We start from the raw sequence: 57,671 nt of genomic DNA, 5'->3' as shown, positions 1-57,671 counted from the left end.
CAGCAGCCCGCATCGGATTGCTACTCGCGGCGGTCTATTTATCGTTCGGCTGGATGCAGTTGCAACGCGCAGAAACTGTTGCTGAATCATTGATTGCGGCAAGGGGGCAACAAGCAGAACAATTGCTGGTAAAGCCAACGCTTGCCAATTTACTGCTATGGCGCTCAATCTACGAGTTTGAAGGCAAATTATACGTCGACGCGATTCGTGTCGGCCTATTTTCCAAGCCGCGCATTTATCCGGGCGAATCCATTGAAAAATTTGTTTTGGAACGTGATTTGAGCACACTGCCGCCGGCTTCGGTACTGGCGCAAGATGTTGCACGTTTCAGTCATTTTTCTGCCGGGCTGCTGGCAATTCGTCCGGAGCAACCTAATGTACTCGTCGATGTACGCTATTCGAATTTACCGATGACGCTGGCACCGCTCTGGGGTATCGAGATCAATCCGGAACAACCGGATCAACACGCAAAATATATGCTTTATCGCGATTCATCCCGTGCCACGCGGGAAAAATTTATCACACTGCTGCGAGGCGGACATTTATTAGATTGAATCCATTACATAAATATTACGCTGCAAGCTTATGCTTAAAGAAATAAACACGATTCGATGGCTTAAGCACCTTTTCCTTGGCATTGTTATCGGCTTGACAGGAGCCATTGTCCATCTATCTCCTGCAGGATTATGGATGGAAGAGAAATTTGGTTTGTACTGGTTGTTCCATTTACGTGGAACCGTCGCGGCACCGGACAATGTCGTCGTCGTTGCCATTGATCAACCTTCTGCATCCCGGTTTAATTTACCGATGACTCCACAATTATGGCCACGCGAATTACATGCACAGCTTATTGAGCAATTAATCCAGGCTGGAGCAAGTATTATTGTATTTGATCTTATTTTTGACACACCCAGCGCAATAGCTGCGTATGATCAGAAGCTGGCGCTGAGCATGAAAACGGCAGGTAACATCGTACTGGTGGAAAGATTAGTCTACGAAGATAGCGCGCTCTCCACGGATGCAAACGAGAAAAATTATAATCGGATGGTTAAGGAAGGACCTATACCGCTGCTACCGCTTATTGCTGACGCTGTCCAGGCTCATGCCCCTTTTCCTTTACCTAAGAAAGAGAGAGTCAATCATTATTGGGTGTTTAAAACCGATGCCGGCGACATGCCCACGATACCCACTGTCGTTCTGCAAATTTTTGCGCTACCGCTGTATGAAGATTTTATCCGGTTATTACGTACTGTTAATCCAGCTTATGCAGCGCAGCTGCCCAATAACAAAAATATGGCAGATATTGAAGATTTAATTTTCACACTGCGCGATCTCTTTCTAAATGACCCCGACCTTGCCCATCGCCTGAAGACTGAACTCAATCGCGATGCAAATCTGAATTCCATTCAAAGAAATACGCTTCACGCACTTCTGAATGCATACTCCGGAAACGACACCCGTTACTTGAATTTTTATGGCCCGCCGCGCAGTATCCAAACCATACCTTATCACCAAGTTTTATATCCTGATGAAAATAAGATCGCCGGACAATCCAGAGCAATGAATTTTCAAGATAAAGTGATATTTGTCGGTTTCTCTGCGGCTACTCAACCGGAACAAGATATTGTGCGGGATGATTATCACACCGTTTTCTCAAACCCCGATGGACTTTATATTAGCGGCGTCGAAATAGCGGCCACGGCATTTGCCAATTTGCTGGAAAACAAACCTATCAGAACCTTTCCCCTCATGGGCAGCGTGGGCATTTTATTTGTATTAGGCCTTGGATTGGGTATCGTTTTTATGCTCTTATCTAATCAAAGTGCTGTCGTAGCCAGTATTGCGCTGGTTCTTCTCTATGCAGGCAGCGTCTATTATTTCTTCAAGGAACTGAGTGTCTGGCTACCCCTTATCAATCCAGTTTTTCTGCAGCTGCCCCTGGCTTTCTTTGGAGCGATAACACTCAAATATGACGAAGAAAAACTTGAAAGTCAGCAACTGAAAAAAGCTTTTGGCTATTTCCTTCCTGATCGTGTCGTTAATGATATTGTTAGAAACTCAGGCACCATGGCACTGAATAATCAACTCGTGTATGGTGCCTGCCTTGCTACTGATGCCGAAGCCTACACCGCACTGGCGGAAAAAATGGAGCCGCAACAACTCGGTCAATTGATGAATAGCTACTACGCTGTCTTATTTGAACCCGTAAAGCAGCATAATGGCACGGTATCTGACGTGGTTGGTGATGCCATGTTGGCGATATGGGCCAAAACTTCGGCCAGCTCCGATTTGCGCAAAGATGCTTGTCTCGCTTGCCTGGATATCGCTGCCGCCATTGAACGTTTTAATCACACGCCTAACCAGCCACACTTACCTACACGCATGGGACTGCACTTTGGTGAAATGTTACTAGGCAATATTGGCGCGCTGCATCATTTTGAATACCGTGCCGTGGGAGATATCGTCAATACCACCAGCCGCATTCAGGGGGTCAATAAATACCTGGGTACCCGCTTGCTGGTATCGGGCCAGGTGATCACGGGCTTAGACGAGTTTCTGATTCGCCCGTTGGGAGATTTTCTCCTGACCGGAAAATCCACACCGGTTAACCTGTTCGAGCTTATCGCACACAAACAATCAGCCAGTCAGATGCAGTTGTGGCTGTGTGAAACATTTTCCTGTGCGTTAAAGGCTTACCAGGATCAACAATGGACTGAGGCTTGTGATGGCTTGTATAAAATCCTGGATATGATTCCAGACGATGGTCCCTCAAAGTTTTTTTTAAACCTTTGCAAGAAAAACGAATCCGTCCCGCCAGTCGATTCATGGAATTCAATCATTCGTATTGAAACCAAGTAACCGGAATGATTACATCCCAAAACCTTAATTAGCAGTACTGGATGCTTCTTTCATATGATCAAACCCCTGTTACAATCTTGGGGGACGAGTATGGATGCTTACAACTCCGGAGCGTTCATCAGAGGTACGCCAGAATCTGGAGCCATCATAGAACATGACAATCAAAATATTCCGGATAATTGATTCCGGGCTTAATTGCCGGAATATGTCGACCATCTTACAGTTGGCATTTTTCTTCCTGATATTCCTGAGCCACGTAAATAGCACACATGCAGCTGAAACCTGCGAATCAGAGGTAGCCCGGTTAATCTCGGCTCAGGGGATCATAGAATTACGTCGCGCCAATAAACAAGCTTGGCAAAAAATAGCCATGCACGCGGTTATTTGCCAGGGAGATACTATCCGCGCTCGTTCACACAGTCGCGCCGCACTGTTGCTAAACAACGCCAGCGTGGTAAGGTTGGATCAGAAAACAAGCATGGCATTTCCCCAGCCAGAAAATGACAATGAGCCTTCATTACTGGAATTATTTGCCGGTGTCATTCATGTCATTACCCGCACACCCAAACCATTTAAAGTTAGAACACCTTTTCTCACCGGTGGTGTTGAAGGTACTGAATTTCTTGTCAGTGTCGACGAAAATAGTACCCGGATGATCCTTTATGAGGGAAAAATAACGGCCACCAACGCTCAAGGAATCCTTGCACTTGCCAATCATGAAGCTGCAATCGCTAGCCGTAATGCCGCACCACACAAAATAAGCATTATTAATCCAGTGGATACGGTGCAATGGGCTTTGCACTACCCAACCATTATCCATGCTCATCTCCCACAATTAACCCCACTCTCTGCGCTGCCGGAATTAAAGCAATTCATTGAATTCTATCGGCAAGGAAAAGTTTCCGAAGCCTTGTCCTTACTGGATGGCATTGAATCACCCGATTACTCTGACCATCTGTCGCTCTACCGCGCCAGTCTTTTATTGGCAGTCGGTCAGGCCAATGAAGCCAAAACAATCATTGAAGAAGTGCTATCAAAACAACCTGATAACAGCGAAGCCTATGCTTTGCTGGCTTTGATCGCAGTGGTTCAAAATAGCAAAGAACAGGCACTCGAATTAGCCACGCATGCGCACGCGCTGAATACCGACTCTACATCAGCAATGCTTGCGCTTTCATATGCTCAGCAAGCGCATTTCAGAATCGAAGAAGCCTTGGCCAGCGTTCTGCAGGCAACAACGATAGAACCCGAGAATGCTTTGACATGGGCACGCCTGGCTGAATTGCACATGTCCACAGGTGATTTGGATCGCGCATTCAAGGCGGCGCAACAAGCTGTCAATTTAAACCCTGATGTGGCCAGAACACAGACGGTTCTGGGTTATGCATACTTACTGCAATTTCATACCCAACGCGCACAAACGGTCTTCTCTCAAGCCATTCTATTGGATCAGGCGGATCCTTTACCAAGACTGGGCATGGGATTGGCGCTGATACGCGAAGGCAAGCTCGAAGCGGGCCGCATTGAACTGGAAATCGCTGCAAGCCTGGATCCGGCCAATTCGCTCATACGTAGCTATCTGGGCAAGGCTTATTTTGAAGAAAAACGCTACCCTCAGGCCAGCGTCCAATTCGATCTGGCCAAGGAGCGTGACCCGCAAGATCCTACCCCCTGGCTTTATGATGCGATTCAAAAGCAAACTCAGAATCGACCGGTGGAAGCATTGAAGGATATCCAAAAATCAATTGAATTGAACGACAATCGCGCAGTTTATCGATCCAGATTGTTGTTGGATGGTGATGAAGCCGCGCGTGGATCAAGCCTGGCAAGAATTTTCGAGAATCTCGGATTTGAAAAACGCGCGCTGATGGAAACCGCAAAATCCCTGAGCTTTGATCCGGGAAATCATTCGGCGCATCGTTTCTTGTCCGATGCCTATGTCAATATCCCACGGCATGAAATCGCCCGTGTCAGCGAGTTACTGCAAGCGCAATTATTGCAGCCAATCAACGTCAATCCGGTGCAACCGCACCTGGCCGTCGCGGATCTCAATATCATTACAGGAACTGCGCCTTCGGCTATCGGCTTTAATGAATTTGCCCCGCTCATGGAACGCAACAAACCTCAGTTTGTCGCTTCCGGAATTGTGGGCAGCAACGGTACGCTTGGAAATGAAGTGGTTGCTTCTCTCCAACGTGACAGAGCTTCAATCGGCTTGGGACAATTTCATCATGAGACGGATGGATTTCGCCCTAACAATGACCAAAAACATAATATTTACAATGCTTTTTTTCAGTACGCCTTAACTCCCAAGCTGAACATACAAGCCGAGGCTCGTTCGCGTGCATCTGAACATGGAGATATCCAGCTGAATTTCTCAAAGTTTGGTGAAGATGGATTGAACGGCAGATCGTTTTACCGCAGGGAGCTGAATGAGCAGGTTGCACGATTCGGTGCAAGATACACGATCACTCCCAATCAGGAATTACTGTTTTCTACCAAGTATATTGACCGTGATGAGGAAATCGCTTTCAGCAGGAATGAAAACCCTCTCACGCTCAATTTGTCCGGATTGCAAACCGAAGCACAGCATTTATTCCGGGCCAGGCTCTTTAATTCAATCATGGGGGGAGGGACTTACGATTTCGGGAGCATTTATGACCGCAATACAGTCTACGCCTATACCAATACGCACTTACTCACAAATCTCACGACTACCGTTGGATTGAGCTACGATACATTTAGCAGCACCGTCAATACCCAGATAGACAAAATTAATCCTAAGATTGGTTTACAGTGGGATATCACTGATTTTTTCAGATTAAGAGCGGCCTGGTTTGAAACTACAAAATCCCATATCATCGCGCAGCAATCATTGGAACCTACGCAAGTGGCCGGTTTCAATCAATTCTTTGATGAGCCGAATGGGACTAGAGCGCGACGCATGGGTATCGGTTTTGATACTCGCGTTGCGGATAAACTGTTCAGTGGTTTCGAAGCATCCGAGCGCGATGTAAAAGTACCTTCAGCACCTGCAAGCGAAGAGGTTTTATCGAAACAAAATGAACAACTCTATCGCGCCTACCTTTACTGGTTATCTCACACCCTTTGGGCTATACGGGGCGAGTTTCAATACGAAAAGCTCGCGCATAATGGGGCAAATATCATCACTAATCCGGATCGGATCAAGACAGTCAGCACCCCATTCAGTATTGAGCACTTTCATCCAACCGGCTTGTTTTCCAGATTCACCACAACTTTTGTCAAACAGGATCTATTTCTTCATGGTGATTATGGTCGAATCCGAGATCCTCAGAAGACTGCTTCAGGAATTGATTCATTTTTTCTGCTGGATTACATGATTGGTTATCGGTTTCCCAATCGCAGAGGAATTCTGAGTTTGGAGGGAAAAAATCTGCTGGATGAGGAGTTCTATTATAGAAATAGTTATCTTAATCTATCCGAGCCTGTTAACCCGATTTTTCTTCCAACGCGCACGGTCTTTCTTAAGTTGACTATGAATTTTTAGCAAGAATATCGATTACTCGTGTATTATTTTATTAAAAGCGAATAGCTATGGGATCTCTGAATTCTTAAACTATTTTTCCAATTTGAAAGGAAGTTTATGGCAGTAACCGGACATACCACATTTGATACCTCCGTTAATCCTGTTAAATGCTGCGCACATATTGAGACTACGCAGCCTGGCCAACCCGCGACGGATATTCACGTCTATGCGAATGCAAATACTGCCATCCAGTATCAAAATACCTGGTATTTTTTCTCCTATGATCCCACTCAGGCAAAACCTAAACGTTGCTGTGTTTACTATGCAAAGCAGGTAATTATCGGCGGAACGATAAAATATATCAAAGACAGTAATCGTCTATTGTTTTGCGAAGATAAAACCCCGCTATAGTGCATAGTCATCGTATGAGACCGGTCATGAAAATAGTCCAAGGCTCATGATTTCTCAAAATATCTTTCTCTTCGTAATTTGAATTCACTACGCGCAATAGCCTGTTTACGTGTGGGGAATACCACATATAATCGAGAAGAAAAACGCTAACATCCTCACCGTGTAAGTTTCACTGTTCTTCTAAAGTTACAACGGAACACTCCTTGCATCAATTCTTCTGAGTTGGCAAATTGATCGCGTTTGTTTGTAATGTATGGGAATATAAAATAAGATCAATCAAGAATGAACATATGCTGCCCAGGCTTGCTCCGCCGGCGATTTGGAAAAGCATCCGGCTTGATGCTTATACTGACCACGATACTCTTGCCTTTGAGCCATACCGGTTTGCTGCATGCCTCAGCAACGTGTACAGTGGAAACTGCCCACGCTCGCATCGTATCCGTACAGGGGGTGATCGAGATCAAGCGCATTCAGGAAAAAGCGTGGCAATCGGCCAGCATGGATACACTGCTGTGCGGCGGTGACATGATCCGCTCCAGATCCCACAGTCGTGCAGGGTTGCGGCTCAATAACGATAGCATGCTTAGGCTAGATCAGAAATCCAGTATTATTTTTCCCGCAGTGCAAGAAGATAAAAATATCTCACTACTAGATTTTATCGAAGGTGCAATTCATATCATCACGCGAACACCGAAACCGTTCAGAATCAGAACCCCCTTTGTTAACGCGAGTGTGGACGGAACTGAATTTCTGGTCAGCGTACATGGTGACGATGCAGAAGTTGTGGTCTACGAAGGCAAGGTATCCGTCAGCAATGATCGGGGTCAGCTGGCACTTAATGATCATGAAGCGGCCACTATCCACAAAGGTCAGGCACCGCAAAAAGAAATCATAATCTTCCCCATCGATGCGGTGCAATGGGCATTGCATTATCCGACTATCTTGGATTACTGGCAGGATCGTGGCATACAAGGTATCGATGCATTAATTCATCAAGCGAGTCAATTGCTCAATACCGGGCAGGTGGAAGAAGCTCAGACAATCATCCAGCGCGTACTGCAGCAAGAACCGGACAACAGTGATGCCTATGCCATACTGACTGTCATCGCTGTAGTACAAACTAATAAAGATCAAGCACTCAGGTTGGCCACCAAAGCGGTTACCCGCAATCCGGAATCGGCCGCAGCGCAGTTGGCGCTTTCCTATGTCCAGCAAGCGCATTTTGAGATTGAAGCTGCACTTAAAAGTGTACAACAGGCTATGCTACTGGATCCGCGGCATGCGCTGGCCTGGGCGCGCATTGCAGAATTACAAATGTCGCTCGGTGAACTAGAGCAAGCCAGGCAAGCCGCGCAACAAGCAGTCAGACTCAATCCTGCTTTGAGCAAAACACAAACGATATTAGGCTTTGCACGGTTATTGCAACTGGAAACACAAACGGCAAGAGCAATTTTTCAGCACGCGATCGAACTTGATCAAACTGATCCGATGCCCAGGCTCGGGCTTGGTATCGCGCTGATTCGTGAAGGCGATCTCGAAGCAGGACGCATAGAACTCGAAATCGCCGTCAGTCTGGATCCGGCCAATTCGTTGATGCGCAGTTATTTGGGTAAAGCGTATTTCGAAGAAAAACGCTACCCGCTATCGAGCACACAATTTGATCTGGCCAAAGAACGTGATCCGAAAGACCCAACCCCGTGGCTCTATGACGGTATCCAGAAACAAACCCAGAATCGACCGGTAGAGGCACTCAGGGATATCCAGAAATCGATTGAACTGAACAATAACCGTGCGGTGTATCGCTCCAAGTTCCTGCTTGATCGCGATGAAGCGGCCAGAGGCTCCAGCCTGGCGCGCATCTTTGAAAATCTGGGATTTGAAAAACGCGCCATTATGGAAACGGCAAAATCGTTGAGCTTCGATCCGGCTAATCATTCGGCACACCGTTTCTTATCCGATACCTATGCCAATATTCCACGTCATGAAGCTGCTCGTGTCAGTGAGCTGCTGCAAGCGCAATTGCTGCAACCGATTAATGTCAATCCCGTTCAACCGCACATGGCGGTAGCCGATCTTAATATCATTAATAATACAGGCCCATCGAATCCCGGATTTAACGAATTCACTCCTCTGATGGAACGCAGCAAAACGCAATTGGTCACGTCTGGTGTAGTCGGCAACAATAGTAGCTTGGGTAATGAAGTGGTATTCTCCAAGTTCAATGAGCGCACTTCGATCAGCCTGGGCCAATTTCATTATGAAACCAATGGCTTCCGCACCAACAACGATCAGAATCATGATATTCTCAATGCTTTCGTTCAGCATGCGTTGACGTCCAAATTGAATCTTCAAGCTGAAGTGCGGACACGTTCGACCCACCATGGTTATTTGTTGCAGGATTTTGACAGAGACTCTGCTGATCCTAATGCACTGCAAAATCGATGGCGCAGAAATATCAACGAAGATACAGTACGGGTGGGCGCACGATACGATTTGTCACCCAATCAAAGTATCATTACCTCCAGTCAATATTCTGATAGGAAAAATGAGAGTCTTGGTGAAAGGGTATTAAAAACTAATTCTGAAAAAATAGAAGGATATCAAACTGAAATTCAATATCAATTTCGCAGCTCGTGGTTTAACTTACTCGCTGGCTCCGGTGTTTATCGTTTAAATGTTGACCCTACTATTGAATTACATTCATCAGTGAATACAATTCAATGTTGTGAGAACTTTGGTAGAAACAAAACAAATGGTTATGTATATTCGAATTTGAATCTTCATCCCGATTTAAATGCGACGGTGGGGTTTAGTTATGATTCCTACAAAGAAAGAGAATATACAATTGATGGATTCAATCCAAAATTCGGATTGCAGTGGAACGTTACAAACTATGTGCGATTACGTATGGCATGGCTAGAAACAGTTAAAGCGCCACTTACCGCTCATCAAACCATTGAGCCGACTCAGATCGCCGGATTTAATCAACTGTTTGACGATTTTAATGGGACTAAATCCCGCCGTATCGGTATTGGAATAGATACTCATTTTCGGGATAAATTGTTTAGCGGATTTGAGATCTCAGATCGGGATTTAAGTGTTCCTATTCATTTACCAACAAGCGTCAGTCTTTATGATCAAAAAGAATCGTTAATTCGGGCTTATTTATATGGACTACTTCATAAACGCTGGACAGCAAGAAGTGAAATTCAGTTTGAAAAATTTTCCCGGAATGAGATTAATGGCAACCCTCATTTAATCGATACGCTGACTCTCCCGACAGGAATCGATTATTTCAATCCAAACGGTTTTTTCGCCAACTTGACCGGAACTTTTATTCACCAAAAAGTAGATCGAACAGGAAAACAAGACAATGAAGGTACCGACAAAACTTTCCTGGTTGATGCATCGATTGGTTATCGACTTCCCAAACGCAGAGGAATGGTTAGTCTGGAAGCCAGAAATCTATTTGATGAGTTTTTCTTATACCGTACCACCAATTTTATAACCCCGGAGCAGGTAGGCCCACGCTTTATTCCAGAGCGAACAATTTTTGCACGAATTACTTTAAATTTTTGAAAGGAGAGGTAATATGTTAAATAATAGATTGATAACCATGGCTATGGTAATTATATTTTCTTCATTATTACTCGCAAGCTGTGAAGGACAACAAATCGATAAGATTAAGAGTGAAATTAAAGAAGAAATCAATGAAGTTAAAGAACATCTTAGGGAATTCAACCAAAGATCGCCTGCTGCAATCACTGAGGAGAACAGGTTAACGAAAACCGAATCGGAAGAGCTCGTTAAGGCACTAGGCTTTTCATTTACCCAGATAGGTTTTATCGATAGCCGCAGTGGTGCAGTGGTGCATATGATAAATGAAACAGCTGAATTCACGCTCACATCCGACGATCCACGAATCCCTCAATACAAAAAAATTACCGCAATCAACGTTATACCAATCTCGGGTGTGGTAGAAGGCGCACAAAATTGCAACTATATCCATGTCGATGCACAGACTGCGCTGATCTGTGAGAAAAGTGGAAACAACACCACAGACTCTTCAATTCCACCGATAAGCAGCGAACTTATCCACCGCTTAGAAACAACACTCAGGAGAGTTGCGAAAGTCGCTGAATTCGAAATCGGTTTTGTTGTTGCAACCAATGCAATAAGCGGAGACGCTAAAATTTTCAGAAGTGAGGATTATATTGCGATCAGTCCTGCATTGCCTCGCTTACCTCAATCGTTACCCGAACTGCGAACGCCCATCTCTTTATACGTCATTACTGAGCAAGTAAATCCGTGCTGTACTGATATTAATTCTGGCGGCGGATCATGGTATCGCGTATGTATCAAGGCTGCGAGTTGTTAGTCATTTGCGATTCAAACCATTCATCAATGGCAGGATACTGCCTTGATGAAACTACACTGTCTCATAATACTTTTTAAGCTGAAGCTAATCCCAATAAACTATGATCCAGCACGCCGATAAGATCACTAACCCAGTATCTCTCCAAAAGATTGATGGCCTCATCGGTTACCAGATCAGCCAACTGTTCATCATTCCAGGCAACTGATGCAGGTGATTCACTCAATGCTTCAAGGACAAGCACCTGAAACTCGTCGGGATCATCACCTGCGGGAAACGTGTTGATCTGATCCAGTTCAGTTTGGTCAAGTGCCAGAAAAATATTAATTAATGAACCATAAAACAAAGACTCCAGGTTGTCATTGGTTGCAAGAACATCATTGAGATTTTCTACACCTAACTCCCCTGAAGAATAAACTCCGTCATCAGATTGATTCAAGTTTGCCGGGCCAAAAGTCCCATCATAGTCGTAATTCGCATCAATTACCGGCTTAACCACTTCACGCAATGAGGCATTCGATAAAACACCTTCTCTTTCATTAAAGGCGACAAGACTTTCCAACGAACCTAAACTAGAATTCACCAGAAGATTGGTATTTAATTGTGTATTTATCGTCGCGCTGTCATAGCCCGCGTTTAAAAAGTATCCATGAACCACGTCTTTCGAATAACCCGATATTTCACTCAGCATTCTGGTGTTTACACCGTGTTCTGATGCTACATCGAAGATTATTTGGGGCTGATTAATATTTGTATTGATAAAATCTATTGCCTGACTGAGTGTAAAACCCAATTCAGTTAAACGCTTCTCTGCCAGCATAATGCAGTTCTCCCTTGATTTGATTGTTGACTTTAAATGATTCTAGCATCCAATATTGGCGAACTCTAGCGAAAAACATTCGGCAGGCATATAGGTGTGGAGGCAGGTACATAAAATACTCAGCACCATAAAAACATTCATTAGGTTTATCATACCGTCTTTCCCAATTTACAGATGAGCTGAATGGAACCAGTCTATTTCGACCATAACGCCACTACCCGTATTGATGACGCTGTGTGGGAGGCTATGCTGCCTTACTTTCAGCGGGAATTCGGCAATGCTTCCAGTCGCCACGGGTATGGTTTGAACGCGCGCCGTGCTATTGACAAGGCACGGAGGCAAGTAGCGGATGCGGCAGGGGTACAGCCGGTACAGGTGATTTTCACCAGCGGCGGCTCGGAAGCGAATAACTTATTTATCCGTGGCGCAGCGGATAGTTTGAAACCCGGCAATCTTTTCATCAGCGCGATTGAGCATCCTTGTGTGTTGAAACCGGCCCAAGCGCTTTCTCGCCGCAGTTGCGATGCGTGGGCGATGCACCAACTGACGGTGAATGCTTCCGGACGAGTGGATTTGGATGCGGCGAGTAACGCAATGCAAAAAAACAAACCGGGATTGGTTGCGACAATGCTGGCCAATAACGAAACCGGTGTGATTCAGGATGTTGCTCATATTGCCGAATCGGCGCGCTCACATGGCGCTTATGTACACACCGATGCGATTCAGGGATTGGGAAAAATTCCGCTTGATTTCTCGGCACTCAAGGTGCATGCCATGACACTTTCCGCGCACAAGATTTATGGCCCCAAAGGCGCGGCAGCCTTGATCGTCGACAAACGGTTGTTATTGAAACCGCTGATCTACGGTGGCGGACATGAAAACGGACTGCGCTCCGGCACCGAGAATGTACCTGCAATTGTAGGTTTTGGCGTCGCGTGCGAATTGGCACAGGCACGTATGACCGAAACCGCACAGCATGTCTCAATATTGCGGGATCAGTTGGAAAAAGGGCTAGCAAGTATGGATGCAGTAATTTTTGGCAGTGCTGCTGCGCGTATTCCCAACACGTGTTATTTTGCATTACCGGATATTGAAGGCGACACGCTGGTGGTTAAACTGGATAAAGCCGGTTTTGCCGTTGCCGCCGGAGCTGCCTGTTCCAGCGTAAATCCGGGACAAAGTCACGTGCTGAATGCAATGCAAGTCGATCCGATGCTTGCACGCTGCGCAGTGCGTGTCAGTCTGGGACGCAGTAATACGCTGGAACAAGTTGACAGTTTCTTGCGTGCCACCCAGCACATTGTTGCAGAACTAAAGCAGATCAGCAGTCTTTCTTTTTAAAGCATACCGCACTCTCTAAATCCAAACTTGGTTACAATGGCTGCATTGCTATCACCGCGTTGCATGAAAAGTACTTTAAAATCAATTTATCTATGACGAACCAAGCCACGAAATCGATCAAAGCCATCATTCTGAGCGCCGGGCAGGGTCGCCGTTTGTTGCCGCTAACCGAGAATACGCCGAAATGCTTATTGCCAGTTTCCGATAAACCTGTGCTGGCCTGGCAAATTGATGCTTTGCTGGCTGTGGGCATCCATGATATTACGATTATTACCGGCTTTCAGGTGGCTTTGATTGAGGCGTTGTTGCAACAACGTTACACCAACCATTCCAAGATTAAAATTCTGTTTAACCCCTTTTATGAGGTAGCGGATAATCTGGCAAGCTGCTGGATTGCACGCGCTGAAATGAATGGCGATTTCTTGTTGTTAAACGGTGATACCGTAATCGAATCGGCATTGCTAAGTAAGGTCTTGAATTCAGAGCCTGCGCCCATTACACTGAGTGTAGATGATAAGGACATTTATGACGCCGACGATATGAAGGTGCAATTGGACACCGATCGCTGGGTAAGGCAAGTCAGTAAAATCGTACCGCCACATCAAGTCAATGCGGAATCGATCGGTTTGATTTACTTCCGTGAGCAAGGCGCACATACGTTTCGTAATGCTGTGGAAGAGGCTTTGCGTCATCCGGCGGAACTCAAATCATGGTATTTATCGATTATTGATCGCCTAGCCAAGCAACATTTAGTAAGCTCCTGTTCTATAAAAGGCTTTCGTTGGTGCGAAATCGACTTTATCGAAGACTTGGCGCGGGCGGGAATTATTTTTAGCGAGTAAATTCGTATGATGCAGAATTCGGTTCCATCAGATTGCAACGCTACCATGCACAAGTTCGGTGCACCAGAAACAGTGATCCGAGCATATCAATACTGGTCAGTATTACTACGCCCCGCGCAGGCTACACTGGGTGCGCTGGTTTTAGTCGCACATGAGCCGGCTAAAGCTTTCTCGGAGTTGAGTGTGGCGAGTTTTACAGAACTCCATGAGATAACCCGCCATATCGAATTGACGCTAAGCCGGGCTTTTCAATATGACAGAATCAATTATCTGATGCTGATGATGGTTGATCCGGATGTGCATTTTCATGTTCTGCCACGCTATGCCCACTCTAAGTCATTCGCCGGAGTGGAATTTGTTGATGCAGGTTGGCCGGCTGTGCCGAACTTAAGTCAAATCAACAAAACGGACACAAATATCAACCAGCAGATTATGAAACATCTCCGAACCTGCTGGCCATAACTGTAAGGGTGCGAGACAACAAGTGACTGAACAAATTATTGAACAGGAAAGACCTTACATCAAGGAATTTCCATTGCGGGAAGCACATCATCTGGTGCGCGACCTGATGACACCGAATCCGTGGATATATTGGGTTGATTTTCTGTTTCATGTCACACTGGGCTGGGCCGCTTTCTTCACTGCATTGTTTTCTCCGTTTTTATCACTGTGGCAACTGGGTAGCTTTGTAGTCGCGGTGCTGGCGTTATACCGCTCGGCGATTTTTGTGCATGAGCTAGCACATTTGAAAAAAGGCACGTTCCAAAACTTCCGTCTGGCATGGAATCTCTTGAGTGGCATCCCATTCATGATCCCCTCGTTTACTTATGATGGCGTGCATAATGATCATCACAAACCGGATGTATATGGCACCCATGCTGATGGGGAATATCTGCCGTTTGCGACGCGTAAGCCCGGAGAAATAGTGGTGTATGTGCTATTGTCGCTGCTGATCCCAATCTTTCTGGCAATGCGGTTTGTGGTATTGACGCCTCTTGCCTATCTGATCCCTCCGCTGCGCAAGGTTGTGTGGGAACGTGCATCGTCATTGACGATTGATCCGACTTACCGGCGCGCTGAAAATGCTGTTCGCAACGACCTTAACTGGCGGCAGCAAGAAATTGCTGCTTGCTTGTTTGGCACAACTGTCATCGCATTGGTGATATTAGAGGTTTTCCCCTATTCGTTATTGATACTCTGGTATTTGATCGCGGTAACTGTTTTTATCCTCAATTCATTGCGTACGCTGGTTGCTCACGCTTATCGCAACCCCGGAGATCGCAGAATGACATTGCCTGAGCAGTATCTGGATTCGATCAATATTCCCGGCAATTTCCTGATTACGCCGCTGTGGGCACCCGTCGGTCTGCGTTACCATGCCACGCACCATCTCTTTATGAGCATGCCATACCATAATCTTGGCAAGGCACAGCGCCGTTTGGTCAATAATCTGACAGACAATTCCCAGTATATCCAAACACTGCGCAGCGGCTTATGGCCAGCGCTGAAACAAATTTGGCGCGAATCATCCGAAGCTGCCACGCATCCCTCACAGCGACAAAGTAGCTGATGCCAGAAGCTATCCCATCGGAAAACACTTCCCCGCAAAGCCCGACAAAGCTGGTGTTGCTGCGTCATGGGCAAAGTATCTGGAATCGTGACAAAAAATTCACCGGCTGGAGCGATGTAGCACTGAGCCCAAAAGGTGAACAGGAAGCTGAACAAGCGGCCTACTTGCTGAAACGTGCAGGCTTTACATTTGATGTGTGTTTTACTTCCGTATTGCAACGCGCCACATCAACTTCACGCATTGTCCTGGCAGCCATGCACTTGGATATTCCGGTGCTACAGACCTGGCATTTAAACGAGCGTCACTATGGGGCACTGGAAGGCATGGGACGTTGGTCGGCGATCAAGCAATTCGGTATTTGGCCGATTCTGGGTTGTCAAATCAAATTTGACGCCCCTCCCCCGGGCCTGAATAAAAGAGATTATCGCTATCCCGGCAACCAATCCGATTATGCCACTATTGATCGCGATGAACTGCCAATGGGAGAGAGTATGCAACAAACCCTAGCGCGTCTCAAACCTTATTGGCAGGATACGATTCAACCGGAAGTCGGGCAAGGAAAACACGTGCTGATCGTCTCTCATCGCAACACCCTGCGGGCACTGATGATGCTACTGGATCATCTCACCCCTGCACAGGTCATGAAGTTGAAGCTGGCTACAGGTCGACCCTTGGTGTATGAACTGGATCAGCAATGCAACGCTCTGCGGCATTATTACGTCGACAAGCTCGTTTGATAAGCTTCGATTCATCATGCCAATCATCCACAGCTTCGCCCCCATTGCAGGCAGGCGTGCAAAAATTCTGATTCTCGGCAGCATGCCTGGTGAAGCTTCACTTACGGCGAATCAATATTACGCGCATCCACGCAATACCTTTTGGCCAATCATCGCCCCTTTGCTGCAAATCCAAGCAAATTCGCGCTATGAAGAGAAGATAATCGCTCTGAAATCATCGCCCATCGCGCTGTGGGATGTACTTAAATCCTGCAACCGCGCTGGAAGCCTGGATTCAATGATTGAAACTGACACGCAGATCGTCAACAATTTTCCAGCCTTTTTTGCATTGCACCCGCACATTACCCACGTATTTTTTAATGGTGGAAAAGCAGAAGCCTGCTTTAGACGTAACGTGATTCCGGACATCAAGCTAGGATCGATAACTCTGTTAAGACTACCCTCCACAAGCCCTGCTAACGCAAGATTATCATCCGATGAGAAATGTAAAACATGGCATCAACTGATTAAGTCAGCATTAAAAGCACACTGACCATTGACTCAATAAAGCAATGCAAAATACTTGACGGCACAGCCCAGGATGCGCTTTACTTATACGCTACGATACAGCAACAGCTAATTAATCTCTCACAGAAAGGAATTCATTCAATGAAAAAGCTCGTGATTATTGTGCTTATTATTTTTGCCGCTGGATATATTAGCTTAATGGTTCAGTATTTCTAGATCAAACAAATAACGCTCAAATCGCTTTCTCCGCGTAAAGACAATGCTGGACTGCCTTGTATATACAGGGAGGCTGTTACAAATCTTCATAGTGCATAAAATAGCATGTTTAACTTTTCCTGAATTTTATAGACGCACAGATTGCATTATATTGCTGCACAACGGCATCTGATGCATGTCGCTGTTTAAAATACAGTGCTGGCTTTTTATTTTATTGGCCGGCACCACCATCACATCCCATACTTGGATCCCCCCATATGAACAAAATGGATCTGAGCTTTTAACCAGCCATTGGCAATACAAAGTTCTCGGGAATAGCCAGGTTGATCTTACCAGTACCGGGTTCACTCTTTTTTCCAATAATGCAACAACCATAACCAGCATTTATCAGAACATCCCGGAGGTTACGCCGGGTACGATTTTATTGCTATCCGCCGATGTCAAATGCAATGATGTCATAGCTGGCGAGAAACCCTGGAATCAGGCCAGACTCCTACTGTTACAGGCTGACGAAAAGAAGGAGCGTTGGGACCTAGCCACCGTGATCGTATCGCTGACAGGAACCCATGATTGGAAAAACTATCAAGGCATTTTTACTGTTTCACCTGAAACCCAAAGCATCCGAATAATCGCACAATTAAGTCAAGCTACCGGCTCACTCCAGGTAAACAATATCAAACTTTATCCCGTCCGCGAAACCCGGATGTTTACGATGACCAGAAACATCACGCTATCGGCATGGGGCATTTTCTTTCTGCTGCTGACGGGCTCATGGCTTTTTAACAACAAACACAGTATTTTTATGCGCTTATTACTGGTTTGCACCTTCATTTCCATAATCGCTGGAACAACCTTTCCGGGAGATACCAAGAATCAGGTATCCGATGAAGTAAAAACACACTTTCATACGCAGAGTGAATCTCCTAAAGCCACTATCCTATGGGATTTATCCAAGATTTGGCATTTCTGTTCCTTTCTTTTGCTGGGCTTGATTATCGCTTTGATGATGACGCAAGAACCCTTAAGCCGGGTGATATTCATCGTTTTTTCTCTAGGTGCCGGCACTGAGCTTGCACAACTCTATATCGAAGGCCGCACTCCTCTTGTAACAGATTTTTTTATTGATGCAATAGGCGGTATTATTGGTATTATCCTGATTAATATTTTTTATATAAAACATAATTCCGATAAACCCTCCTATTGACTTGACTCACAAGGATTTGTATCTTAATTTGCTGGCTGTTTAATAGACAATCATGCCAAAAAACACCTAATACGGATGAATATATGAAATGGAGATAACCGCTGATATCTATCATGGCGACAGTGCAGAACAATTAAAGCTGCTTCCCAATGATTCTATTGATCTTATCATTACGTCACCACCTTACGCAGACCAGCGAAAAAACACGTATGGCGGTATTCACCATGATAAATATGTAGAATGGTTTTTACCAATTTCAGCGCAGCTTTTGAGGGTTTTAAAACCTACAGGAACTTTTGTGTTAAATATTAAGGAAAAGGTGATCAAAGGTGAGCGCAGCACTTATGTCATCGAGCTCATCCTAGAAATGCGCAAACAAGGATGGTTATAGACGGAAGAATTTATTTGGCATAAGAAAAATTGCTATCCGGGCAAATGGCCTAATCGTTTCCGTGACGCGTGGGAAAGGCTTCTTCAATTCAATAAAAATAGAAAATTCAATATGTATCAAGAAGAAGTCATGGTACCAATGACTAGACAAATTCAAGGCTGAAAAATCTTTCCAAAACCGATAAAACTCGTGATAACTCTAAAGTTGGGAGCGGATTCGGTAAGAATATCTCAAACTGGCTTTATAGGGAGAAGGCATATCCCGCAAATGTTTTACATTTAGCCACAGAATGTAACAACAAAAATCATAGCGCAGCCTTTCCTGAAGAACTGCCTGAGTGGTTTATCAAACTATTTACAAAAGAAAATGATAGAGTACTTGATCCGTTTATGGGTTCTGGAACCACATTAATTGTTGCAAACCGGATGAAACGAAGCTCAACAGGCATCGACATTGTTCCTGAGTACTGTGAAATGGTAAAAAAACAATTAAACCCTGTTGAACTCTATTTATTCGAACCTAATGCGGTTTATGAAACAACTAAACCTAAGAGACGTATCACTTTACGTTGAACAAAATATCGGGAATTTTCACCAGAAACGCATTCAAATTCTTGATCGATTGAAGTTATCACAAGTTCTGAAACGAAAAAACCCCTATCTGTTTAAAGCAAAGAATGTATTGACCGCTGAACAAATTATTAAAAGCTTGGTCGACGCGCACATCTCATCAAATGAGGAAACCATTTTTGGCGACTGGCTGGAAGGACTTGCTATTTTCATTAACAATAAAACTTATGATGGTCGCAAATCCGGCATAACAGGCATTGATCTTGAATTCGATAACCGCGGTATTAGAAACATTGTAACGATCAAATCGGACCGAATTGGGGTAATAGTTCGCAAATAGCAAAAATGATAGCGGAATTCAAGACTGCTAAAAAGACATTAAGAACCAGCAATTCACAATTGAATATTGTTGCTGTAAACGGATGCTGTTACGGCAAAGATAGCAAACCGGATAAAGGAGATTATTTTAAATATTGTGGTCAACGTTTTTGGGAGTTTATATCCGGTAACAACCAATTATTCACAGAAATCATTTAACCCGTTGGACACAATGCGAAAGAAAAAAATGATCACTTCGTAGAATCTTATGCACAAATGATTAACAAATTTACGAAAGAATTTTCAAATAACTTTTGCAAAGATAACGGAGAAATTGATTGGGAAAAATTGGTTCGGCTTAATTCTGCAATATAATTCTAGAAGAATTTTTATATCAATATCTGACCTGAATTCGATAATTAAGCATCACCGACCCTTCCGCAGGCACTTCTACTTTCCACACGGCCATGTTACTCGCAGGCTTGCTATGCGACTGACTTTCTTCAATGATTTTCCAATCCCCTGGAATAGGTTCTTGAACAAGCACTGTAACCGCTTCCTTTTTTGCATTCTTGAGTGTGATTTCATAAGCACTTTCAAAGCGATTAATAGTATTATTACCAGCACTTAACTGTTTGAAATCAGTCTGTTTCCTCGCTGCCGTCACATCAAACGATTGACCCAGTTTCAGCCGCACAGTCTCATTGATCGGCGTGTGATCAATCCAGTCCTCACCCACGAATTGCGCATTGCTCATTTTATCGCGCTTATACACACGCATTGTGCCCTTGGGCAAAGGCATACCTAATCGTACCGATTCTCTATTGTCAAATTGCACAAATACGCTTACCTTAAGCTTTTGCCCGAGATCGCCATGGCGTGAAGCATAATAGTAATCGTTACCGGCCAGAACAAGTTCCTTGCGCACAGGTACGCTGACAGCATTGAGCAATGCAACTTGTTTGGTTTGATTTTCAGCAAGAGTCGTTGGCCTATTCAGATGGTATAAGTGGTATTCCATCAAAGACTCCTGATTCATTGACAATTCCGCAGCATCGAATGCGGTCTTGCCTCGCATTGCCATGGGAGCGACAAGTTCCTGCTGTACTCGGTTAATATCGCCAGCCACCAATTGTAGTTTTGCCTGGGAATAATGGGTTCCGCTGGAATTGGTCAACGTAACCCAACCGGATAAATCCATTCGATCATCGGCGTCATTCAGTTCCGCAACATAATCCGCTTTCCAGGACAAGCCGCTTGTCAAGTAACTGAGTTCCAATTCCTGTGTTGCGGGATCGCTACGGTTTCCTTTAATCACCAGTGTAGGGCGGTCACGCAAGTTGTTTGGCACACTCTCAAAAATTATCCGACCGGGAATACCTGTCTCAATACGATCGGCCATCTTTAACACGACCCCATCGCTGGCAGCCAATACCACTGCATGTTCCCTGCTTTCTGCGCCGGTTGCCGGATGGATTTTAATGATAGTTACCGCTTGCCCAATATATTTGTTGAGCAGGCTTTGTGGTGTCAGCAAATCAAAATTGAAATTTTGCTCGGCTACCGTAATGCCACCCGGATAATTGACGCTACGCAGCAATGCAGTTTCCGGTCGTATTTGCGCACTGACATCGCGCCATGCCAGATTAAAATCACTGCTGACAAGATTAACCTGGCGCAAATCTTTAACTAGAGCCAAGTCATTGTTGTAAATAGTAACCGCCACTGATTTCTGGTCCGCGAGAGTAGTCATTTGCTCTCCGGTTCCCGCATTTGCCATCGAATCACAAAGAAGCAGTGCGCAACTGATCGTCAACAAAGCTTGGCTTGAGATGCGATTTAAGATACTCATGACATGCAAGACCTAAATAAGGAGGTTAAATGAATTCAATTGATTCAAGAAAAAAATACATCAGACTTCCCTTACAGGGATACGCCAGATATAAAAAGCCAATACGCTTCCGATCCCAATTAACATGATCTTTTGCCACAGTTCAGGTACGATTAAAATGGAACTACCGAATGATAATGACATCAGAAAATATACCCAGCGTTTGACGCGATGCGGGATACTATGATAAATATTCCATTCGCGAATTATCGGACCCGCTATTCTATTTTCCAGCAATTTACGATGAAAGCGCTCTGAACCACGAGCAAAACAAGCAGCTGCCAGAAGCACAAATGGTGTGGTAGGCAGCACCGGCAAGACTGCTCCTAATGCGCCAAGCAGCAATGCCAGAAAACCGGCACTCAAATACAGAATACGTACAATCGGCGAATCATGCAGGCATAACAAATCCGCCGTTTGCTTATCCGCAACCTTCCGTTCATTCTGGTTTGTTTTCTGCTGCTCCGATGCATGCATTTTTAATTATGTAATTAATGTATCTTAGGAAAGAAATATTTATTTATTTTATAACTTAATTAAGTTTGATCCAAAAAGCAACCATCATTTGGACCGGCCGCAGATCAGAAATTAACGTTAGCGGCTATAATATCCAAGGGCACATTTTTCAATTTAACCGGATTTAATTTTATTCTTGAGGAAATTATGCGCAATATCAAAATACTAATTAATTTAAGCTTCATGTTGTTTGCGTTGTTAATGCTATCCCACGCTGCGTTTGCTTACAAAGAGCATGCAACCGCAAATGGTTCCGAATTGCAAAAAATTGATAACAAAGTCGGTACAGGAGAAGAAGCGGAAATTGGAAAAACGGTCAACGTGCATTATACCGGATGGCTCTATGATGAGGATGCGCCTGACAAAAAAGGCCCCAAATTTGACAGCTCCTTTGATCGCAAAGAACATTTTTCATTCATGTTGGGAGCCGGTCGCGTCATTAAAGGATGGGATCACGGTGTTCAAGGGATGAGAGTAGGAGGACACCGCACTTTAATTATTCCGCCATCCATGGCGTATGGGGCGCGTGGTGCCGGAAATATCATTCCACCGAATGCTACTTTGATTTTTGACGTAGAATTGATTGGTCTGAAAAAAGATGCACACTATTAAGATTTGTATTTTATTCGATAGTTAGGCAAATATTGTAATTGGGCTATTAGGTGAATTGTTTATTACCTCCGAATAAAGTTCATTTGCCCTTCAATTCTTAAATTCATTTAATCGCTGCAAATTTAATTCTTCGCTTCCAGAGGTCGGCGAGTCGCAAATCTCCGACCTAAAGAGCAATTCCCGCCGGTTACGACGGGTACTTTTAATCAGCCTGAACGTTTCATAATATATATACTGAGAATGACAGGAAGCTGCTATGACTACGACCAAATCGCACCGTTTCATTGGATACAAACGTCTGGGCATCAGTCTCGGCGTGATAGCAATTGTGATTATCCTCTTAGCAGCCATCAGCTATTTCTGGTTGCCCGGTTATGCAAAGTCTCAACTCGAGATACGCTTATCCGAGTTCCTGCAGCGCCCTGTCACAGTAGCCTCGATCGAAATCAAACCACATACGCTGGAATTGATTGTGCACGGTTTTCAAGTGGGCGTGAAAACGGATAGTGACGAACCAGGTGAATCGCTTTTTTCTTTTAACAGACTATATATCGATCTCAGTATCAAGTCGCTGAAACAACGTGCACCCGTGATCACAGCAGTTGCTCTGACACATCCTAAATTTCGTTTGATTCGAGAAACAAAGGACCAACTAAACATTTCTGATTTACTGGAGAAATTCAGTCAACCCTCGGATGAAAAAGATGACGATGGCGCCCAATTCTCGATCAGTAACATTACGATTCAGGAAGGACATTTTGAGTTTATTGATCGGCACATGCAGACAGATCATCAGATCACTGAAATTAATTTGGGCATTCCTGTTATTGCTAATTTCGATAGTGCATTAGAACATTGGATAGAGCCCCACTTTAGCGCAAAAATTAACGGATCGCCCTTTGCACTGGAAGGCAAGCTGCGCCCTTTTACAGTCCCACAGGAAGCAACGTTAGCGCTTAAATTCAATAAAATCGATTTGTCCGAATTTGATCGATATGCACCCCTGCCCCAAGGAATCAGGCTCCTTTCAGGTTTTCTCGACAGTGATTTGCTTGTTACGTTTACACAGGAACCAGACCAAGCTCCCATTATTGTGCTTACCGGCAATACGAAATTGCAGCAATTAGCTATAAAAGATACTACGGTAGCTGCGCCTTATCGCACGAATGTAAAAGAACTGAACATTGGACTCACTCAGGTAGATTTGATGCGTAACAACCCATCGCAAATTAAATTAAAAATGGATCAAGTCGAATTAACGCGTGAAGGCGAAAGTGAGCCTGCCTTATCACTTGCTCAGCTAATTATCGACCGCATCCAAATCGACACAAAATTGCATCGAATTACCTTAGAAGAAACAGTTCTTGATCGCTTGAACACGACCTTACGGCGAGAATCCAGCGGCCAAATCGATTTGGCCCGTTTATTTGAGCCTATCGATGCACAAGGACAGACTCAAACTCAAGCACAAATCCAAGCAGCTAAAGTGGAAGCGCAAAAAAGCATTCCCATTCCTGGGAGAAAACCAACTTATTCCAATGCTGGGGTTAAAGCAGCCGAAAACAAATCAACTCAAGACACTTCCATTACTCCCTCTGCGCATGCGCGCAAGGAAATACCTTCCAGCAACAACGAGGCGACGCCGTGGACAACGCAAATCAAACGCATAAAGCTCAGCGCAGCTAGGCTGAGCTATGAAGATCTGACATTGACTAAAACGCCTCCGATGATCATAGATCCTCTCGATATTACTCTCGATAACGTCGATCTAAAAGGCATCACGCCTCTGAAACTATCAATCAATGCACGCGTTAATCAACGCGGTCAGATTAAAGCTGATGGTTCCCTTTCATGGTCGCCGTTTGCCACAGACCTGGCTTTAAACCTTGATACCGTAGATCTAGTATCTTTGCAGGGCTGGATGGGTGACAAGTTAAATGCACTGATATCAAGTGGAGATGTGTCTTTTTTGGGTAATCTGAAAGCACAGCATGGCGATCCAATGAAAATTTTAGTGAAAGGTGAAGCAAAGCTTTATAACCTAAATATATTTGATCCCAAAAATACGGAAGATCTGCTGAAATGGAAAAAAATGGATATCAATGGATTGAATGTGGCTACCCATCCATTGCGCATCGATATAAAAACTGTTCGCTTCAGCGATTTTTATGCGCGCATGATACTTTTACCTAACGGCGATCTTAATCTTGTACATATCGTGCAAATCGATAAGCCGCTGGATGTTGAAGTAGAAGCCGCTAAAAATACCAATGCAGTTGAAGTGAAAGTTACTACACCTGATATAAAACCTATTGATACTTATCAGATTAAAACTCCAGAAGAAACCTTGATTCGTATCGGGCAGGTTTTATTGCACCAAGGTAATATCAATTTTCACGATCGCTTTATCAAGCCTAATTATCACGCAAATTTAACAGGACTTACAGGCCAAATCGGCCCATTATATCCAGGAAAATTTGGGGTTATCGATATTCAAGGCACTATTGACAAAACAGCGCCATTGAAAATAAATGGCAAAATAGAACCCTTCAGTGACAATCTTTTTCTTGATCTTAACGCAAAAGTCAAAGATATCGATTTACCCCCCTTCAGTCCTTACTCAGGAAAATTTGTGGGTTATGCAATTGAAAAGGGCAAGCTATCAGCCGATGTCAATTACCAGATTGAGAATGGCGCTTTATCAGCTGATAACAAAATCTTTCTGGATCAATTTACCCTCGGAGAAAAAATTGATCGCGAAGATACCGTCTCTCTACCGCTCGACCTGGCGATTACGCTGCTTAAAAACCGCCAGGGTGAAATTGACATACACCTGCCGCTTAAAGGATCGATTAATGATCCTGAATTCAATCTTGGCGACATTATTTTCCAGGCATTTGTGAATCTCATCACCAAGGCGATTACCTCTCCTTTCACATTACTGGGTTCAGCATTTGAAGGAGGAGAAGAATTATCTGAAATCACCTTCACCCCCGGTTTTGCAAATATCGAAGATGAGTCCCTGCAACGCTTGCAAACCTTATCCGAAATTTTAAATGACCGTCCGTCTCTGGAACTGGAAATTTCCGGCCATGTCGATCCTGTCACTGATCATGAAGGATTGAAACTAGCAATGCTGCAAAAAAAAGTGAAAGCACAGAAGTTAGCCGAAGATGTCAAAAAAGGGATTGCCAGCAGCACCCTTGCAGACATAACATTAGACTCGGAAGAATATAGCAAATACCTTGAAATGGCCTATAAAAAAGAAGATTTTGAGAAACCAAAGAATATCATTGGCCTAACCAAGAGCCTTCCTGATGCCGAAATGGAACAACTCATGCTTGAACACACGGTGATTCATGATAATGACCTGGAAGTGCTGGCAGAAAATCGCGCTAATGCGGCACGTAGCTGGCTGATTGAGAATGGGGGAATTGCCATCGAACGAATATTCGTCGTCAGTAGTCATGAAACTAAAATAGATGAACAAAAATCTGGCAATCGGGTAGAGTTTTCATTGAAATAAACAACCCGCAGCAAAGCCACGGGGAATCGCAAGTTAAAACCCTCCACTACAAATTGAGAAACTCTCGTCCGATCATTGAAAAGGCTAGAATACACGGGGTTGTAGCCTATTGGAGATTTTCACTATGCAAAGTAATGAGGCTAACGATTCCAGCAATCTGCAACATTTCCATCAGCGCCTTGAGCACCTGTATTACTCAAAGTAAGCGTACCGCAGACATCCCCCGCCATTGAACCGGTCGGCACTGCTCGGAGTACGAAGGTATTGTTTAATACTGATTGTAATGAAATAGCATATTGCCTTGTTCCAGTTCTCGGTGATTGAAGAATAGGTAGTACCACAGCGATATCATCACCGGTATCAATCATCCCATCTGCACCCACAGTTGCATCATATTGGTTATTCTGTGAATAAAATCGTTCCATAAATTGAGCATTCTCATACAGTATTGATTTTGCTACAGTCCTGTTAGATTGCTTTACATAATCCTGATAGGATGGAAGAGCAACGGCCGCGATAATACCCAGGATTGCCACTGTTATCATTAACTCTATCAAAGTAAACCCCATTACTTTAAATGTATAAAAAGATTGTTTCATAACCTGTAAGTCTCTCCCCGGATATTAATGTTACGAGACATTCTATAAATAATTTAGACGCTCGTCAGTTATAAATTCATATATCAATCATTGGCTTATTTTTAATATGAATCCTAGAAAGAATCATAATGACTGATGATTAGAAATCTTTTATTTGCTAAGTTTATTTTAGTGCAATAACTCGCGCCACGTGATCCTTCCACGCAATCCAGCAGCACCTTTTGCAGTAGTCGTCTGTGAGAGTGAACCGTCAGCTGTTGAGTACACAAGCGTATCAGAATCGGAATGGCCTCTAATCCGTGTAACTCCTCCCACAGAAAACCCTATCTCCACACCTGAAGATAATCCGTCATCGAGCGCAAGAACTCGATTTCTATTGGTATCAAATGCCGGGAATGAAAGCATTCCTCCCGTCAAAAAATCGAGCGCATTAACCACTCCCCTGCCACCAAAATCGCATGGTGATGTAGAAGGCATAATAGTGGAAAATACCAGAATTCCATCTTCCAAACTTGGTACACCTGTAATCCTTTCACCGCTGACAGGAAGATTTACATACCAACCCTTAGTTGTAGTGGAATAGGGTACTAAATTTCGCGTTGCAGTTCTGATTGCTCCGTCAGTTATCACCTGTTGAACCAGGGCTTCGGCCGTTATTGTTGCTACGGCACTATCATCCCATATCCCATAGATAGTTTGAGGATTTATACTGGTTGTATCTGCAGTCTCTAAGTATTTTCCTGTACCAAATAAAACCAACTGACCGCCTTTCGGATGAAAGCTTACAGAAGGTGGAGAAATTATAGGTTTGGATGTTCCTGATACAAATAAAGGCACTCCATTGATGCCCACCTTCCAATTTGCGGGCGTAGCAGAACTTACATCGAACTTCCACAAATTCCCTTTGATATCACCCGCGTATATTACATCGACCTTACCATTCCCAGTTGAATCGAAGGGAATCGGGGTCGAAAGGCCATTTCCAGTACCGGAATCGGCAATCAATTTAATATAATCCGTTCCAGCTGTCCAAGTACCATCCTCCCCTCCGGCAATAAACAGAATATAAAGTACCGCTTTTCCTCCCGTGCTGTTATAACCATTACCGACAATGACAGCCCATTGGTTATTCTCCATTTTGACGATTTGCATTGCTTGGCCGGTAAACGAGTTAATTTGCGGATAATTATGGCTATAACCCATATCAGCATCATCAGCACTGGTAAACTCCCACAATAATATATTTGCTGCATTTGCTGCGGTAAAGGTCGGTGCTGATTTCGTTACATCAGCTGGATTTGTAACATCTAACGCATAATAGCCCTGACCACCTCCATTCAGACCACCAACAAGGATACTTTTCCAGCTCGATGTAGAACTAGAATAGACATCTGCCACCATGGGAGATCCATCGACGAAATAGCGATGATTGGCGTTATAATCTTTATCCGTAAGCTTACTCATATTCTCATAAGCCAAGCTCGGAATATAAACCAATAATTCTTTTCCCGCGTCCGCTGCTGTACATCCTACCGTTACTCCAGCAACACAAGCATTAAATCCATGCAGCATCCCGTCATTCGCACCGATGTATATCATCGGAACTCGATCCTTATAGGCAGTATAGAAGGATTTATAACCAGGATGATCCACATCTGAATACCCTGCACTAGGTTTTCCTACATAAAGTGGACCAGAGTTCACAATATCACCAAGTTTGCTGGTAGGACGAGGACGAAAATTGTTGATTGCAGTGGAACTGGAACATGTAAATGTTCCGGTTGTACTTTCTCGTGTCGAATCTCCCCTCAGAAAAGCCACTCTCTCCGGTCCACAACTATCGGTCGTACCAGAAGCGTTTTTGTTAAGCCAAGCTTTTTGTGTAGAAGTTAAATTACCATACTCAAATGAAATTCCATCACTAACACCTTTTGTGATAATGACTCGCGAAGCAGGGTTAATCACTCCTGATGCAAGTGAAATTTCTCCGGCATTCCATTCTGAAGTGCCCAGTATCCCAGTAGAGCTGATCGGAGTTGATAATAACTGTCCACTCCAATCGCCACTATTAAACTTAGCTTGATAAACGCGCCCATTCATCCTCAATGAGCTAGAATTGGCTGCAACGGCAGAAGCCGATCCCGTTCGAGCCACAATGGTCTTTAGTGCACTGGTTAATGCATTTGCAAATGTTGCGGGATCAGCCGCACTAAAGAATTCTCCTCGGCTATTGACAGCAGCATGCCACAGATCATCTATTTTTACTGCATCGCTTATTGTTGGATTTGGCCAGGTTTGCGCTCCGGAGGGTAATTCAGTCAACGTGCCGGTCACCCCCAATCCTACGGTAAAAGTTACCAGATGCTGCCAGAATGCTGGATCGTGTGGATTGGTGGGCACTTTGTTCGGCAGATCTGTGCGTAGATCATTTTTCCAATATTCCATGGCTGCATCTGCTAATGTACCACCATAAGCATCCGAATAAGGTAGCGATGGAATATATGTATATGTTGCCGGAATCGCGGGGGAAGAGTGGTTGGTAATTGTAGAGCCTGACAAATTATCCGAATTATCCAGACCAGATACAACACCCTCAGTCCAGTAACCATCTGTCATCAAAATATTATAATTCTGCCGACATTCGTGTTGGGTGCCGCCCGTCGAACCTGGAGTCAGACCCCAAGGACCTTTATCGTCTGTTCTTTTAAAGTACTCACCAACAGCGAGTACTGCTTCTCGCAACGGTGTGCCTGCTGCAGGAATATCATGGTCATATAGATTGGTAAAGAAATTTGTTCTGTCCGTACCCGTGAACTGCCGTACACCTGTTTTGACTACTTTTGCCGCCACGCCATCGACCGTTGTCGAACCTTTATTGATAGCTGCAAAACCAACCCTCATAGTATTCCCTTGTGCTGCAAATGCTCGACCGACTCCCGCACGAGATAATAGAATGCGTGAACGATAATAGGTATACCAATTAGCAAAATTCTGGATTTCTTCATTATAAGTGCAAGTGGGAGCTGCAACACAATCTGAGCGGTTGGAACCGCTCATATAAGTAGAAGTTGAGGACTTGATTTCAACTTTTGTATAACTACCAGCACTATTGATACTGCCACCGTTGTATTTGTAGTAAACGGCAGGATAGAAAGTTTTTGACTGACTGCCAGAAAGAGCTCCGTTATCTTTCAGCCAAATTGCTGTTTGTGTATTGTTAGCAGTCAGATTACGGCATCCAGCAGCAGTATTATATGGATTGTGATAAGCGCATGTCGGGACGGCGTTATTCATCAACGATCCATCGGCGTTACTCCAGGGTAAATATCTGACTGTGGGGTCGTAGTAATTTTTGTTAACATAACTGGAGCGCAGTGAGGCAGTGTATTTATTAGTTGAATCAAAATCGACAACATAATTGTTGTAATCATCTGCACCATAAACACCTGACGCGCGAGGAAACATATAACGCACATTTTGAATTATCAAATTCTCCGGCATGATTTCGAATTGCATTGATCCGGAATCATCAAGCGTGAACATGACATTCGGAGAAATGTTTCCTCCCAGAAAAAGCGGAGTATTCGACAACGGTGGAAGAGCATACACACTGCCAGTTAGAAACATGAATGAAAAACCCATTACATTCTTAAATGTTAAGAAGCTGTATAAAATTTTTTTCTTCATGGTCTTTACATCCCCGACAGTATTTTGTTATTGCTATGGTCTAAAAATTTCTTGTATCCATACAACGGTACCCTGCTTGGCTCCTTGAGCCCGTACAGTAATCCGATAGTAGTACCTTAAAGTATTACCGGGTGGTGTTTTCTGTATTCCTTCAATCAAATATGTTGGTGCAGGCACACCAGCAGGTAAACCAGGTGCTGTGTAAGGAATGTCGTTAAATCTAAAAACGTTACCTTCAACATAATTAATTGGACACACTGGGTTACAGTAAGACTCCCAGGATCTATTCGGAGCATCGATACCAGCGCCGTAATAGCAAAAACCGTCAGTGCAGTTTGTGTCAAACTCACTCATACCTTCAATTGATTTAGGCGAATTGGTAGAAGGATCATTGTCACGAATATGATGTTCAGCATAGCGCAGAGCCATTTCAGCGGCTTGCATCGCGAGCATGCGATCATGCATATTGGCCGACATTCTCTCCTCTATTGTTGCCATTTTCGCCGCCGTTATTCCGAGAAGAGACAAAGCTAGCAAAAAAATCAGGCCTGTTACAAAAACAGCTCCACTTTGCCTTTGATAACAATCAGAAATCCTATTCATGGCGTATCATTTATACGATTACGTAAATTGATAGTTGATGTAAAAGCACGCCTTAGTCGCCTATCTGCTGGAATAGCAACCGATGCACCATTACAATCCAGATAATTACCTGCGGAAACCACATTTGTTTTTTCAGAACGAATCAAGACACAAACACGCACCGTAATAACTTGCTCCCAATCGGCGGGTAGCTCGGTATATTGATCAACGGATTGATCACCTGTGGAATCTATTCCATAGAGGATCTGCAAATCTTCCGCATTGTTTAGCAATACATTACCAACTGGTGGTGCACCGGGTACTGATGGGGTATCAGAAATCTCCCCTCTACACCTTAATTCCGCGTTAGCCGCATCAATGTTAAAATAATTCTGAATAATCGTGCCCGCGACAGTTACCCCTTTACCATCGCAATCACTGTCCCCAATTGCTCCCTCAAATTGCACAGTCAAAGTATCGGCCACACCTGCTCCGCCATTAGTACCATTAATGGCGGTCCCTGTGAATTCAACTTTAAACCCAGTAAATGGCATTTCCACATGCCCAGCCTGTTTGATACTTCGCCCAATAACTTCCAAGGCGAAACGTCCATTTTCCTGCACTCTGGCATTATCTTCCTGTTCACGAAAAACTCCCTGGCTGCTAACAAAAACGGTACCGATAACAAGTAGTAATACCAAACCCACTATCATTCCAATCATCAACTCAACTAAAGTAAAACCCTGTTGAGCATTCCATATTCCATTCATGCGCTTGGATTCGAATCTATCTTGTTGATTGATTGAAGTAGTCATTACGGTGCAAACCTTGTTACAAAACACTGAGTATTTGCACCCCCACCCGGACAATTAGGGCCAGGATTAGGATCATCCGCCATTTCTTTTTCTGTCCACATCAAAGTAATTGTATATCCCGTGGCCAAGTTTCCATTTACAGTACCGGCGCCACCCGGAAGCAATCTAGCATTGGCTGTATTCCAGAATACATGATCATAAGTAGCAATTTGTGCCGGACTACAGGTAGTTGCAACACAATCCACGCTGTCTGGGATGGTTGCTGAAAGTGCATCATATGCTCCGGCTGTCACACCTGCGATGTTGGCACGCATACGATCAGCGATATCCTCTGTTTGTTTACTCGCTACAGAACGATAGTAAGCAACATTATTACTACGCGCGCCGGACACAACCAACGCCGCCATACCTAATAAGCCAAAAGACACAATTAGCACCGTAATCAGCACTTCAATTAAGCTAAAGCCATTGCTCTGAATTTGCCCTTTTATTGAAAATGCCCTATTTATCCGCATGATCCTGTACCTGTTTCAGAACGGAAGCGTCCTTGATTATTCAGGATAATGGCTTTGGAATGTGATCCCCCGCGACTATCGCACAGGATAATAGTACCGTTAGATCCCATGGAAAAACCATTGGCAGTAAATGTAACCCTTCCCATATTTCCCGAAAATATGTTTCCACCCGAAAAAGCTGCTCCCACCTGCAGAATTTCTTCGCCCGCATCAACTACACCAGCATTATTGGGATCGGCAAACACTAACCAACCACTGGACCAGATCGCTCCCCCCGTACAGCTAGTACCATTTATGCTGGGGCAAAGTGTAACCGGGCTGCTGCGTCGAATAGCTTCACTTTTAGCTAAAGCCAATGCGGAATAAAAACTGTTACTTTGTGTTGTCAGTAAATTATTTTGGATAAACGTGCTAAAACTTGGCACAGCAACGGTTAACAAAATACTTGCCACACTCAATGTAACAAGCAGCTCAATCAAAGTAAAACCCTGTTGGGCTAATAGCCTAAGCAGTTGCATTCTTTGATATGCGTGATTGCATGCCATCTCTGTTATAACTTCCTCGTTCATTCGTTAATATTAATCGGCTAGATTCTAGCGGCCATAATTTAGACAAACTTTAACTTTTAGAGCACAATCCCAGATCTCACAAGATTTTTGATCCAAAATCTAAACAATCATATATATACAAAACCTGGAAGAGATAAAATTTTCCTTAATAAGCTTCTCAATTCCTCACTATGAGCAAATAATCAATCCATTATGAAACAGGATGTAATTATCATTGGTGCGGGAATTATAGGACTTACAACGGCGGAAAGGCTTTTGACCCATGGTGCGAATGTTACGATCCTCGAACGCAGCCAGGCAGGACAAGAATCATCTTGGGCAGGTGGTGGCATTTTATCTCCACTTTTACCATGGAAATATTCCGACCATGTCACACAACTTACAAGTTATAGTGCAACGCAATTTCCAGCTTGGATTTCATCTTTGCAAAAGGCTTCCGGAATAGATCCGGAATATGTAATATCCGGCATGTGTATATTGCCACCCTACGATTTAGAAATGGCCAAGCAATGGTGCTCGATTCGATGCATTGAAATCGAACAATCCACCATTTCTAATATCTTTCCTATCGAAAACAACTTTGACTTTAATAGAACACAACCACATGATCGTTCTTTATTTTTGCCAAATACTGCTCAAGTTCGCAACCCTAGACTATTACGCGCACTAATCAGCCGGGTTATGCAATTAGGTGGAAAAATATTAGAAAATTGTACGGTTAATCGTCTTAATACGAATTATCAGCAAATCCACTCCATTACCTCATCTTGTGGTGAATTTGTCGCTGATTACTATATCGTTAGCGCTGGTGCCTGGAGTATAGAGATATTAGGAGCTCATGCCCTGCAACTCGACATCAGGCCCATAAAAGGGCAGATGCTATTATTTAAATTTGATGCACCGCCGATACACAACATTTTGGTACAAAATGATTTATACATCATACCTCGCCGGGATGGCCATGTACTCATCGGCAGCACATTGGAAGATGTGGGATTTGACAAACAAACAACGATATCAGCATTTAATCAGTTACTAAGGCATGCGGGGAACATTCTGCCATCACTAAAAAAAATGCCCATTAAGCAACACTGGTCGGGATTACGTCCTGCTTCACCCAAAAATATCCCCACGATCGGTTGGCATCCGACTATTCGTAATTTACTGATTAATAGCGGGCACTACCGCTATGGAGTAACAATGGCACCTGCCAGTGCTGAAATCCTGGTCAATGAAATGACAGGCGCTAAACAACCCTTCGATACCTTACCGTACCAAGCAGGATGGGAAATCAACTGATCAACCCATTCAAGCCTTAGGCAATGGAAATACAACCGATTCCACTACTCCACTCAACTCTTCTATCAGCACATCTTCACCAATTTGATCAGCGCCTATTTGTTTGAGCCTGGATATCACTTGTTGCACAAGAATTTCAGGGGCTGAGGCTCCAGCCGTGATACCAATAATTTTCTTTCCAATAAACCATGCTTCCTGCAACTGCTCGGCACGATCTACCATATAAGATTCCACATTGGCATTTCTCGCCACTTCACAAAGACGATTTGAATTCGAGCTATTGGGAGAACCAACCACGATAACTAAATCACATTGGTTAACCATTTTTTTAACAGCATCTTGACGATTCTGCGTGGCATAGCAAATATCGTCTTTCTTAGGACCGGTAATCATCGGGAAGCGTTTTTTTTAGGGCATCGACAATGCGTGCAGCATCATCGACAGATAACGTGGTTTGGGTCACGTAAGCCAAATTGGTTTCATCTTTTACCGCTAAAGCCTCAACATCCGTCTCCGTTTCTACCAAATACATCCCTTTGTCTTCACCTTCAATCTGACCCATGGTTCCCTCAACCTCAGGATGACCTTGATGACCGATCATAATGATTTCTTTACCCTCTTTACGCATCTTACCTACTTCAACATGAACCTTGGTAACCAGTGGACAAGTTGCATCAAACACTTTCAATTTACGATCGGCTGCTTCCCGCCGTACCGCATGAGAAACACCATGCGCACTAAAAATTAAAATACTATCCTGTGGCACTTCATCCAAGTTTTCTACAAAAACTGCGCCTTTCTTCTCCAGGTTTTCTACCACAAATCGATTATGCACTACCTCATGACGCACATAAATCGGTGCGCCATGCATAGTAAGCGCTCTTTCTACAATCTCGATCGCACGGTCTACACCGGCACAGAAACCTCTTGGATTTGAGAGTAGTACTTTGATCATTTTTCGTTCTCCAACAATGGATATTGTGTTTGCACTCATTTGGTAATAGAAAAGCTTTGCTCACAACAAAACTTACCAGTTTTTTAAATTACACCGGGATTTTATATTTCTCGATAACGCTCAGCCAAAAGAATGCGTTTTTCATAAGCCTCCCGGGCAATCTGAACATCCTCCAAAAATTGTGGCAATTCTTTCATCAGTAATGCTTGTGGGCCATCCACCAATGCGTTAGCGGGTGCCGGATGAAAATCGACCAAAACCATATTGGCGCCTGCAACGATACCTTGTGCAGTTACATGCATAATGTCCAGTATGCCATCCGGTGAGCCTGCGCGAGTACCGACTGAATGTGAGGGATCTATACAGACCGGCATGCGTGTCAAGCGCTTGACGACCGGCACATGCGAGAAATCGACAAAATTACGATGTGGATCACCCATATTTGTCTTCATGCCGCGCAAACCAAAAATCACTTTCCGGTTCCCTTCCGAAGCCAAATACTCTGCAGCGTTCAAAGATTCATCCAAAGTGATACCAAAACCCCGCTTAATCAATACCGGAAAAGTCTGCTGACGACCCACGATTTTCAATAGCTCGAAATTTTGTGTATTCCTGGTTCCGATCTGCAGCATAACACCGGTCGCGTTGCCAGTCTGATAAAGTGCATTACGTATCTCTTCTAAATGAGACTCATGCGTAATCTCCATGGCGATCACTTTTATACCGTACTTTCCTGCCAAGTCAAATACATAAGGCAAGCAAGTTTTACCATGCCCCTGGAACGAATATGGACTGGTACGTGGCTTATAAGCACCCATACGCGTACAAACTTGATCATGCTCACGCAATACCTTCATCATCATTTCAACGTGCTCAATAGTATCTACGGCACACAAGCCGGCAAACACATTCAGCGTTTCCTGCCCAAAACGAACACCGTTATATTCAAAATAAGTTGAACGGTCGTCATTCTTGTGTCGGCCTAGAACGCGATATTCCTCTGATATACGTACAACGCGATCGACACAGGGCAAGCAATTCATATCTTCAATAGACAACACTTTGGTGTTACCGATTAAATATATCTCTGTTAGTGTTTGCTCGGCACCGACTTCGGTATGAATGCGTGTTGATATCCCTGAGAAATTAGCTAGATGCGCCATCAACTGCTTATATTCGGGACTTTCAGGTCGGGTATTGGGAACAAGAATAAGAATCATAAAGTAATTTCAAAAGATAAAGCTAATTTCAAGCACAAGATAAACAGTCAAAGATTTTAACCGAAAAAACCATCAGTTACCATGACCGCAATATATGTTCAGATTACAGAACTCAGGATCGCCAATAAGCAATTATATTGCTGCCTGAATCATCCCGATCACCCTGAGACAATTTGTCGCATAGCTATTTTGGAAAATTTCAGCTAATGTTCTACTCCCAAACAGGTCAAAAGTTTACCCTATACATGCGTCATGTTCAGCGATCTCAGCCAATCACCACTTAGCAAAAACTTACATCGACTATTTCTGCTCCGAAATATCGCTATATTTGCTCAGTGCCTCACATTTACCATTGTGTATTGGAGCATTGATATTGTAATTCCTTGGTTGCCCATGATCTTCGTTGTGGTGCTACTTGCAGTAATAAATCTGCTTACATGGATACGACTACACCGTAAATGGCCAGTCTCTCACTTGGAATTCTTTTTTCAATTGCTGATTGATGTTCTGGCACTGAGCACCCTGCTATATTTCAGTGGCGGATCAACCAATCCATTTATTTCATTATTTTTGCTACCCCTAACCATCGCAGCCGCTACGCTGCCATGGCGCTATACTTGGATCATGGCTATTATTACGATAGCCTGCTATACATTGTTATTATTCGTTTACATCCCACTCCCGCACGAGCATAGCAATCATCTTATAGAGTTTGCATTGCATGTATCCGGAATGTGGCTAGCATTTGTATTAAGTACAGTCATAATTGCCTGGTTCGTCGTTAGAATGAGCTCTTCCATTCGAGATCGAGACCGCGACCTCGCCAAGGCACGCGAACATGCTTTGCGCAATGAACAAATTATCGCTCTGGGCACATTGGCCGCAGGCGCTGCCCATGAACTGGGTACGCCTCTCTCGACGATGGCGGTAGTAACCGGTGAATTACAGCAAGAATATACACATGACGCTGAATTCCAGAGCAATATACATATCTTACGAGATCAGATTGCTCATTGTAAGCAAACTTTGACTCATTTGCTGGCAAAAGCGGGGCAAACAAGAGCCGAACATGGCAGCGAGCTTGCAGTTGACGAATTTCTCCGTCAGATCTTGGACAAATGGAAACTGATACGTCCCGCAGTTAAATTCACTTATCAAAGCACAGGCACACAGCCCATACCACGAATTATGGATAATCAATTATTAAATCAATCTATCCTCAACCTGTTAAATAACGCCGCCGATGCCTCTTCGGAATGTATTGAAATCAGCAGCCATTGGGATAATCAATTACTGCACCTGGAAATTATTGATGATGGCAAAGGACTGTCAGCAGAAGCATTGCAGCGTGCCGGTGAGGCTTTTTTCTCCAGCAAAGCGCCAGGACAGGGATTCGGCATCGGCTTATTTCTGGCTAATGCCAATATAGAACGATTTGGTGGTAGCGTTCGTTTATTTAATCTTGAGAGTGGCGGAGCCTGTACACAAGTCGTTTTACCATTGATAGGATCAGCAACATGATCGAATCTTCATTAACGGACAGCAGTAATACCGAAGACCCCAGTCTATTGATCGTCGATGACGACACCATTTTCTGTGAAGTACTCGCAAAAGCTATGAGAAAACGCGGCTTTTTCGTGACATGCGCACATACTACTGAAGATGCCTTAAGCCTGGCTGAGCAATCCACACCTGAGTATGCCATTATTGATCTGAAATTATCCAGCGAATCTGGATTGGTATTGGTTGAAAAATTAAGAATGCTCGATCCGGGTACCCGGATTGTCATGTTAACAGGGTATGCCAGCATCGCCACAGCCGTTGAAGCAATTAAACTTGGTGCCACCCATTATCTTGCAAAACCTGTCGATGCCGATCAAATTTTGTCAGCTTTTGAACGTATAGTCGGAGAATCGGATATACCTATCAGTGCGCATCCTTTGTCAGTAGGTCGCTTAGAATGGGAATATATTCAACGTATTCTTGCCGAAAATGACAATAATATCTCGGTGACAGCAAGAATATTAAATATGCATCGCCGCACGCTACAACGCAAACTTGCCAAAAGACCCTTGCGGGAATAACTCTACGATTGGCGTCGGCTTGATGGAAATTTTGCGATGATTCGAATATCTTGCCCGATCATACGCACATCCTGAATTTTCAATTCTTTTTTTTGCTCAAGACATGTTAATTCAGGTAGTTTAATCATTCCTCTCGCATCGTCACCGAGCAAATGTGGTGCAAGGTAAAAAATCATCTCATCGACCAATTCCGCTTCAATCAATGCACCATTCAATTCACACCCAGCTTCTATCAGCACTTCATTGATTTCCATATCAGCTAATACGGTCATCATTTTTCTCAGATCGACCGCACCTTTCCCATTAGGTATAACAATAACTTGAACACCCATTCTATCCAGCATCTCTTTTTTCTCCACATCTTCATCATGCGCAGCAAAAATTAATACTTCACCGCCACCTTGAAGCAATTTCGCATCCAATGGTATGGTCAAATGACTATCCACAATGATTTTCTTAGGTTGACGCGCTGTTTCAACATGCCGGACTGACAGTTGAGGGTTGTCGGATTTAACTGTGCCAATGCCTGTTATGATCGCGCATGAGCGCGCGCGCCATCGATGCCCATCATGTCGTGCAGCCTCACCAGTTATCCATTGGCTGATGCCATTGTTCAATGCTGTTTTACCATCCAGACTAGCAGCGGTTTTCAATCTGATCCATGGTTTTTTATGCATCATGCGCGTCATAAAACCTGTATTGAGCGCTTGTGCTTGCGCTTGCAATAAACCTGTTTGTACAGTGACGCCTGCTTGTTCCAGAAGCGCGCAGCCGCGTCCGCTTACCATTGGATTGGGATCTTCCATGGCTATTATGGCCTTGGTAATTCCAGCATCAATCAGGGCGTTAACACAGGGGGGCGTGCGTCCATAATGACTGCAAGGCTCCAATGTTATATAGGCTGTTGCACCACGGGCCGCCTCTGAGGCTGAGGCTAACGCATTAATTTCCGCATGCGGCTGCCCCGCTTTTTCGTGCCAGCCACTACCAATAATTCGATCATGCAGAGTGAGTACGCATCCTACACGAGGATTAGGTGTTGTGCTGTAGAGTCCTTTTTCTGCCAGACGCAGTGCATATGACATAAAAGCATAATCGACGGAAGAGAACATCTAAAATTGTCTCTCACAAGATAAAAGATAGGTTAATCCAGCTTAAGAAGCATTCGCATTCGCTAGAAACCCGGATGAACTCATGATGCTTTTCCTGTTGTAGCGGCTCCGGCTATTGCACTTCCTTAATCGCATCACGAAAATCATCTACGTCCTGAAAGCTTTTATAAACAGAGGCAAATCGAATATACGCTACCTTGTCAAGCTTATAAAGTTCTTCCATCACGCTTTCACCAATACTGCGCGATGAAACTTCACGTTCGCCCTTAGCCAGGAATTTTTGCACAATACGATCAATTGCCGCATCAACATAACTGGTTGGAACGGGGCGTTTGTGAAGTGCTCGTTTAAAGCCTGTTAACAATTTGTTACGATCAAATTCCGCACGCGTACCATCATGCTTCACTACCTGGGGTAAACGCAATTCGATCGTTTCATAGGTTGTAAAACGCTTATCGCAAGCCAAGCACCGGCGACGACGGCGAATTTTGTGGCCATCTTCACTTACACGCGAGTCTATGACATTGGTGTCATCGGTATTACAAAAAGGACACTTCATATTTAATCATGATCTGTAGCCATCAAGTCACGGCACTTTCATAGCTGCTTAAGTTCACTTTGGGATTATCCATACACTGGAAATTTTGCACATAATTGTTTTGCCTCGGTAGCTACACGCGATATGACTGCGGAATCTTCGGGTGCAGCCAGAACGTCTGCAATCAGATTCGCCAATTGCTCCGCTTCCAGTTCTCTGAAACCTCGAGTAGTTATCGCAGGCGATCCAATACGGATGCCACTGGTAACAAATGGCTTTTGAGGATCATTGGGAATGGCATTTTTGTTAACCGTGATATGCGCTCTTTCTAGCGATTCTTCTGCTTGTTTACCGGTTAAGTTCATCGCACGCAAATCAACCAGAAATAAATGACAATCGGTCTGGCCTGACACAATTCTCAATCCACGATTAATTAACACTTTGACCATAACTCTAGCGTTATCAATCACCTGTTCCTGATAATCCTTAAATTCCTTGCTTGCGGCCTCCTTAAATGAAACAGCTTTGGCTGCAATAACATGCATTAATGGACCCCCTTGAGTTTGCGGGAAAATTGCAGAATTCAATGCTTTTTCGTGCTCAGGTTTGGCCATAATGATGCCTCCACGCGGGCCACGCAATGTTTTGTGTGTGGTGCTGGTAACAAAATCAGCGATTCCAACTGGATTTGGATAAAAACCCGCTGCCACCAATCCGGCATAATGTGCCATATCCACTAATAAATAGGCCCCAACAGCATCAGCTATTTTACGGAAACGTCCCCAGTCTATCACTCTTGCATAAGCAGAAGCGCCAGCCACAATCATTTTTGGTTTATGTTCATGGGCCAATCTCTCGACTTCATCATAATTAAGCAATTCGGTTTCCGGAACCAGTCCATAGGAAATCGAATTGAAAATCTTCCCACTCATGCTAACGCTAGAGCCGTGCGTCAAGTGGCCTCCATGCGCCAGCGACATACCCAGTAAGGTATCGCCCGGTTTTAACACTGAGAGATAAACCGCTGCATTGGCTTGAGAGCCAGAATGCGGTTGCACATTTACATACTCAGCGCCAAAAAGCGTTTTCAATCGATCAATCGCGAGTTGTTCCACTTGATCCGCATACATGCAACCACCATAATAGCGTTTACCTGGATAGCCTTCGGCATACTTATTAGTCAGAACCGAACCCTGGGCTTGCATCACAGCGGGACTGGCATAATTTTCCGAGGCAATTAATTCGATATACTCTTCTTGGCGTTGTACTTCGCCTTTAATTGCCCGCCACAAATCCGGGTCGATATTTTCTATAGTGTGTTTCTGCGAAAACATGTTAGTACCAATCCTTCGAAAATTATTATTAAAGCCCGTATAGTAACACTACCTATTGAAACGCAGATAGCGGATAGAAAGCAACAGAAAAATGAATGGCAGCAAATCGTTGTCGGATCACCATTAAGTACGTGACGCTTTATCGATTGATTAAAAGTACAAATCTTTCGGGAATGACTTGATAACAAACAATCTTCACAAATCATTTCAAATGGTCAATCCATTTTTTGTACAGCCGGTCAGCTACCGAATTTAATGCCGTCACTCGCTCAGGCAAGTTTTTTTCAATTTCATCTATTGACTGCACTGATGCTTCATTTAAGCTGGCAAGCTCTTCTGCAGCCACGCTGCACCAGTCTCGCACTAAACGCTCCGTCATTTCGACATGGCACTGCATGCCCAAATGCATGCCGAGCGCAAAAGCTTGATTTTCACAATATTGACTGGATAAGATGCACGTAGCACCTTGGGGTAGGCTGAAAGCTTCACCATGCCAATGAAAAGAGTTAAAAGTGGTTAGATCACCGAACCATTCCCGCGCAATGGGATGATCTGGCACGGTGACTTCACCCCACCCCATTTCCTTTACCGGATTGGCTTTGACAATGCCTCCCAGCGCCTTGGCCATCAATTGCCCCCCCAAACAATGACCCAATACCGGCATATCTTCGGTAACTGCTTGGCGAATCAATGACAGCGACAATTTGATCCAGGGTAAATCATCGTTGACGCTCATGGGCCCACCCATAAATACTAAGCCGCTGAATTCAGCGATGCTGTTTGGTGGTTTCTCACCCGCGTCAATTTTAATTAAGCGCCAAGGAATATGATTGTTGTCGAGAAATGTGGCAAAATAGCCTGGCCCTTCGATGGGTAAATGTCTAAAAATTGCAACCGGCTTCATGGAATTTTCCTGCCATTATTTTGAATGATGCGATGATCAATTTTAGCTTGTTTTTCAGCAATTTTTTTGCTGAAAATTTAGGTTAATTTTTTGAATACTTGTGAATCTTTCGTTCGCTATAAACCACAACCTTTTGATTATTTTATTTGTCTGGAATTGATCGCGCAATGTCAGTAAAAAAATATACGTTTTCTGATCTGGTGCGAATTGAGCAATTACGCAAAATCGAATCAATCAAAGGAGAGGAGATATCTTATGCCAGCATCAAGAATATGCCCGACTCTACAGGCAGTGATTTTAGTTATCCTGAATTTATCCATCGATTGAAAATTCGTGCCAATCACTTGATTTACGAGAATGCGCTGGGAGATAAGCTACGACAGCCGAATCAACAGTTTATTCGTACACGCCGAATAGGTTTGATCATAGCGATGATCCTGGGTGGTTTGGCAGCAAGCCAGGCGGTAAGCGAGTCTTCCACGCTGAATATTTACTGGTTACTTGCGGTGCTACTGGGGTTTAATCTAATTTCCCTATTACTATGGGTATCTGGCATTACCTTGAATTTACAGAGTTTAAGTGGTGGCATCATAGCGCACCTAACCCGTTGGCTGCCTTACAGGCACAAACACGACCCCACAATTACATCGTCAGCATCGCACGCGTGGTGTGAGAGCTGCTTAACGGGAAATGTAGGCAAATGGCGTATCAGTGTGCTAACGCACCAACTCTGGCTGAGCTACTTAACAGCCGGATTAGTGTTATTGATATTGCTCATGCTCGCCAAGCAATACAATTTTATCTGGGGTACAACATTATTGCCGGATGGCACTTTACCTAAGTTAACCCAAATTCTGGGTTCGCCCTTGGAGGCTGTCGGCTTAAAAATACCGGATGATCCACAAACAGTTGCAAGCAGGATAGGAACAAGCAAACAGGATGCGGAAACACGAATGGCTTGGGCCACTTTTTTGATTGGCAGCTTGATAGTTTACGGTATATTTCCACGATTGTTACTGCTCGGCATTTCCTGGATCATGCAGAAATGGAGTGAATACCGGTTTAAGCTGGATTTATATCTACCCTATTATATTGAGCTACGTCAGCATTTGATGGGACGCAATGTTAAAGCAGAAATTATCGATGCCGATCCGCAAGCAGACGTCAAACCTGTTGACATAGCCCGTCCGCCTGAGCATGTCTCCATTCCAGCCAATGCACAAGCTTTTGGCATCGAGCTGGATACCGCAACATCTTGGCCTGAGCGTGTGGTTTGTCGGTTAAATATTATCGATCAGGAATCTCACGATGCAGCGATTGCACTGATCAATAACATGAAAACTCCAGTTTTGCTAGGCGTCGCAGCGCATCGTCTGCCGGATCGCGGCATACAGCGCATGATTAAAGAATTGGTTGATAGCAGCAATACCAAACCTTGGTTAATTTTGTTGAGCAAACCTTCAACACCCGTTACCAGTGCGCGTGAATTTGCCTGGTTTCGCTTGGCAGAAGCCTGCGGTATTCCGGCGGAGCATGTCATTACCCGATAAATCATGATGGTCAAGAAACCCAATAGCCTGAATACCCCGTTATTGCTGAATATTGCTGTTGTAGGGCATACCAATACCGGCAAAACATCACTGATCCGCACCATGCTGCGCAGCACGGAGTTCGGCATTATTGAAGATGCCGCAGGTACCACGCGACATGTTGAGCAGGCGACAATTAGCGCTAACAACGAACCAATTCTTAATTTGTATGATACGCCCGGTCTGGAGGATTCCAGGGCTTTATTTGCGCAGATCAAAAAGCTACAGGCCCGATCAAAATTATCGCCACCGATACAAATATTGGAGCAGTTTGTAACAGATATCTCTGTCAGCGATCCCTTGGAACAAGAAGCAAAGGTTATCCGCCAAGTGTTACGCAGCGATATTCTTTTATACATTATCGATGTACGCGAACCTTTCCTGGAGAAATACCGCCTGGAACTGGAAATTCTCACGCAGTCGGGTAAACCAATTATTCCAGTGTTTAACTTTATTGCCGGGCATGATCAGGAACTAACGAAATGGCGCCAACATTTGACTGCTTTTCATATGCATGCAACGCTTGAATTCGATACGGTAGCATTTACCTTTGACGCTGAAAAACGTTTGTATCAGAAAATGCAGACCTTACTGGAATCTCACTATGATAGATTGCAGAAGCTGATTGATTATCGCGCCACATTATGGAATCAGCTTTGTTTATCGGGCGCCAAGCGAATTGCTGAGTTGATTGCAAATGTCGCCTGCTATCGCGAGAGCAAGGCGACTAAAAACAATTTAATTGCAGATTCATTGATTGAAAACCGTTTGCACGATTTTGTTCGTAAAGCTGAACAACATTGTTTGCATGATTTATTGGCGATTTTCAATTTCTCGGAAAAGGATGTTGAAATTCAGAACATTCCCGTCAGCAATGGGCAATGGCAACTGGATATTTTCGCACCCGGTATACTTAAAACATATGGATTGGATGTTGGAAGCGCCGCAGCTAAGGGCGCTGCAGCAGGTGTCGGAATTGATCTGATGGTTGGTGGTATGAGCCTGGGAGCAGCCAGCGCTTTGGGCGCCATCGCTGGTGCCGGTTGGTCGACTTTCAAGCGTTATGGTGATGAAATCAAAGCAACTGTCAAAGGCACCAAGTGGCAGTGCGCTGACGAAACCACTTTACAAGTATTGTACTTACGTCAGAAACACTTATTGAAAAAGCTCATGCATCGTGGTCATGCGGCACAGGATACCCTGCAAGTGGATAAAGCTGATGACGAAAAATTACCTAACGATTGGAGCAAACTGATCAGCACCTTACGTCAGAATCCAAGCTGGCAAGAACATTCCGCCACGCGCAACGGTAATCCGCAATATCAACAGATAGAAACTAGGCTGATAGGCGAATTGCTGGATGAGAAGTAATTTTTAGAAATGAAGATAACTTATAATAGGTTGTAGAGAAGGATTTTATTTTACAGCGAAACTCAGTATTTTCTTAGTTATGTTTTAGTCATTTTAGAATGCTTTTTGCATTTTTATGCAAATCCAGCAGATAAAATGGATGGGGTTTGAATAAATAGCGCCTTTTGATTGGTCTGATCCATTATTTGGATTTATGAAGTGTGTGTAATCTTGTGGCTTTAATGCCACGCGCTTTTTACAAGCGGAACCAATCTTTCATGCGAATATCTGAGTTTTATGCTTTATTTAGTATTTATTGTTGCCTTTGCCATACTCATTCTGGGGCCTTCCTACTGGGTTAAGCACACTCTGACGAAGTATAGTTACCCCGAAGACCGTTATCCAGGCACTGGTGCTGAGTTGGCGCGCATATTGCTGGATTGGGCGAACTTGCAAACAGTCAAGGTTGAAATGACTGAGCAAGGTGATCATTATGATCCGATTGAAAAAACAGTTCGGCTAACCCCTGAGAAATTTAACGGTAAATCGTTGACAGCAATTACTGTGGCAGCACACGAAGTTGGACATGCGATACAGGACCGGGATGGTTATTTGCCATTAAAATTACGTACACGACTGGTTCAGATTGCTGCTCCGGTTGAAAAATTAGGTGCTGCCATTCTGATGATTGCGCCCCTCATCACGGTAATTACACGGGCGCCGGTTACAGGCGCCCTGTTTTTTGCAGGTGGCTTGCTAACACTGGGAACGGCCACGGTTATACACTTGGTAACACTTCCAATGGAACTGCATGCCAGCTTCGCGCGGGCAATGCCAATGTTGGAACAAGGCAAGTATTTGATACAAGGGGACGAACCTCATGCACGCAGGATTTTACGTGCAGCAGCCTGGACATATGTTTCGGCTTCATTAATGACACTACTCAATATCGGTCGATGGTGGGCCATTTTACGGCGCTAGTACGGGTTGATATTAGGATTTCTGGCGTTGCAACATTGAAATGCCGAATCCCGTCTTGACCCTGTCATATAAGCAACATAATATGCAAAAGTTTAATGTTAAAAATCTTATTAGTTCATAAAGCAGATAAAGGATAAAACATGATGTATTCGGTTAAACAACAAAAAGCAAACAATATGCGTGGATTTACGCTACTCGAGTTACTTGTTGTAATGGTTATTATTGGCTTGTTGGCTGCTTATGTTGGACCGAAGTACTTTTCGCAAGTCGGTAAATCAGAAATCAAAATGGCGCAAGCACAGATCGACGCATTAGAAAAAGCATTGCATCAGTATCGCTTGGATGTAGGCAGCTATCCGGCGACTGAGCTGGGTTTGGTGTCATTGGTGAATCGTCCAAGCAATGAGCCCAGATGGCAAGGACCCTATCTGTCCAAATTACCCCCAGCCGACCCTTGGGGACGCCCATACGTCTACAAGTATCCTGGCGAACGTGCCGAGTTTGATTTGCTCTCATATGGCAGAGACGGACAACCGGGTGGCGATGGCGAGGCGGCCGATATCACCAACTGGTAAATTGACCTTATGCGTTTTGAAGTGAAAGCGGTTATTTCCGGACAAGGAACCGTACATTTAGAACTGGAAGCCAACAGTGAAGCGGAAGTACGTCGGCAAGTGATGGAACAAGGCGGCATGGTGTTGAGCGTACGCCGCAGATTTTCCGGCTTTACGTTTAAATCGCGCACTCATTTTCCATTAGTGCATTTTAGCCAGGAGTTACTTTCACTACAAACTGCAGGACTGAGCCTGGTAGAAAGTATTGAAACTTTGCTGGAGAAAGAACAGGATGCCAGTAATCGCAAAATTATTCAGAATATTCTGGATCGGCTGTATGAAGGCATAACCTTCTCACAAGCATTGGAAGATTATCCGCAGGCGTTTCCGCCGTTATACATTGCAACTGTTCGTGCCAGCGAGCGGACTGGCGATCTTGCTGAGGCTCTAACAAGATTCATTACTTATCAGACACAAATGGATTTTGTCCGCAAGAAACTGGTGGGCGCATCCATTTATCCCGTATTGTTATTGGTAGTTGGCTTGCTTGTCTCGATTTTTCTAATGGTATTCGTAGTTCCCAAATTCAGTGCCATTTATGACGACATGGGCAGCGATTTGCCATGGTTGTCGTTGTTACTGATCAAGTGGGGACAATTTGTTCATGAGCGCGGTTGGGAATTGGCCATTGCTGCGATGGCGCTGATAGTGCTAATAGGGTATAGCGTCAGCCGGCCAACATTCTGGGCGAAAGTCATGCAGCTTTTGTGGCGCATTCCCGCGATTGGGGAACACATGCGGGTTTATCAATTAGCCCGCTTCTATAAAACACTCGGCATGTTGCTTCGTGGCGGAATTCCTGTCACCCAAGCGTTAGAGATGGTCAGCGGATTGCTGCAACCGCATTTCCGACCCAAAGTAGCTGCCGCTGCCAAGCATATCCGTGAAGGCAAAACAATCTCCAGCGCAATGGAACAAGAAGGTCTTACGACCGCAGTGGGGAATCGTATGCTCCGTGTCGGCGAAAGAACCGGACTAATGGGAGATATGATGGAACGAATCGGTAATTTTCATGATGAGGAGATAGCCCGTTGGGTGGAATGGACAACCAAGCTGATTGAGCCGCTGCTGATGGCATTTATCGGTATTGTAATCGGCGGCATTATCATTCTCATGTATATGCCTATTTTTGAATTGGCTGGAAGCATCAATTAATGGACGCGTCAGTACATATTGACAGCAAACCACCCATTGATCTCAATCAATTAGCAGAAATCCGCCGCAAAGCCGCAACTCAAGGTGTTTCTGTCATCCAGATCCTGGAAGAAGATAGCGCTTATACACCCGATGAACTGATGCAGCAGTTAGGTCAATTGATGCGCATGCCCGTTCTGGAGATGAAGGAGATTCATACATTACAACCCGCTTTTGATATTTTACCGTTTAGTGAAGCGATGCGGCATGAATGTGTATTATTCTACAGCGGTCAAAGTTATTTATTCGCGATCAGCAACCCTTTTTCCGGCAAGCTGCGGGCATGGGCGGAAGAGCGGTTTGATCGGGCGGTTGAATGGTATTTGGTACATCCGGCCGATTTGAGTGCTTTCTTCACCCAGCAAGAAAAAACCATGCGCGCTATGGATCAAGTGCTGTCATCGGCGGAGCTGGATAAGATACAAAGTGGTATCGAAGACTTATCGTTGAAGAGCATTAACGAGGGTACCAGTAAAGTAGTACGTCTTGTACACTCCACCTTGTATGATGCGCACAAATCGCAAGCCAGTGATATTCACTTGGAGATGGCTCCGGGCTTGTTGTCGATTAAATATCGCATTGACGGCGTGTTGACAGCCATTGGCACCATACAAGGTGCGGACGTGGCCGAGCAAGTTATTTCCCGCATTAAAGTGATGTCCGAGCTGGATATTGCTGAACGCCGGGTGCCGCAAGATGGCCGGTTTAAAATTTCTATTCAAGGTCGGGAAATAGATTTCCGGGTTTCCATCATGCCGAGCATTTTCGGAGAAGATGCAGTACTGCGTATCCTCGATCGTCAGGCGTTATCCGATCAACTTGAAGGCCTAACCCTAAACCAGCTGGGCTTTAATCAGGCAGCGATCGCGAGTATTCGCCGCCTAAGCTCCGAACCTTATGGCATGCTGCTGGTTACCGGCCCGACCGGCAGCGGCAAGACGACGTCTTTATATGCTGCGATTTCGGAAGTGAACAAAGGTCATGACAAAATCATCACGATCGAAGACCCGATTGAATATCAGCTTCCGGGTGTTTTGCAGATACCTGTTAATGAGAAAAAAGGGCTCACATTCGCGCGTGGTTTGCGCTCAATTTTGCGGCATGATCCCGACAAAATTATGGTGGGAGAGATTCGTGATGCTGAAACTGCGCAAATTGCCATACAGGCCGCATTGACCGGTCATTTGGTGTTTACCACGGTGCATGCGAACAACGTGTTTGATGTTATTGGGCGGTTTTCACATATGGGTGTAGATCCCTATAGCTTTGTATCCGCCTTGAACGGCATTGTCGCGCAAAGATTAGTGCGCTTGCTATGTACGCACTGTGCCGTGGATGAACGTCCTGAGGACAGTGTAATTGAGGAATCCGGCATTCCGCCGGATCAGGCAAGTCATTATAAATTCCGTAACGGCAAGGGCTGCGGGCAATGCCGCGGCAGCGGCTTCCGCGGTAGAAATGCCATTGCTGAAATTTTGTTGCTGAACGATGAAATTCGTGAATTGATCGTCGCTCACGAGCCGATCCGGCGTATCAAGGAAGCAGCGCGGGATAACGGCACCCGTTTCCTGCGCGAAGCGGCATTGGACATGGTCAAACAGGGATTAACCAGTTTGGAGGAGGCTAATCGTGTCACGATTGTGGCGTGATCGGATTCAGATATTTCTGGCACCAGAACGACTCGACTGGGTGCGTTTGAAACGCGGCCTAAAACCTGTTCAGGTTGCCAAATCGACAGCATTCTTCGAGCCTGCTGCGGGTGTTCCTATTTGGAATGCCGCAATGCAGCAACTGGAAAAGGTTTTGACAGAAGCAGCTGGGACGGAAGTATCTGTGATCCTATCCAATCATTTTCTGCGCTATGCAGCGTTGCCACCCCAAAACGAAATTACCACTCCGGAAGAAGTAAAGTCTTATGCCGAATTCCGAATGCGCGAAGTCTATGCCGAACGGGTTGATTCCTGGGTAATCAGCATCAGCGATTGGAGTCCTGTCGATGGCGCGGTTAGTGCCGCGATGCCTCACGATTTAATAATACAACTGGAGCAAATGATCTCGCGCCATGACTGCAAGATTAAGCTCATAGAACCCTATCTGGCATCGGTTTATGATCGCTGGCAGGCACAATTGAAAGGCGATAAAATCTATTTGGCGATCATTGAAAGCGGGCGCATTTGTATCGCGATCACTCATCACGGCAAGTGGCAAAATATTAGAAATCAACGGATTTTACACAATGCCGCCGACGATCTTCTGGCGGCATTGGATCAAGAGGTCATTTGGTCCGGGACAAAGGAAACAACGGAGTTTGTTTATTTATTTGCACCTGAACATCCTGAAATAACCTTACCGCAGGAAAGTGGCTGGTGTATCATTTCGCTTCCTGCAGGAAAAGTATCAGCCTTGGCGCATTATCCATCCGCCCCAACCGATCATTCCGAGCTTAATCAATGTCCCGCCTGAGATTAAGATTTCCTTATCAGGAACAATCCGCGCCTCAGCTTGATTTGGCGCTGTTGCTGGTTGGTTTGCTGATTGTCGTGATGGTATATTTTCAATTCCGCCATCAGGTTGAAGAAATCAATTTCTGGAGTAACCGGGTTGAACGCATGGAGAAACAGCAACAACAAAAGGCTTCTCCACGCACCCGAACCACATCCCGTATCCGTGAGTTTAGCCAGGAAATCCAGAAAGAAATAGCGCAAGCCAATGCAATTCTGGATCAATTGAATTTGCCCTGGGAAACGTTGTTTGACTCGATCGAACATGCGGCGACCGAAGATATTGCCTTGCTATCATTACAACCCAATTTCACCAACCGCAGCTTGCGCTTGAGCGGTGAAGCCAAAAGCATGGCCGAATTGCTGGATTTTGTGGAAGCACTGGAGCGGGAATTGGTGTTTGAGAATGTGCATTTGTTAAATTACAAAATTAAACAAGAAAATCCGCAGCGTCCGATTATTTTTCTGTTAAATGCCGAATGGATTCAAACTACTTAAAAAGAGAACTACCACAAATATCGTGGAACCGGCTCATGCCATTGTTGCGCTGGCAGCTGGAACGCTTGGGCAATGTGGGCAAGATCGGCATGGGTTTGATGCTGGCAGCAGGCATTTATTATTTTTTGGTCGTGATGCCCCAAGCTACAGAGTTGCAACAACTCAAAGATCGAGCTGTCATGCTGCAAGCGCAAGCAGTAGCGAAAAATAATCCCAGCGAGGGCGGGGACGCCGAGGCGGGAAAAAAAATGAGCGGCGATCAGGCGTTACAGGTATTTTATGATTTTTTCCCGCAAGTGGATTCTTCACCCTTCTGGATTCGTGAATTGGTGCGAATAGCTAAGAAGCAAGGCGTGGAGCTAAGTAGTAGCGAGTATCGGTTGATCAATGAAAAGGATGCCCGTCTGGCGCGCTATGAGATGGTTCTGCCGATAAGAGGTAAATATTCCCAGATTCGCGCCTTTATTGCCGACGCCCTGGAAGCCGTACCGGCCATGGCAATTTCGGCGATCGCCATGAAGCGTGAGAATACGTCCATGGATAAGCTTGAAGTACGGTTGGAAATTAATCTTTATATGAATAAATAACACAATGGATGCCGCGGAAAAGAAACGCAAAATGATCATTGGAGGGATACTGGTGGCGACATTGGTCGCTGCGGCTTTGGTCGAGGTCGACGATGAACCTGAGCTCCATGTTCCGGAGACCCTGCAATCGGGCAGAGCGACTCAGGACAGAGCGAAAAGAACCGAATCGAACGCTGCTGCACAATTGGACGTGAGTAAGCTCGGTCAGCGAAAATTCAGCCCGCTTGCCGGTGAGCTTTTCATGTCGACAAACTGGACGCCGAAGCGCGTCGTTATTGATGATCCCGAAGAACAAGCGGCTAAAATAGCGCAAGCCGCAAAAACCATGGTACCCCCTGCCCCTACCGCACCGCCTTTACAATTCAAATATGCCGGTAAAGCGATTGCCGACAATGAAACCTGGGTATTCCTTTCCCAATCCGGAGAGAATCTCATTACCAAGATTGGCGGGAAAATTAATGATACCTACCGGCTCGACTCGATCAATGACACTGCCATCACGATGACTTATTTGCCGCTGAATATCAAGCAAACACTTACGATCAACAATCAAATCGCAGGAACTTTCTGATGAGAAGCTGGAAAACGATTGTCCTTATCATTTTGTCCATATCTATCGCAGGATGTGCAATCAATAACCGAACTTTCGGCACCCGGAACACTGCGTTTGATGACGGGCAAAAGCTGATTGCTCAAGGCCAGTTTGAGAACGGGCTTGCAAAATTAGAACAAGCACAACGCGAAGAACCTGACAATAAAGAAATTCGAACAATGTTGATCCGTTTACGCGAAGATGTAATTAGTAAAATACTCCTGGAAGCTGATGGATTTCGTTTTTCCGGTGATTTGGATCAGGCTGAGCAGCAGTATCAGCGTGTTCTGAATTTATATCCATTTCATGAACGCGCAAAAGAAGGTATTGATGCGGTGAAGCTGGAGCGTCGCCACATTGCTGCGGTAGATGCTGCAAGAGCATTATTGGTACGTAATGATTTTAAAGGCGCGGAAACAATGGTCCGGGCTATTTTGCAGGAAAATCCCCAGCAATCGCATGCTCGACAGTTGATTGCTCAGATCAATGCGAATTTGTCCCGCCCTGAGGTAACTGATTTGGCGTTGGAATCCGCCTTTAAAAAATCGGTATCGATGGAGTTTAAGGATGCTGATTTGAAATCGGTATTTGAAATTATGTCGCGTACTGCCGGCATCAACTTTGTATTTGACAAGGATATTCGACAGGACGGCAAGATTTCTATTTTTGTGCGTGACAATACCATTGAAGATATTCTCAAATTAATCCTGACGACTAATCAATTGGCTTACAAGGTACTCAATAGTAATTCATTATTGATTTATCCAAACACACCGGCCAAATTGAAAGATTATCAGGAATTGGTCGTGCGCAGCTTTCAGGTCGCATATACGGATGTGAAACAAATGGTCGCAATGGTCAGAGGCATCGTTAAAGCGAAGGATATCTATGTCAATGAACAGCTTAATTTGTTTATCATGCGTGATACGCTCGAAGCCATTCGTTTAACAGAACGACTTGTCTCATTAAACGATCTGGCTGAACCAGAAGTCATGTTGGATGTTGCAGTGCTTGAAATTACCCGCAACAATCTGTTCACTTTAGGCCCTAAACTTCCTCAATCTGTTACTTTTAGTGGCTTAACGGCAGCAGGAGCAGGAGCAATTCCTGGAACTGCTAATCTCAATCAGATTGGTTCAGGAGCACTAGGCCTTAAAAGCTTTACAATTTCAAATCAAGCCGTAATTGATTTTGCCCAAAGCCTTACCAATGCCGACATACTGGCAAATCCCAGAATCCGGGTTAGTAATCGTGAAAAAGCAAAAATCCATATTGGTACAAAACAACCTGTGTTTACAGCCAATGTTCAACCAGGCATTAACTCGATTGTGACCTCAACCCCGACGTTTATTGATATTGGAATTAAATTGGATGTGGAGCCACGTATTGGCTTGAATGATGACGTGACTATGAAGGTGACACTTGAAGTAAGTAACATCACGGGCTTTGAAACGGGACCATCAGCTGCTGGTGCATCAAGCGCACCAAGAGCTCCAGTGGTAGGAAACCGTAGCGCTGAAACTTTGCTGACCTTGAAAGACGGAGAAACCCAAGTCATTGCCGGTTTGATTCAGAACGACGAAAGGCGAGATGTGTCTGGTTTAGCTGGACTGTTAAATATTCCAATCCTTGATCGATTGACATCAGGTCAAAGAGTTGACAGAAAAAAAACGGAAGTAGTGTTATTAATTACACCGCGTATCATCCGCAATATTCCCAAGCCGGCCAATATGGAAAGCGAATACCACTTCGGTACCGCCAGCGAGGCAGGCAAATTACCGGTGGTCATCCAAAAAACTGCAGCGCAGTCTCTGGCAATTGCACCAACCGGCACAGGTTCCGGTGCAGCAGCTGGAAGAGGCTTAAATGCCTTTGCTGCGGCACGGGAAGAATCGGATATTCCCAATCCTTTTGCCAACGTGGCAGCAACAACACCGACACTGACAATGCAAGCGCCGACCACGGTTGGTTTGGATAAGGAATTTTCGGTCAATGTGCGGCTGGTCGGCGCAAAACCGATGGTTAATTCTGAGCTGCAGTTAAATTATGAGGCCAGCGTTCTGGAAGCGCTCGACGGCGGGGATAAATCCGGCACGCGCACTATCAAGCTGGGCAGGGATCAAACGACCGGCCTGGCTACGCAAGTACGATTTAAAGTAATTGCAGCCAATCCTGGCATCACGGAAATCAGTATTCAGAATGTCACTGCCGAAGATCTGGAAACTGGAGAATCCGTTGATGTGGCATTGCCTGCAACAGCCACTGTAAATATTAAATAATTTTCATGCGGAGTTCATTGACGATTTTTCGTAAATCCAAAGGTTTCACGCTGATTGAATTGATGATCGTGGTAGCCATCATGGGAATTCTGGCGACAGCAGCGATGCCGTTACGGGAACTCATGATCAAACGGGAAAAGGAGCAAGAGTTACGTGTTGCCTTGCGGCAGATACGCACGGCAATTGATGCATACAAACTAGCTACCGACGAAGGGCGCATCGCCAAAAAAGTTGATGAATCGGGCTATCCTCCCAGACTTGAAGAGCTTTATATGGGTGTGCCGGATATCAAAGATCCCAAAAAGAAGATTATCTATTTTTTGCGCCGCTTACCCCGAGACCCTATGTTTACAGAACTGGAAATTGACGGTATACAATTGACTCCGGCAGAAGAAACCTGGGGAAAGCGTAGCTATGAGAGTCCATGGGATAGTCCCAAAGAAGGTGATGATGTTTTTGATGTTTTTTCACGCTCGGAAGCCATCGGGATGAATGGCATTCCCTATCGGCAATGGTGATCGATCGTATGCCGGAAAATCTGAAATGGCGGGGATTTACCTTGATCGAGTTGTTAGTGGTCATGGCTATCGTTGCCACGTTATTGAGTCTTGTAGCTCCCCGTTATTTCAGCTCACTCGACAAAGCCAAAGAAGCCGTATTGCGACAAGATCTCGTCATTATGCGGAGTGCAATCGATCAATTTTATTCCGATACCGGAAAATATCCGATTGATCTGGAGGAGCTGGTAGACAAGCACTATTTACGCAAGGTTCCAATAGATCCATTTACCGAGAGCAACCAAACCTGGATTGTCATGCCCCCCAAGAATGAAACGGAATCAGGCGTTTATGATGTTCATAGTGGCTATACCGGCCAGGCGGAGGACGGCACATACTATGAAGAATGGTAAGCGGTTCTCACGCAGTCAATTTTTTTGGAAATCAGAATGTCCCGGTTAGAAAATGGTTTCGTCTATCTCTGGGCATTATTTTCGGTCGCCCTGTCCGGCGTTATCATGGCAGGAGCAGCGCAGGTATGGCAAGCCAAATCCCAGCGCGATAAGGAAACTGAACTGCTGTTTATTGGGGAACAATTCCGCAAAGCCATCATGTCATACCATAATACCGGGACCAAGCAATACCCGGAAAAATTGGAAGACTTACTGCAGGATAGTCGCGCTATCAACGTTCAACGTCATATACGCAAAATCTATCTGGACCCGATCACCAACTCTGAGGACTGGGGTCTGATTGAAGAAACTCCGGCCAATACCCAGGCAGGTGCCGCAACATCGCAAAGCAACGCCGCGTCGAACCAAAGACCGGGGACAAATCCCAGCTCAACCACGAATCCCGGCGCAGCGTCAGGAATGGGTGCAACTTCGAGTTCGAGTGCAACCTCGAATAATCCGAATACCGCTGCAAATCCGGGAACAGCAGCGGGTTCCGGTTTAGCCCCCAATGCTAATCCGACGACAGGAACTACCGGTCAAACTTCCGGCAATAATCCGGCACCAACTACCAGCTCTGGGATGAGCTCTAACATTGGAAAAAGAATTATCGGGGTATATAGTCTTTCGGAAAGGAAACCCATAAAAAAAGATAAATTTCCCGAGGTTTACGCCAAGTTCTCTGAAGCTAAAACCTATCAAGATTGGAAATTCATCTACAAACCCGGAGAAGGCACCGGCGCAAAAGGAGCGGCATCTCCGCAGAATCAACCCAGTGCCCCTGGGGCAGCACCAGCAAAAGGCTCACCTCTTTCACCGCAATCCTCTCAGGGCTCATCGTCATCGGCTTCGCCTTTCGCCTCACCATCTTCTCCAGCACCCGCTAAAGGCGCTTCACCTTTTGGATCGCAATAGATCAACGATGATACAAGCGCTCACTCATAGAAATTCTTACTGATTCAAGTTTTTCCCTTTTTAGGGATATCGCAAGATATATTCCCGTATCATTCAGTACCCGCCTTGCGGTAAGCCGTTACCTGAATTTCAATTTTCATGCGGGGATCGGATAAGCCGGCCGCCAGCATCATCGCCGAAGGCCTCACATCTCCGAGATACTTGCGCATAACCGGCCAGCATTTCTCAAAATCTTCCGCTTTGGGGAACACATACGTAACGCGCACCACATCTTTCATGCTCGCCCCTGCTTGTTGCAATGCCGATTCGATATTCTTAAAGCATTGCTCCGCCTGCTCCAGGAGATCATCGGAAATAGTCATTTTGCTGTAATCGAAACCGGTTGTACCGGATACCAAAACCCAATCACCTTCGACTACCGCGCGGGAATAACCGATTTCTTTTTCAAAAGTGGAACCTGAGCTGATAAGTTTACGTGCCATAGTGTGTCCTTTTTATCTGATTGAGAAAATTTTGCGCAGGATGCCTCTATAATGGCGCAATGCGTTATTGTAAAACGAGTTTTGAACCAGTGCTTTCAAATCTGAGTATTGACCCATGACGATGACATTTTATTGGCATGACTACGAAACATTTGGTGCTGATCCCAGGCGCGATCGTCCGGCGCAATTTGCCGGGATACGCACCGATGAAGCGCTAAATGAAATTGGCGAACCGCTGATGATCTATTGCAAGCCGGCGCGGGATTTCCTGCCGCATCCGGAAGCCTGTCTGCTCACCGGCATTACGCCGCAACTGGCCGATGCGCAAGGACTGCCGGAACCAGAATTCATCGCACGTATCCACGCTGAATTGGCGCAACCGGGCACTTGCGGCGTTGGTTACAATTCACTGCGGTTTGACGATGAAGTGACGCGCTTCACCCTGTATCGCAATTTCTACGATCCCTATGCGCGCGAATGGCAACACCGTAATTCACGCTGGGATATCATTGACCTGGTACGCATGACATATGCGCTACGCCCGGCCGGTATCACCTGGCCGCAACATGAAGACGGGCAACCCAGTTTCAAACTGGAAGATCTGGTCGCCGCCAATGGCATTTGGCATGAATCCGCGCATGATGCCTTGTCCGATGTGCGTGTCACGATTGCCCTGGCGCGCCTGTTGCGCATGCAACAACCACGCCTTTTTGA

The 57,671-nt window shown here is 44.9% G+C and carries 50 protein-coding genes and 2 pseudogenes (2 of these 52 running past the window's edge); 36 read left to right on the top strand and 16 right to left on the bottom strand.

The window, feature by feature from the left end:
• The 6 genes from ATY38_RS06095 to ATY38_RS06070 form a co-directional block, all read left to right on the top strand.
• Positions 1-554, top strand: partial view of a metal-dependent hydrolase gene (locus ATY38_RS06095; RefSeq protein WP_062558527.1) — the 3' portion only. Its footprint begins 457 nt before the window's first position; 554 of the gene's 1,011 nt are visible here — the last part of the coding sequence; the start codon falls outside the window, past its left edge; its stop codon occupies positions 552-554.
• Positions 555-585: 31 nt separating this feature from the next.
• Positions 586-2,859, top strand: a complete 2,274-nt coding sequence (locus tag ATY38_RS06090) for a CHASE2 domain-containing protein (RefSeq protein ID WP_062558526.1) — start codon at positions 586-588, stop codon at positions 2,857-2,859.
• A 154-nt stretch (positions 2,860-3,013) separates the two neighbouring features.
• Positions 3,014-6,388, top strand: coding sequence for a TonB-dependent receptor domain-containing protein (locus ATY38_RS06085; protein WP_235590404.1), 3,375 nt, complete (start codon positions 3,014-3,016; stop codon positions 6,386-6,388).
• A 96-nt stretch (positions 6,389-6,484) separates the two neighbouring features.
• Entirely contained in the window at positions 6,485-6,778 is a 294-nt protein-coding gene (locus ATY38_RS06080) for a lipocalin/fatty acid-binding family protein (RefSeq protein ID WP_062558524.1), read from the top strand.
• A 339-nt stretch (positions 6,779-7,117) separates the two neighbouring features.
• Positions 7,118-10,357, top strand: a complete 3,240-nt coding sequence (locus tag ATY38_RS06075; protein ID WP_235590403.1) for a TonB-dependent receptor domain-containing protein — start codon at positions 7,118-7,120, stop codon at positions 10,355-10,357.
• A gap of 13 nt (positions 10,358-10,370) precedes the next feature.
• The gene (locus ATY38_RS06070; protein ID WP_062558522.1) at positions 10,371-11,156 is read left to right on the top strand and encodes a hypothetical protein; all 786 of its coding nucleotides are present in this window, start codon (positions 10,371-10,373) and stop codon (positions 11,154-11,156) included.
• 73 nt (positions 11,157-11,229) lie between these two features.
• On the opposite strand, the gene ATY38_RS06065 is transcribed toward ATY38_RS06070, so the two are convergent.
• Positions 11,230-11,973 (bottom strand): hypothetical protein, encoded by a 744-nt coding sequence (locus ATY38_RS06065; protein WP_062558521.1) that lies wholly within the window; start codon positions 11,971-11,973, stop codon positions 11,230-11,232.
• Between the two features lie 183 nt (positions 11,974-12,156).
• On the opposite strand from ATY38_RS06065, the gene ATY38_RS06060 reads away from it, so the two are divergent.
• From ATY38_RS06060 to ATY38_RS17035, 10 genes and pseudogenes are all read left to right on the top strand, one after another.
• Positions 12,157-13,314, top strand: a complete 1,158-nt coding sequence (locus ATY38_RS06060) for a cysteine desulfurase family protein (protein WP_062558520.1) — start codon at positions 12,157-12,159, stop codon at positions 13,312-13,314.
• A gap of 92 nt (positions 13,315-13,406) precedes the next feature.
• Positions 13,407-14,156, top strand: coding sequence for a phosphocholine cytidylyltransferase family protein (locus tag ATY38_RS06055; protein WP_082633006.1), 750 nt, complete (start codon positions 13,407-13,409; stop codon positions 14,154-14,156).
• Between the two features lie 45 nt (positions 14,157-14,201).
• Positions 14,202-14,618: an HIT family protein gene (locus tag ATY38_RS06050; RefSeq protein ID WP_235590402.1), complete on the top strand. Its 417-nt coding sequence runs from the start codon at positions 14,202-14,204 to the stop codon at positions 14,616-14,618.
• A gap of 22 nt (positions 14,619-14,640) precedes the next feature.
• Positions 14,641-15,726, top strand: coding sequence for a fatty acid desaturase family protein (locus ATY38_RS06045; protein WP_062558518.1), 1,086 nt, complete (start codon positions 14,641-14,643; stop codon positions 15,724-15,726).
• A complete protein-coding gene (locus ATY38_RS06040) occupies positions 15,726-16,463 on the top strand; it encodes a 2,3-bisphosphoglycerate-dependent phosphoglycerate mutase (protein WP_062558517.1) in 738 nt (245 codons plus the stop codon). Before ATY38_RS06045 ends, ATY38_RS06040 begins: the two co-directional genes overlap by 1 nt.
• 16 nt (positions 16,464-16,479) lie before the next feature.
• Positions 16,480-16,995 carry a DNA-deoxyinosine glycosylase gene (locus tag ATY38_RS06035; protein WP_062558516.1) on the top strand — a complete coding sequence of 172 codons (516 nt, stop codon included), beginning with the start codon at positions 16,480-16,482 and terminating at the stop codon, positions 16,993-16,995.
• 366 nt (positions 16,996-17,361) lie between these two features.
• Positions 17,362-18,390 carry a VanZ family protein gene (locus ATY38_RS06030; RefSeq protein WP_062558515.1) on the top strand — a complete coding sequence of 343 codons (1,029 nt, stop codon included), beginning with the start codon at positions 17,362-17,364 and terminating at the stop codon, positions 18,388-18,390.
• 88 nt (positions 18,391-18,478) lie between these two features.
• Positions 18,479-18,781 (top strand): DNA methyltransferase, encoded by a 303-nt coding sequence (locus ATY38_RS16445; RefSeq protein ID WP_235590401.1) that lies wholly within the window; start codon positions 18,479-18,481, stop codon positions 18,779-18,781.
• Positions 18,782-18,939: 158 nt separating this feature from the next.
• Positions 18,940-19,353, top strand: coding sequence for a DNA methyltransferase (locus tag ATY38_RS17040; protein ID WP_418006995.1), 414 nt, complete (start codon positions 18,940-18,942; stop codon positions 19,351-19,353).
• A pseudogene (locus ATY38_RS17035) lies at positions 19,304-19,887 on the top strand (PmeII family type II restriction endonuclease). Before ATY38_RS17040 ends, ATY38_RS17035 begins: the two are co-directional and overlap by 50 nt.
• 175 nt (positions 19,888-20,062) lie before the next feature.
• Here the strand turns inward: ATY38_RS17035 and ATY38_RS06015 are convergent.
• Positions 20,063-21,520, bottom strand: a complete 1,458-nt coding sequence (locus tag ATY38_RS06015) for a DUF4139 domain-containing protein (RefSeq protein WP_062558514.1) — start codon at positions 21,518-21,520, stop codon at positions 20,063-20,065.
• A 60-nt stretch (positions 21,521-21,580) separates the two neighbouring features.
• On the bottom strand, positions 21,581-22,036 hold the full coding sequence (locus ATY38_RS06010) for a YbaN family protein (protein ID WP_062558513.1): 456 nt from the start codon (positions 22,034-22,036) through the stop codon (positions 21,581-21,583).
• Positions 22,037-22,222: 186 nt separating this feature from the next.
• Here ATY38_RS06010 and ATY38_RS06005 point away from each other — a divergent pair, with 186 nt between their 5' ends.
• Together ATY38_RS06005 and ATY38_RS06000 are read left to right on the top strand one after the other, a co-directional pair.
• Positions 22,223-22,687: an FKBP-type peptidyl-prolyl cis-trans isomerase gene (locus ATY38_RS06005; protein WP_176767907.1), complete on the top strand. Its 465-nt coding sequence runs from the start codon at positions 22,223-22,225 to the stop codon at positions 22,685-22,687.
• A 256-nt stretch (positions 22,688-22,943) separates the two neighbouring features.
• On the top strand, positions 22,944-26,213 hold the full coding sequence (locus ATY38_RS06000) for a DUF748 domain-containing protein (protein ID WP_062558512.1): 3,270 nt from the start codon (positions 22,944-22,946) through the stop codon (positions 26,211-26,213).
• Between the two features lie 140 nt (positions 26,214-26,353).
• Here the strand turns inward: ATY38_RS06000 and ATY38_RS05995 are convergent, their stop codons facing one another.
• From ATY38_RS05995 to ATY38_RS05970, 6 genes are all read right to left on the bottom strand, one after another.
• Positions 26,354-26,812, bottom strand: a complete 459-nt coding sequence (locus ATY38_RS05995) for a type IV pilin protein (RefSeq protein ID WP_062558511.1) — start codon at positions 26,810-26,812, stop codon at positions 26,354-26,356.
• A gap of 168 nt (positions 26,813-26,980) precedes the next feature.
• On the bottom strand, positions 26,981-30,499 hold the full coding sequence (locus ATY38_RS05990) for a pilus assembly protein (protein ID WP_062558510.1): 3,519 nt from the start codon (positions 30,497-30,499) through the stop codon (positions 26,981-26,983).
• Between the two features lie 33 nt (positions 30,500-30,532).
• Complete coding sequence (locus ATY38_RS05985) at positions 30,533-31,102, bottom strand: pilus assembly PilX family protein (RefSeq protein ID WP_062558509.1); 570 nt, start codon at positions 31,100-31,102, stop codon at positions 30,533-30,535.
• Complete coding sequence (locus ATY38_RS05980; protein WP_062558508.1) at positions 31,099-31,896, bottom strand: PilW family protein; 798 nt, start codon at positions 31,894-31,896, stop codon at positions 31,099-31,101. Before ATY38_RS05980 ends, ATY38_RS05985 begins: the two co-directional genes overlap by 4 nt.
• Positions 31,896-32,411 (bottom strand): type IV pilus modification protein PilV, encoded by a 516-nt coding sequence (gene pilV / locus ATY38_RS05975; RefSeq protein ID WP_062558507.1) that lies wholly within the window; start codon positions 32,409-32,411, stop codon positions 31,896-31,898. Before pilV ends, ATY38_RS05980 begins: the two co-directional genes overlap by 1 nt.
• Positions 32,402-32,929 carry a GspH/FimT family pseudopilin gene (locus ATY38_RS05970; protein WP_074701549.1) on the bottom strand — a complete coding sequence of 176 codons (528 nt, stop codon included), beginning with the start codon at positions 32,927-32,929 and terminating at the stop codon, positions 32,402-32,404. The genes pilV and ATY38_RS05970 overlap by 10 nt, the downstream gene beginning before the upstream one ends.
• Before the next feature lie 243 nt (positions 32,930-33,172).
• Between ATY38_RS05970 and thiO the strand changes: the two genes are divergently transcribed.
• Positions 33,173-34,279 carry a glycine oxidase ThiO gene (gene thiO / locus ATY38_RS05965; protein WP_062558505.1) on the top strand — a complete coding sequence of 369 codons (1,107 nt, stop codon included), beginning with the start codon at positions 33,173-33,175 and terminating at the stop codon, positions 34,277-34,279.
• Between the two features lie 9 nt (positions 34,280-34,288).
• On the opposite strand, the pseudogene ispH reads toward thiO, so the two are convergent.
• A pseudogene (gene ispH, locus ATY38_RS05960) lies at positions 34,289-35,234 on the bottom strand (4-hydroxy-3-methylbut-2-enyl diphosphate reductase).
• Positions 35,235-35,335: 101 nt separating this feature from the next.
• Positions 35,336-36,454, bottom strand: a complete 1,119-nt coding sequence (locus ATY38_RS05955) for a 3-deoxy-7-phosphoheptulonate synthase (protein WP_062558504.1) — start codon at positions 36,452-36,454, stop codon at positions 35,336-35,338.
• Positions 36,455-36,706: 252 nt separating this feature from the next.
• Here ATY38_RS05955 and ATY38_RS05950 point away from each other — a divergent pair, with 252 nt between their 5' ends.
• Together ATY38_RS05950 and ATY38_RS05945 are read left to right on the top strand one after the other, a co-directional pair.
• Entirely contained in the window at positions 36,707-37,975 is a 1,269-nt protein-coding gene (locus ATY38_RS05950; protein ID WP_062558503.1) for an ATP-binding protein, read from the top strand.
• On the top strand, positions 37,972-38,538 hold the full coding sequence (locus ATY38_RS05945; RefSeq protein WP_062558502.1) for a response regulator transcription factor: 567 nt from the start codon (positions 37,972-37,974) through the stop codon (positions 38,536-38,538). The genes ATY38_RS05950 and ATY38_RS05945 overlap by 4 nt, the downstream gene beginning before the upstream one ends.
• Positions 38,539-38,540: 2 nt before the next feature.
• Here ATY38_RS05945 and ribD read toward each other — a convergent pair whose 3' ends face one another.
• The 4 genes from ribD to ATY38_RS05925 all read right to left on the bottom strand — a co-directional run bounded on the left by ribD (position 38,541) and on the right by ATY38_RS05925 (position 42,426).
• Positions 38,541-39,650 (bottom strand): bifunctional diaminohydroxyphosphoribosylaminopyrimidine deaminase/5-amino-6-(5-phosphoribosylamino)uracil reductase RibD, encoded by a 1,110-nt coding sequence (ribD, locus tag ATY38_RS05940; RefSeq protein WP_062558501.1) that lies wholly within the window; start codon positions 39,648-39,650, stop codon positions 38,541-38,543.
• A 112-nt stretch (positions 39,651-39,762) separates the two neighbouring features.
• The gene (gene nrdR / locus ATY38_RS05935; protein ID WP_062558500.1) at positions 39,763-40,209 is read right to left on the bottom strand and encodes a transcriptional regulator NrdR; all 447 of its coding nucleotides are present in this window, start codon (positions 40,207-40,209) and stop codon (positions 39,763-39,765) included.
• A 65-nt stretch (positions 40,210-40,274) separates the two neighbouring features.
• Positions 40,275-41,522, bottom strand: coding sequence for a serine hydroxymethyltransferase (gene glyA, locus ATY38_RS05930; protein ID WP_062558499.1), 1,248 nt, complete (start codon positions 41,520-41,522; stop codon positions 40,275-40,277).
• A 202-nt stretch (positions 41,523-41,724) separates the two neighbouring features.
• Positions 41,725-42,426 (bottom strand): type 1 glutamine amidotransferase, encoded by a 702-nt coding sequence (locus tag ATY38_RS05925; RefSeq protein WP_062558498.1) that lies wholly within the window; start codon positions 42,424-42,426, stop codon positions 41,725-41,727.
• A 167-nt stretch (positions 42,427-42,593) separates the two neighbouring features.
• Between ATY38_RS05925 and ATY38_RS05920 the strand changes: the two genes are divergently transcribed.
• The 14 genes from ATY38_RS05920 to ATY38_RS05855 all read left to right on the top strand — a co-directional run bounded on the left by ATY38_RS05920 (position 42,594) and on the right by ATY38_RS05855 (position 56,475).
• Positions 42,594-43,976 carry a DUF2868 domain-containing protein gene (locus ATY38_RS05920; protein WP_062558497.1) on the top strand — a complete coding sequence of 461 codons (1,383 nt, stop codon included), beginning with the start codon at positions 42,594-42,596 and terminating at the stop codon, positions 43,974-43,976.
• Positions 43,977-43,979: 3 nt separating this feature from the next.
• A complete protein-coding gene (locus tag ATY38_RS05915) occupies positions 43,980-45,386 on the top strand; it encodes a GTPase/DUF3482 domain-containing protein (RefSeq protein WP_062558496.1) in 1,407 nt (468 codons plus the stop codon).
• Positions 45,387-45,662: 276 nt separating this feature from the next.
• Complete coding sequence (locus ATY38_RS05910; protein WP_062558495.1) at positions 45,663-46,346, top strand: zinc metallopeptidase; 684 nt, start codon at positions 45,663-45,665, stop codon at positions 46,344-46,346.
• Positions 46,347-46,486: 140 nt separating this feature from the next.
• Positions 46,487-46,921: a type II secretion system major pseudopilin GspG gene (gspG, locus tag ATY38_RS05905; protein WP_062558494.1), complete on the top strand. Its 435-nt coding sequence runs from the start codon at positions 46,487-46,489 to the stop codon at positions 46,919-46,921.
• A 9-nt stretch (positions 46,922-46,930) separates the two neighbouring features.
• Entirely contained in the window at positions 46,931-48,115 is a 1,185-nt protein-coding gene (locus tag ATY38_RS05900; protein WP_062558493.1) for a type II secretion system F family protein, read from the top strand.
• Entirely contained in the window at positions 48,115-49,803 is a 1,689-nt protein-coding gene (locus ATY38_RS05895) for a GspE/PulE family protein (protein ID WP_062558492.1), read from the top strand. The genes ATY38_RS05900 and ATY38_RS05895 overlap by 1 nt, the downstream gene beginning before the upstream one ends.
• The gene (locus ATY38_RS05890; RefSeq protein ID WP_062558491.1) at positions 49,784-50,617 is read left to right on the top strand and encodes a hypothetical protein; all 834 of its coding nucleotides are present in this window, start codon (positions 49,784-49,786) and stop codon (positions 50,615-50,617) included. The genes ATY38_RS05895 and ATY38_RS05890 overlap by 20 nt, the downstream gene beginning before the upstream one ends.
• Positions 50,605-51,153 (top strand): PilN domain-containing protein, encoded by a 549-nt coding sequence (locus ATY38_RS05885; protein ID WP_062558490.1) that lies wholly within the window; start codon positions 50,605-50,607, stop codon positions 51,151-51,153. The genes ATY38_RS05890 and ATY38_RS05885 overlap by 13 nt, the downstream gene beginning before the upstream one ends.
• Before the next feature lie 35 nt (positions 51,154-51,188).
• Positions 51,189-51,740 carry a hypothetical protein gene (locus ATY38_RS05880; protein WP_062558489.1) on the top strand — a complete coding sequence of 184 codons (552 nt, stop codon included), beginning with the start codon at positions 51,189-51,191 and terminating at the stop codon, positions 51,738-51,740.
• Positions 51,741-51,744: 4 nt separating this feature from the next.
• Positions 51,745-52,311: a hypothetical protein gene (locus tag ATY38_RS05875; RefSeq protein WP_062558488.1), complete on the top strand. Its 567-nt coding sequence runs from the start codon at positions 51,745-51,747 to the stop codon at positions 52,309-52,311.
• Positions 52,311-54,611, top strand: a complete 2,301-nt coding sequence (locus ATY38_RS05870; RefSeq protein WP_062558487.1) for a secretin and TonB N-terminal domain-containing protein — start codon at positions 52,311-52,313, stop codon at positions 54,609-54,611. Before ATY38_RS05875 ends, ATY38_RS05870 begins: the two co-directional genes overlap by 1 nt.
• 5 nt (positions 54,612-54,616) lie before the next feature.
• Positions 54,617-55,129, top strand: coding sequence for a type IV pilin protein (locus ATY38_RS05865; RefSeq protein ID WP_097105080.1), 513 nt, complete (start codon positions 54,617-54,619; stop codon positions 55,127-55,129).
• Between the two features lie 8 nt (positions 55,130-55,137).
• Entirely contained in the window at positions 55,138-55,521 is a 384-nt protein-coding gene (locus ATY38_RS05860) for a type II secretion system protein (protein WP_062560116.1), read from the top strand.
• A gap of 36 nt (positions 55,522-55,557) precedes the next feature.
• Complete coding sequence (locus ATY38_RS05855) at positions 55,558-56,475, top strand: hypothetical protein (RefSeq protein ID WP_062558486.1); 918 nt, start codon at positions 55,558-55,560, stop codon at positions 56,473-56,475.
• A gap of 89 nt (positions 56,476-56,564) precedes the next feature.
• Here the strand turns inward: ATY38_RS05855 and ATY38_RS05850 are convergent, their stop codons facing one another.
• A complete protein-coding gene (locus ATY38_RS05850; protein ID WP_062558485.1) occupies positions 56,565-56,957 on the bottom strand; it encodes a RidA family protein in 393 nt (130 codons plus the stop codon).
• Between the two features lie 115 nt (positions 56,958-57,072).
• Between ATY38_RS05850 and sbcB the strand changes: the two genes are divergently transcribed.
• Positions 57,073-57,671 carry the start of an exodeoxyribonuclease I gene (gene sbcB / locus ATY38_RS05845; protein WP_062558484.1) on the top strand. It continues 838 nt past the right edge of the window, so 599 of the gene's 1,437 nt are visible here — the first part of the coding sequence; it begins with the start codon at positions 57,073-57,075; its stop codon lies off the right edge, out of view.

Origin of the sequence: Nitrosomonas ureae, assembly GCF_001455205.1 — a bacterium.
Classification (GTDB): Bacteria; Pseudomonadota; Gammaproteobacteria; order Burkholderiales; family Nitrosomonadaceae; genus Nitrosomonas; species Nitrosomonas ureae.
The sequence above is the reverse complement of the archived record's forward strand: the minus strand, read 5'-3'. Positions and strand labels throughout refer to the sequence as shown.

Excerpts from the sequence above, each read along its gene's own strand:
- ATY38_RS16445 (WP_235590401.1), top strand. The coding sequence starts at position 18,479 with ATGGAGATAACCGCTGATATCTATCATGGCGACAGTGCAGAACAATTA.
- ATY38_RS06055 (WP_082633006.1), top strand. The coding sequence starts at position 13,407 with ATGACGAACCAAGCCACGAAATCGATCAAAGCCATCATTCTGAGCGCC.
- ATY38_RS06065 (WP_062558521.1), bottom strand. The coding sequence starts at position 11,973 with ATGCTGGCAGAGAAGCGTTTAACTGAATTGGGTTTTACACTCAGTCAG.
- ATY38_RS06080 (WP_062558524.1), top strand. The coding sequence starts at position 6,485 with ATGGCAGTAACCGGACATACCACATTTGATACCTCCGTTAATCCTGTT.
- ATY38_RS06035 (WP_062558516.1), top strand. The coding sequence starts at position 16,480 with ATGCCAATCATCCACAGCTTCGCCCCCATTGCAGGCAGGCGTGCAAAA.
- ATY38_RS05995 (WP_062558511.1), bottom strand. The coding sequence starts at position 26,812 with ATGAAACAATCTTTTTATACATTTAAAGTAATGGGGTTTACTTTGATA.
- ATY38_RS05990 (WP_062558510.1), bottom strand. The coding sequence starts at position 30,499 with ATGAAGAAAAAAATTTTATACAGCTTCTTAACATTTAAGAATGTAATG.
- ATY38_RS06000 (WP_062558512.1), top strand. The coding sequence starts at position 22,944 with ATGACTACGACCAAATCGCACCGTTTCATTGGATACAAACGTCTGGGC.
- pilV (WP_062558507.1), bottom strand. The coding sequence starts at position 32,411 with ATGCGGATAAATAGGGCATTTTCAATAAAAGGGCAAATTCAGAGCAAT.
- ATY38_RS06030 (WP_062558515.1), top strand. The coding sequence starts at position 17,362 with ATGTCGCTGTTTAAAATACAGTGCTGGCTTTTTATTTTATTGGCCGGC.
- nrdR (WP_062558500.1), bottom strand. The coding sequence starts at position 40,209 with ATGAAGTGTCCTTTTTGTAATACCGATGACACCAATGTCATAGACTCG.
- ATY38_RS05865 (WP_097105080.1), top strand. The coding sequence starts at position 54,617 with ATGCGGAGTTCATTGACGATTTTTCGTAAATCCAAAGGTTTCACGCTG.
- ATY38_RS06005 (WP_176767907.1), top strand. The coding sequence starts at position 22,223 with ATGCGCAATATCAAAATACTAATTAATTTAAGCTTCATGTTGTTTGCG.
- ATY38_RS05970 (WP_074701549.1), bottom strand. The coding sequence starts at position 32,929 with ATGCAACTGCTTAGGCTATTAGCCCAACAGGGTTTTACTTTGATTGAG.
- ATY38_RS05985 (WP_062558509.1), bottom strand. The coding sequence starts at position 31,102 with ATGAATAGGATTTCTGATTGTTATCAAAGGCAAAGTGGAGCTGTTTTT.
- ATY38_RS05910 (WP_062558495.1), top strand. The coding sequence starts at position 45,663 with ATGCTTTATTTAGTATTTATTGTTGCCTTTGCCATACTCATTCTGGGG.
- ATY38_RS05950 (WP_062558503.1), top strand. The coding sequence starts at position 36,707 with ATGTTCAGCGATCTCAGCCAATCACCACTTAGCAAAAACTTACATCGA.
- ATY38_RS05920 (WP_062558497.1), top strand. The coding sequence starts at position 42,594 with ATGTCAGTAAAAAAATATACGTTTTCTGATCTGGTGCGAATTGAGCAA.
- ATY38_RS05900 (WP_062558493.1), top strand. The coding sequence starts at position 46,931 with ATGCGTTTTGAAGTGAAAGCGGTTATTTCCGGACAAGGAACCGTACAT.
- ATY38_RS06075 (WP_235590403.1), top strand. The coding sequence starts at position 7,118 with ATGCTTATACTGACCACGATACTCTTGCCTTTGAGCCATACCGGTTTG.
- ATY38_RS06090 (WP_062558526.1), top strand. The coding sequence starts at position 586 with ATGCTTAAAGAAATAAACACGATTCGATGGCTTAAGCACCTTTTCCTT.
- glyA (WP_062558499.1), bottom strand. The coding sequence starts at position 41,522 with ATGTTTTCGCAGAAACACACTATAGAAAATATCGACCCGGATTTGTGG.
- ATY38_RS06085 (WP_235590404.1), top strand. The coding sequence starts at position 3,014 with ATGACAATCAAAATATTCCGGATAATTGATTCCGGGCTTAATTGCCGG.
- ATY38_RS06060 (WP_062558520.1), top strand. The coding sequence starts at position 12,157 with ATGGAACCAGTCTATTTCGACCATAACGCCACTACCCGTATTGATGAC.
- ATY38_RS05860 (WP_062560116.1), top strand. The coding sequence starts at position 55,138 with ATGCCGGAAAATCTGAAATGGCGGGGATTTACCTTGATCGAGTTGTTA.
- ATY38_RS06010 (WP_062558513.1), bottom strand. The coding sequence starts at position 22,036 with ATGCATGCATCGGAGCAGCAGAAAACAAACCAGAATGAACGGAAGGTT.
- ATY38_RS05895 (WP_062558492.1), top strand. The coding sequence starts at position 48,115 with ATGGACGCGTCAGTACATATTGACAGCAAACCACCCATTGATCTCAAT.
- ATY38_RS06070 (WP_062558522.1), top strand. The coding sequence starts at position 10,371 with ATGTTAAATAATAGATTGATAACCATGGCTATGGTAATTATATTTTCT.
- ATY38_RS05925 (WP_062558498.1), bottom strand. The coding sequence starts at position 42,426 with ATGAAGCCGGTTGCAATTTTTAGACATTTACCCATCGAAGGGCCAGGC.
- ATY38_RS05955 (WP_062558504.1), bottom strand. The coding sequence starts at position 36,454 with ATGATTCTTATTCTTGTTCCCAATACCCGACCTGAAAGTCCCGAATAT.
- ATY38_RS05875 (WP_062558488.1), top strand. The coding sequence starts at position 51,745 with ATGGATGCCGCGGAAAAGAAACGCAAAATGATCATTGGAGGGATACTG.
- ATY38_RS05885 (WP_062558490.1), top strand. The coding sequence starts at position 50,605 with ATGTCCCGCCTGAGATTAAGATTTCCTTATCAGGAACAATCCGCGCCT.
- gspG (WP_062558494.1), top strand. The coding sequence starts at position 46,487 with ATGATGTATTCGGTTAAACAACAAAAAGCAAACAATATGCGTGGATTT.
- thiO (WP_062558505.1), top strand. The coding sequence starts at position 33,173 with ATGAAACAGGATGTAATTATCATTGGTGCGGGAATTATAGGACTTACA.
- ATY38_RS05915 (WP_062558496.1), top strand. The coding sequence starts at position 43,980 with ATGATGGTCAAGAAACCCAATAGCCTGAATACCCCGTTATTGCTGAAT.
- ATY38_RS05980 (WP_062558508.1), bottom strand. The coding sequence starts at position 31,896 with ATGACTACTTCAATCAATCAACAAGATAGATTCGAATCCAAGCGCATG.
- ATY38_RS05850 (WP_062558485.1), bottom strand. The coding sequence starts at position 56,957 with ATGGCACGTAAACTTATCAGCTCAGGTTCCACTTTTGAAAAAGAAATC.
- ATY38_RS05945 (WP_062558502.1), top strand. The coding sequence starts at position 37,972 with ATGATCGAATCTTCATTAACGGACAGCAGTAATACCGAAGACCCCAGT.
- ribD (WP_062558501.1), bottom strand. The coding sequence starts at position 39,650 with ATGTTCTCTTCCGTCGATTATGCTTTTATGTCATATGCACTGCGTCTG.
- ATY38_RS06040 (WP_062558517.1), top strand. The coding sequence starts at position 15,726 with ATGCCAGAAGCTATCCCATCGGAAAACACTTCCCCGCAAAGCCCGACA.
- ATY38_RS05870 (WP_062558487.1), top strand. The coding sequence starts at position 52,311 with ATGAGAAGCTGGAAAACGATTGTCCTTATCATTTTGTCCATATCTATC.
- ATY38_RS05880 (WP_062558489.1), top strand. The coding sequence starts at position 51,189 with ATGCCATTGTTGCGCTGGCAGCTGGAACGCTTGGGCAATGTGGGCAAG.
- ATY38_RS06050 (WP_235590402.1), top strand. The coding sequence starts at position 14,202 with ATGCACAAGTTCGGTGCACCAGAAACAGTGATCCGAGCATATCAATAC.
- ATY38_RS06015 (WP_062558514.1), bottom strand. The coding sequence starts at position 21,520 with ATGAGTATCTTAAATCGCATCTCAAGCCAAGCTTTGTTGACGATCAGT.
- ATY38_RS05855 (WP_062558486.1), top strand. The coding sequence starts at position 55,558 with ATGTCCCGGTTAGAAAATGGTTTCGTCTATCTCTGGGCATTATTTTCG.